The 44,734-nt window shown below is 39.3% G+C and carries 47 protein-coding genes and 2 pseudogenes (1 of these 49 running past the window's edge); 30 read left to right on the top strand and 19 right to left on the bottom strand.

Features of this window, described 5'->3' with window-relative positions; translation table 11 throughout:
• Positions 1-1,242: the 5' portion of an inorganic triphosphatase gene (locus tag FTU12_RS13160; RefSeq protein WP_180114571.1), read on the bottom strand. The gene continues 219 nt to the left of window position 1, outside the view; the window shows 1,242 of its 1,461 coding nt (coding positions 1-1,242); the start codon lies at positions 1,240-1,242; its stop codon lies beyond the left edge, outside the window.
• A 321-nt stretch (positions 1,243-1,563) separates the two neighbouring features.
• Between FTU12_RS13160 and FTU12_RS13165 the strand changes: the two genes are divergently transcribed.
• From FTU12_RS13165 to FTU12_RS13205, 9 genes are all read left to right on the top strand, one after another.
• On the top strand, positions 1,564-1,947 hold the full coding sequence (locus FTU12_RS13165; protein WP_180002975.1) for a DUF962 domain-containing protein: 384 nt from the start codon (positions 1,564-1,566) through the stop codon (positions 1,945-1,947).
• Positions 1,948-2,542: 595 nt separating this feature from the next.
• On the top strand, positions 2,543-3,163 hold the full coding sequence (thiE, locus tag FTU12_RS13170; RefSeq protein WP_180077723.1) for a thiamine phosphate synthase: 621 nt from the start codon (positions 2,543-2,545) through the stop codon (positions 3,161-3,163).
• A 35-nt stretch (positions 3,164-3,198) separates the two neighbouring features.
• Positions 3,199-4,497, top strand: coding sequence for a glutamate-1-semialdehyde 2,1-aminomutase (gene hemL / locus FTU12_RS13175; protein WP_180007291.1), 1,299 nt, complete (start codon positions 3,199-3,201; stop codon positions 4,495-4,497).
• A gap of 103 nt (positions 4,498-4,600) precedes the next feature.
• Positions 4,601-5,017 carry a heme-binding protein gene (locus FTU12_RS13180; protein ID WP_180007290.1) on the top strand — a complete coding sequence of 139 codons (417 nt, stop codon included), beginning with the start codon at positions 4,601-4,603 and terminating at the stop codon, positions 5,015-5,017.
• Positions 5,018-5,516: 499 nt separating this feature from the next.
• Positions 5,517-5,954, top strand: coding sequence for an I78 family peptidase inhibitor (locus tag FTU12_RS13185; protein WP_180007289.1), 438 nt, complete (start codon positions 5,517-5,519; stop codon positions 5,952-5,954).
• Positions 5,955-6,066: 112 nt separating this feature from the next.
• Positions 6,067-6,426 (top strand): hypothetical protein, encoded by a 360-nt coding sequence (locus FTU12_RS13190; RefSeq protein WP_180007288.1) that lies wholly within the window; start codon positions 6,067-6,069, stop codon positions 6,424-6,426.
• Positions 6,427-6,722: 296 nt separating this feature from the next.
• Positions 6,723-6,992 (top strand): hypothetical protein, encoded by a 270-nt coding sequence (locus tag FTU12_RS13195; protein ID WP_078193937.1) that lies wholly within the window; start codon positions 6,723-6,725, stop codon positions 6,990-6,992.
• Positions 6,993-7,289: 297 nt separating this feature from the next.
• The gene (locus tag FTU12_RS13200) at positions 7,290-9,929 is read left to right on the top strand and encodes a bifunctional aconitate hydratase 2/2-methylisocitrate dehydratase (RefSeq protein ID WP_180114552.1); all 2,640 of its coding nucleotides are present in this window, start codon (positions 7,290-7,292) and stop codon (positions 9,927-9,929) included.
• 185 nt (positions 9,930-10,114) lie between these two features.
• Entirely contained in the window at positions 10,115-10,951 is an 837-nt protein-coding gene (locus FTU12_RS13205) for a tetratricopeptide repeat protein (RefSeq protein ID WP_180063092.1), read from the top strand.
• Positions 10,952-10,977: 26 nt separating this feature from the next.
• On the opposite strand, the pseudogene FTU12_RS13210 reads toward FTU12_RS13205, so the two are convergent.
• The 5 genes and pseudogenes from FTU12_RS13210 to FTU12_RS13230 form a co-directional block, all read right to left on the bottom strand.
• Positions 10,978-11,939: pseudogene (locus tag FTU12_RS13210) on the bottom strand (IS30 family transposase).
• Between the two features lie 416 nt (positions 11,940-12,355).
• Positions 12,356-13,522: a cupin domain-containing protein gene (locus tag FTU12_RS13215; RefSeq protein ID WP_180114553.1), complete on the bottom strand. Its 1,167-nt coding sequence runs from the start codon at positions 13,520-13,522 to the stop codon at positions 12,356-12,358.
• A gap of 96 nt (positions 13,523-13,618) precedes the next feature.
• Positions 13,619-14,164, bottom strand: a complete 546-nt coding sequence (locus tag FTU12_RS13220; RefSeq protein WP_180022725.1) for a hypothetical protein — start codon at positions 14,162-14,164, stop codon at positions 13,619-13,621.
• Between the two features lie 106 nt (positions 14,165-14,270).
• Entirely contained in the window at positions 14,271-14,864 is a 594-nt protein-coding gene (locus tag FTU12_RS13225; protein ID WP_078188699.1) for a nucleoside triphosphate pyrophosphatase, read from the bottom strand.
• Positions 14,864-15,247, bottom strand: coding sequence for a DUF2237 family protein (locus FTU12_RS13230; protein ID WP_078188698.1), 384 nt, complete (start codon positions 15,245-15,247; stop codon positions 14,864-14,866). Before FTU12_RS13230 ends, FTU12_RS13225 begins: the two co-directional genes overlap by 1 nt.
• A gap of 140 nt (positions 15,248-15,387) precedes the next feature.
• Between FTU12_RS13230 and FTU12_RS13235 the strand changes: the two genes are divergently transcribed.
• From FTU12_RS13235 to FTU12_RS13250, 4 genes are all read left to right on the top strand, one after another.
• Positions 15,388-16,575, top strand: a complete 1,188-nt coding sequence (locus FTU12_RS13235; protein WP_180114554.1) for a phosphoglycerate kinase — start codon at positions 15,388-15,390, stop codon at positions 16,573-16,575.
• A gap of 151 nt (positions 16,576-16,726) precedes the next feature.
• The gene (locus FTU12_RS13240; RefSeq protein ID WP_180114555.1) at positions 16,727-17,002 is read left to right on the top strand and encodes a hypothetical protein; all 276 of its coding nucleotides are present in this window, start codon (positions 16,727-16,729) and stop codon (positions 17,000-17,002) included.
• Between the two features lie 122 nt (positions 17,003-17,124).
• A complete protein-coding gene (gene fba, locus FTU12_RS13245) occupies positions 17,125-18,162 on the top strand; it encodes a class II fructose-bisphosphate aldolase (RefSeq protein ID WP_078188695.1) in 1,038 nt (345 codons plus the stop codon).
• 111 nt (positions 18,163-18,273) lie between these two features.
• Positions 18,274-19,128: an EamA family transporter gene (locus FTU12_RS13250; RefSeq protein WP_180022723.1), complete on the top strand. Its 855-nt coding sequence runs from the start codon at positions 18,274-18,276 to the stop codon at positions 19,126-19,128.
• A 338-nt stretch (positions 19,129-19,466) separates the two neighbouring features.
• Here the strand turns inward: FTU12_RS13250 and FTU12_RS13255 are convergent, their stop codons facing one another.
• The gene (locus FTU12_RS13255; RefSeq protein ID WP_078188692.1) at positions 19,467-19,700 is read right to left on the bottom strand and encodes a hypothetical protein; all 234 of its coding nucleotides are present in this window, start codon (positions 19,698-19,700) and stop codon (positions 19,467-19,469) included.
• A 115-nt stretch (positions 19,701-19,815) separates the two neighbouring features.
• The gene (gene nfsB, locus FTU12_RS13260) at positions 19,816-20,469 is read right to left on the bottom strand and encodes an oxygen-insensitive NAD(P)H nitroreductase (protein ID WP_180114556.1); all 654 of its coding nucleotides are present in this window, start codon (positions 20,467-20,469) and stop codon (positions 19,816-19,818) included.
• A 252-nt stretch (positions 20,470-20,721) separates the two neighbouring features.
• Between nfsB and hpaI the strand changes: the two genes are divergently transcribed.
• A complete protein-coding gene (hpaI, locus tag FTU12_RS13265) occupies positions 20,722-21,516 on the top strand; it encodes a 4-hydroxy-2-oxoheptanedioate aldolase (protein WP_168379673.1) in 795 nt (264 codons plus the stop codon).
• A 267-nt stretch (positions 21,517-21,783) separates the two neighbouring features.
• Here the strand turns inward: hpaI and FTU12_RS13270 are convergent, their stop codons facing one another.
• From FTU12_RS13270 to FTU12_RS13290, 5 genes are all read right to left on the bottom strand, one after another.
• Complete coding sequence (locus tag FTU12_RS13270; RefSeq protein ID WP_078188512.1) at positions 21,784-22,863, bottom strand: porin; 1,080 nt, start codon at positions 22,861-22,863, stop codon at positions 21,784-21,786.
• 312 nt (positions 22,864-23,175) lie between these two features.
• Positions 23,176-23,589, bottom strand: coding sequence for an HIT family protein (locus FTU12_RS13275; RefSeq protein WP_078188511.1), 414 nt, complete (start codon positions 23,587-23,589; stop codon positions 23,176-23,178).
• Positions 23,590-23,620: 31 nt separating this feature from the next.
• Entirely contained in the window at positions 23,621-23,890 is a 270-nt protein-coding gene (locus FTU12_RS13280) for a YARHG domain-containing protein (RefSeq protein ID WP_078188510.1), read from the bottom strand.
• An 88-nt stretch (positions 23,891-23,978) separates the two neighbouring features.
• Positions 23,979-24,851 carry an NAD(P)-dependent oxidoreductase gene (locus tag FTU12_RS13285; RefSeq protein WP_180114557.1) on the bottom strand — a complete coding sequence of 291 codons (873 nt, stop codon included), beginning with the start codon at positions 24,849-24,851 and terminating at the stop codon, positions 23,979-23,981.
• Between the two features lie 17 nt (positions 24,852-24,868).
• Positions 24,869-25,963: an alpha/beta fold hydrolase gene (locus FTU12_RS13290; protein WP_180114558.1), complete on the bottom strand. Its 1,095-nt coding sequence runs from the start codon at positions 25,961-25,963 to the stop codon at positions 24,869-24,871.
• Between the two features lie 142 nt (positions 25,964-26,105).
• Here FTU12_RS13290 and FTU12_RS13295 point away from each other — a divergent pair, with 142 nt between their 5' ends.
• The 10 genes from FTU12_RS13295 to trpB all read left to right on the top strand — a co-directional run bounded on the left by FTU12_RS13295 (position 26,106) and on the right by trpB (position 34,581).
• Positions 26,106-27,293 (top strand): O-succinylhomoserine sulfhydrylase, encoded by a 1,188-nt coding sequence (locus FTU12_RS13295; RefSeq protein ID WP_180114559.1) that lies wholly within the window; start codon positions 26,106-26,108, stop codon positions 27,291-27,293.
• A 32-nt stretch (positions 27,294-27,325) separates the two neighbouring features.
• The gene (locus FTU12_RS13300) at positions 27,326-27,655 is read left to right on the top strand and encodes a YbaB/EbfC family nucleoid-associated protein (protein ID WP_078188506.1); all 330 of its coding nucleotides are present in this window, start codon (positions 27,326-27,328) and stop codon (positions 27,653-27,655) included.
• 12 nt (positions 27,656-27,667) lie between these two features.
• Positions 27,668-28,264 carry a recombination mediator RecR gene (recR, locus tag FTU12_RS13305; protein WP_180056134.1) on the top strand — a complete coding sequence of 199 codons (597 nt, stop codon included), beginning with the start codon at positions 27,668-27,670 and terminating at the stop codon, positions 28,262-28,264.
• A 201-nt stretch (positions 28,265-28,465) separates the two neighbouring features.
• Positions 28,466-29,608, top strand: a complete 1,143-nt coding sequence (locus FTU12_RS13310) for an HRDC domain-containing protein (RefSeq protein WP_180114560.1) — start codon at positions 28,466-28,468, stop codon at positions 29,606-29,608.
• Between the two features lie 124 nt (positions 29,609-29,732).
• The gene (locus tag FTU12_RS13315) at positions 29,733-30,041 is read left to right on the top strand and encodes a YcgL domain-containing protein (protein ID WP_078188503.1); all 309 of its coding nucleotides are present in this window, start codon (positions 29,733-29,735) and stop codon (positions 30,039-30,041) included.
• 21 nt (positions 30,042-30,062) lie between these two features.
• Positions 30,063-30,446 carry a hypothetical protein gene (locus tag FTU12_RS13320; protein ID WP_078193907.1) on the top strand — a complete coding sequence of 128 codons (384 nt, stop codon included), beginning with the start codon at positions 30,063-30,065 and terminating at the stop codon, positions 30,444-30,446.
• Positions 30,447-30,467: 21 nt separating this feature from the next.
• Positions 30,468-31,319 (top strand): MoxR family ATPase, encoded by an 852-nt coding sequence (locus tag FTU12_RS13325; protein WP_180011248.1) that lies wholly within the window; start codon positions 30,468-30,470, stop codon positions 31,317-31,319.
• Between the two features lie 79 nt (positions 31,320-31,398).
• Positions 31,399-31,851, top strand: coding sequence for a hypothetical protein (locus FTU12_RS13330; RefSeq protein ID WP_180114561.1), 453 nt, complete (start codon positions 31,399-31,401; stop codon positions 31,849-31,851).
• 204 nt (positions 31,852-32,055) lie between these two features.
• Positions 32,056-33,243 carry a VWA domain-containing protein gene (locus tag FTU12_RS13335; protein WP_180114562.1) on the top strand — a complete coding sequence of 396 codons (1,188 nt, stop codon included), beginning with the start codon at positions 32,056-32,058 and terminating at the stop codon, positions 33,241-33,243.
• Between the two features lie 129 nt (positions 33,244-33,372).
• Positions 33,373-34,581, top strand: coding sequence for a tryptophan synthase subunit beta (trpB, locus tag FTU12_RS13340; protein ID WP_180114563.1), 1,209 nt, complete (start codon positions 33,373-33,375; stop codon positions 34,579-34,581).
• Between the two features lie 9 nt (positions 34,582-34,590).
• Here trpB and FTU12_RS13345 read toward each other — a convergent pair whose 3' ends face one another.
• The 4 genes from FTU12_RS13345 to FTU12_RS13360 form a co-directional block, all read right to left on the bottom strand.
• Entirely contained in the window at positions 34,591-34,866 is a 276-nt protein-coding gene (locus FTU12_RS13345) for a hypothetical protein (RefSeq protein WP_180114564.1), read from the bottom strand.
• A gap of 197 nt (positions 34,867-35,063) precedes the next feature.
• Entirely contained in the window at positions 35,064-35,495 is a 432-nt protein-coding gene (locus tag FTU12_RS13350; protein WP_078193901.1) for a CBS domain-containing protein, read from the bottom strand.
• Positions 35,496-35,601: 106 nt separating this feature from the next.
• On the bottom strand, positions 35,602-35,979 hold the full coding sequence (locus FTU12_RS13355) for a DUF2750 domain-containing protein (protein WP_078188495.1): 378 nt from the start codon (positions 35,977-35,979) through the stop codon (positions 35,602-35,604).
• Positions 35,980-36,119: 140 nt separating this feature from the next.
• Positions 36,120-36,353, bottom strand: coding sequence for a hypothetical protein (locus FTU12_RS13360; RefSeq protein ID WP_078188494.1), 234 nt, complete (start codon positions 36,351-36,353; stop codon positions 36,120-36,122).
• A 222-nt stretch (positions 36,354-36,575) separates the two neighbouring features.
• Between FTU12_RS13360 and FTU12_RS13365 the strand changes: the two genes are divergently transcribed.
• Positions 36,576-36,935, top strand: coding sequence for a hypothetical protein (locus FTU12_RS13365; protein WP_078188493.1), 360 nt, complete (start codon positions 36,576-36,578; stop codon positions 36,933-36,935).
• 109 nt (positions 36,936-37,044) lie between these two features.
• Entirely contained in the window at positions 37,045-37,368 is a 324-nt protein-coding gene (locus tag FTU12_RS13370) for a hypothetical protein (RefSeq protein ID WP_180114565.1), read from the top strand.
• Here FTU12_RS13370 and FTU12_RS13375 read toward each other — a convergent pair.
• Together FTU12_RS13375 and FTU12_RS13380 are read right to left on the bottom strand one after the other, a co-directional pair.
• On the bottom strand, positions 37,292-38,860 hold the full coding sequence (locus tag FTU12_RS13375) for a pitrilysin family protein (RefSeq protein ID WP_180114566.1): 1,569 nt from the start codon (positions 38,858-38,860) through the stop codon (positions 37,292-37,294). The genes FTU12_RS13370 and FTU12_RS13375 overlap by 77 nt on opposite strands.
• Before the next feature lie 126 nt (positions 38,861-38,986).
• Positions 38,987-40,300: pseudogene (locus tag FTU12_RS13380) on the bottom strand (M16 family metallopeptidase); the annotation flags it as partial.
• A gap of 250 nt (positions 40,301-40,550) precedes the next feature.
• Between FTU12_RS13380 and ftsY the strand changes: the two are divergent.
• The 4 genes from ftsY to FTU12_RS13400 all read left to right on the top strand — a co-directional run bounded on the left by ftsY (position 40,551) and on the right by FTU12_RS13400 (position 44,186).
• A complete protein-coding gene (gene ftsY, locus FTU12_RS13385) occupies positions 40,551-41,657 on the top strand; it encodes a signal recognition particle-docking protein FtsY (protein WP_180114568.1) in 1,107 nt (368 codons plus the stop codon).
• A 174-nt stretch (positions 41,658-41,831) separates the two neighbouring features.
• Positions 41,832-42,518, top strand: a complete 687-nt coding sequence (locus FTU12_RS13390; RefSeq protein WP_180114569.1) for a nitroreductase family protein — start codon at positions 41,832-41,834, stop codon at positions 42,516-42,518.
• 214 nt (positions 42,519-42,732) lie between these two features.
• Positions 42,733-43,326: a nitroreductase family protein gene (locus FTU12_RS13395; RefSeq protein WP_168379659.1), complete on the top strand. Its 594-nt coding sequence runs from the start codon at positions 42,733-42,735 to the stop codon at positions 43,324-43,326.
• Between the two features lie 182 nt (positions 43,327-43,508).
• Positions 43,509-44,186 (top strand): DUF2057 domain-containing protein, encoded by a 678-nt coding sequence (locus tag FTU12_RS13400; RefSeq protein ID WP_180063174.1) that lies wholly within the window; start codon positions 43,509-43,511, stop codon positions 44,184-44,186.
• The last annotated feature ends 548 nt before the right edge of the window (positions 44,187-44,734 follow it).

A 44,734-nucleotide genomic window follows, 5' to 3' on the forward strand; every position in this document is an offset into this window, starting at 1 on the left:
TACATCATAAATCGACGTCAAAATTGGGAAGCTAAATTTAAGCTCTTGTATACGCTGAGAAAGCACATCTAAGCTTTCAAAATGGTTAATGTCGGCATCATTTAGAGCTTCTTGGAGGGCTTTATATTGGTTTTGCAGGGTGTTTTGAGCATGCCATTTAAAGTCGTGTTGCTGCGGCGCATCATCGACTTTCAAACTAAACATTAAAAGCTCAAGATAATGATGCACATTTTGAGTCGATTTAACTAAATTGCCTAACTTCTCTTTGGCATACAAAATATCTTTGGTTAAATTTTCTGAAGTCGTTGGGTTTTGTAAAAAGCCACCCAAGGTATTTTGCATGTGCTCAAAATGGTGTAATTGTTCAAACTGCTGTTTAAATGCGCCCAATTGCACAGCCCATTTTTCAATGATATTACTGTTCCAGTCTTTAAACAGTGAAATGGTTAATTGTAGATGACGGAGTGCTTTCTGAGCTTGTGTAATGTGCTCAGCCTGAGCAACACCTGCAGAAATTGCGGCAATATTAGGCAGAAGATGCTGCATTTCCTGTGCAATTAAAAGTCGTAAGTTTTTTGCGGCAGTATCTTTTTTACTGAGTTGAAATTCTTTAGCCTCAACTGCTGGACTCACAGTTTGATTCAATGCCAGCAAATTCCCGATTTCCGCTTTACTGCGAACATCCAACCACAAATGGTACTTTTTAACCCATTCAAAACTAAAGGCTAGAAGCGATTGAATAGAGCCACTTTTAAGCTCAAATTCAACTTCATGAACCTCTGTTTCTGTGTTGTTGCTGCGGATACAGCCGACATCTAAGCTAACTTCGATCTTAGCGTCTTCAAACTCTATGACGCGATAAGTTCTGAGTATGTCAGTCTCAAACTGAAGTTGTAGCAAATCTTGCTGATTGCCTAAAGTGGTTTTTAAAACTGACTGAACTTCAGCTTCATTGGCATAGACCGATAAATCTAGGGCAGGAGCTTGTTCAAGTTCACCCAAATCTGAATTATGCTCAAAGCGTTCAATGTGACTTTTACCTGCAGCTTTCAGAGTTTGAATCCAGCGCGTTCCTTCTAAACGTTGACGCAAGGCTGCATGCTGCTGTGCCATTTTTCGATCTGGGGTATCAAAATATTTAGCTTTAAGTTGAATTTGTTCCGATTTTTTTGGATCGAGTGCTTTTAATAATGCAGTTCGACGTGCTTCTGGAATCTGGAACTTTAATTCAACTTCAACCATGGTTTTCTGTCCTGATGTCACAACTTCATGGTCTAGCATGAAGTGATCTTTAAATTTTTATAAAAATGAAAAACTAAAATGCGCGTATATTTTCTATCAGCTAAACGCGTATCGATTGTAGCGAAAAACAGTTGAGAAGTAAGACTTGACGGATTTGAAAACTCTGATTTTGGCTAAAGAAAAGTTTTAAAAGATGGATATTCCATCAATTGTATAATTCACAATTGCTCAGCTTTCATGGGAGCAAAATAAAATTTTACGCCTTTAACGCGGACGAATTTTAAGCTATGTTGATTAAAATAAGTTCAGGATGAGCACAACATGAATTCACAAGTACAACCCGAGTTTAATCGAGATTTAAAGCCCGAATTTCAGTTGCCTATTCGTGACTACTCGCAATTTTATCGATTTTATTTGACTGAACATCGAAATATCATGAGCCGACGTTTACATGCCACAGGCAGCAGTATAGGACTCTATTTCTTCACGAAAGCAATTTTAAAAAAACAACCAAAGTATTTTGCTTATGGTCTGGTTTCAGGCTATGCCTGTGCATGGGTCGGACATTTTTTCTTTGAAAAAAATAAGCCGGCAAGTTTCAAGCAGCCTTTATACAGCTTTATTTCCGATTGGCGCATGCTGTCTGATATTGTGAAGGGGAACTTAAGCTTAAAAGACCGTAATTTAGATAAGATTGATAGTTAATTATTTATTAATCAAACGTTTAATTTATATTGATTTTGGTGTAGTTTTTTGAGTAAATGACTTGTAAGTTTAGAGTGATTAGTCTAATAATGTTCATATTGTTTATTCACTGTTTATCTGAAAGATAAATAGACGATAAACCCCAGTTTTCCAAGCCTAGAGTGACCTTCTCTAGGCTTTTTTTATGGCCTTAGAAAAGGTCTATTGTTTGAAAGATTTAACCACAAAAATGTTCACAAAAAAAATAGGCTAGACTTTTTGATGCTCTGAACGCTCCCCAAAACGTTTCTTACCAAGCACCAAAAAGTCTAATAGGTTACTCATTATTATTTTTATAAAGTGTTGTGTTTTTATGCGCTGCGTTTTGTGTTCTTCTGTTGCAGTATTAAATAATTTGTATCAGTTTTGTTCTATACCTGAAAATAGGTATTTTTTGCCATTTTCTACAGAAAATTCAATTAAACATTTATATAAGCAGTCCTGTGAAAAGGAATATAACTTTCTCAGCGGCAAAGCATTAAAATTTTATGCCCCAAGCAACATTTCATAGACCTAATCGTTATAATATTCAAAAGTTTTAAGTTGTGATTGAACTATGCGTGGTTTATACCTCATTACCAATGATGATCCTATCGAATTGCTTTTAGCCAAACTCGAAGGCGCGATGGCAACTTATGAAGTTGCTGTTTTGCAATATCGCCGTAAAAAAGTGGCAAAGGAAGATCAGGCTTATGAAATTGAATACATGAAAAATATGTGTAATCAATACAAAGTGCCTTTTGTCATTAATGACGATCTAGAAGCTGCAGTTCAATATGGTGTGGGTGTACATTTAGGGCAAGATGACGGTTCAATTGCTGAAGCTGTAACACGCTTACCTAAAAATGTTTTGATCGGTCGAAGCTGTAATAACTCTTTAGAACTAGCTGAGCAGGCGATTGCAGACGGTGCAAACTATGTGGCTTTTGGCGCCATTTTTGCGACTGAAACTAAGCCTGAAGCAGGCAATATTGGCTTAGAAACGCTAAAACAAGCCAAAGCGAAACTAAATGTACCTATTTGTGCAATTGGTGGTTTAACTGTAGAAAATTCTGCTGAAGTGATTGAAGCGGGTGCTGATCTTTGTGCTGTGATTAGTGATGTATTAGGTCGTTCAATGTCTGCTGTAAGCAGTCGTGTTTATGAATGGTCTGAGCTTTTTGCTGAACAAGCTTAATTTTATTTTTTAGATTGAATAAGTAGAGAATTTTTATGAGCTTATCTGCTAAGCAAGAACAATTATTTAAACAAGCCAGCAAGCATATTCCTGGCGGCGTAAACTCTCCTGTACGCGCATTTAATGGTGTAGGCGGTACACCGGTATTTATCGAAAAAGCGCAAGGCGCATATCTCTATGACGTAGACGGAAAACGCTATGTCGACTATGTCGGCTCTTGGGGCCCAATGATTTTAGGTCATGCGCAGCCCGACATTATTAAAGCGGTTCAAGAAGCGGCTGTTGATGGTTTAAGTTTTGGTGCGCCAACCGTTCATGAAACGACTTTGGCGGATATTATTTGCGAAATTATGCCGTCTATTGAATTGGTTCGTATGACTAATTCAGGGACTGAAGCGACTATGACAGCCATTCGTCTTGCTCGTGGCTATACCGGCCGTGACAAGATTGTAAAATTTGAAGGTTGCTACCACGGTCACTCAGATTCACTCTTGGTTAAAGCGGGTTCAGGCTTGTTGACAAAGGGTGAGGGTGAAGCAACTTCTGCAGGTGTTCCAGCTGATTTCGCTAAACATACCTTAACACTGCCGTATAACGATATTGCGATGCTTAAAGAATGCTTTGCAAAATTCGGTTCAGAAATTGCAGGTGTAATTGTCGAGCCAGTTGCAGGCAACATGAACTTGGTGAAACCTATAGAGGGTTTCTTGCAAGCAATTCGCGATGTGTGTGATGAGCATGGTTCGGTCTTTATCATTGATGAAGTAATGACAGGTTTCCGTGTCGGTCTTGGCGGTGCGCAAGCACATTATGGCGTAACACCTGATTTAACCACGTTGGGTAAAATTATTGGTGCTGGCCTGCCAGTTGGCGCATTTGGGGGTAAACGCGAAGTGATGGAATGCATTGCACCACTGGGCAAGGTCTATCAAGCAGGTACATTGTCTGGTAACCCATTGGCTATGCGTGCCGGTATTGAGATGTTTAAACATTTGCGTCAGCCGGGCTTCTATGAAACTTTGACTGAAAAATTGGCAGGTTTGCTTGCTGGTTTACAGGCAGCTGCAGACGAAGCGGGCATTCCGTTCTTTACGCAGCAAGTGGGCGGCATGTTCGGTATTTATTTCACTGATCAAACTGAAATCACCGGTTTTGATTCAATTCTGAAATGTGATGTAGATGCTTTCCGTACTTTCTTCCACGGTATGTTACAGCGCGGTGTAAACTTAGCACCTTCAGCATTTGAAGCAGGTTTCTTCTCAAGCGCGCATAGCGATGAAGATATTGCATTTACCATTGAAATGGCGAAAGAAGTTTTTGCCAAAATGAAGTAATTTTCATTTAAATTGGTAAATTCTGCTTTAGAATAAAGCCCGCAGCCTGCTGTGGGCTTTTTTTGTTGTTTTAAGTTCAGTTTTTTAAGAGAAGGATTTTTAAATGAAAACCAAGCATTATTTAACTTTGGCAGATGCAGAATTTTTACTAAACACAGCACATGCTTATGCAGTCGAAAATGGTTTTAATGTCAGCATTGCGGTTACGGATGAGACAGGCAATTTGTTAGCGATGAAACGCATGGATGGTGCATCGCCAATGACAGCAAACCTATGCTTAGAAAAAGCCAAATGTTCTGCGATTAGCCGCCGTCCTTCAAAACTTTTTGAAGACATTATTAAAGGCGGTCAAATGGGCTTTCTGACCATGGATACCTTTTCAGGCATGCTGGAAGGCGGTGAGCCGATTATGTATGAAGGGCAGTTGGTTGGTGCAATGGGCGTGTCTGGCGTAAAGTCTTTTCAGGATGCTGAAATTGCACAGCAGGCGATTCAAGCTTTTTTAGCGCAGCAAAACTAAATATTGTGAGCGTAATAGATACTTCAGTCTTGTCGAAATCATTGGCCTTAATATATTTTGGTTTAGATGTCGATAAATCTCGGTCATAGCATTAAGTCGAAAAAAATCTAAGATTGAGCTGAAATATTAAGCATGTTAGTAACTTATGTATAACTTTGTTGAAGTAAGATTATATCTTACTCAATTAATAGACCTCTTTTATAAGTCATTTTTACGCAGTTCCAAATTATAGATTCCAGCAATTAAATAGAATCTCTATCCTAGTTTGTTACCCCGACAACGTTCAGCAATGGTTTTTAACGGGTTTCATAACCCAATACAGCTTAATCCTTTATTCTTCTTTCATGGATTTCCTAATTATTGAACAATGGATGTGTTGTTGCCCAATTTGGATATCACACCCAATCACAGAAAAAGAGTGCTTGCTAAAAACTGCAATAAACAACTCGTTTATTTACCACAAACTTGATAAGTTAAATTTTTATATTCAGAAATAGACATGATGAAAAATATATGGATTTTAGTTGCACTGACAGCACTTATGGCGGGTTGTAGCACAACACAGCAAACTGAAAATATGCCAGAAAAAATTGGTATAGCAAATCCAGCCAGCCAATATTGTGTAGAGCAAAAAGGTAAACTTGAGATTCGTGATGAAGCAAATGGTCAGGTGGGGTATTGCCATCTGCCAAACGGGCAAGTGGTTGAAGAATGGGCATTATTCCGTAGTAGTCAGACCCAATGTGTACCTGAAAAGGCCAACACTCTGATTGGTCAAGCAAAATTGACAGAAGATCAGATCAAGGCGATTAGCCAAGCTCAAATTGTCCGTCTAGTCAAACCTGGGCAGCCTGTGACAATGGATTATCGTGTAGAGCGCGTAACTGTTACTGTAAATCCAATCAATCAAAAGATTATTCAAGCAACTTGTGGTTAATGCAAACTTATAAAAAAGGCCCGAAAGGGCTTTTTTTGTTTGTTCGGTTGCGACTAATTTAAATGACAAATCCATTACGATCTTTTATATTGCCCCTCGTAAGGAGAAGTTCATGAAAAAGTTATTTGCTTTATCCGTTATGGTGGCTTTGGTCGGCTGTGCTGAAAAAAAACCATTAACCCCTGAAGAGCAGTGGCAGGGTTACTGCCGCAGTGTAGGTAATGCTGCACGTACGATTATGTTAGATCGTCAAAATGCAATTGAAAAAGACAAAGCAGTTGAGCATGCCAACAAAATTGAGGATGAAACCACCAAAGGATTTATCCTGAACATCATTGATGAAGTTTATGCCTTGCCGCAAGCTGAGATTAATACTGATGTTGAAACAGCACGTGAAAAAATTCGTGCTGAGTTTACTGAAAAATGTATCGCAACACCGCATACCGAAATGCCAGATTATAAACCGTTCTAAGGAACGGTTTTTTATGCGAGAAAGCGCGTAAAGCAAAACCTAAAGGCTCTATTCAGCAGTGAGTAGTTACAACAGGGCAACTATCCGTTGTTTAGCCATATGATGGAGTTCATGCTTATTTTGCGAATGCATATTTATCTTCGGGTTACTTTGAATATGAGATGCTTAAAGATTTTAAAATAGCCTAAGCAGAGCGGAATACAAATTGTGACAACTTGCTAAATCATAAATATAGAAAAGCAAATCTTTTTAATGAATAATGAAATGGAGAATAAAAAACAGTAGAGGAGCAGAATATGGACGTTATAGGTTATATGCATCACTCAGATCTACTCCTAGAAGATGAACAAGGCGTAGCAATTATCGGTGGTGGGAACTACGTGCTCAGCATTGGAGATAAAGTCACATTACGCCAAAAAATAGATGAATTTTCTCAACGCTATTTGGTCGATATCAGCTTTGCAAGTAATCAACATCAAACCACATGTCAGGACGAATGGTGCCTCAGATTTACAGGCGATCGAGCGGAACTTCAGCAATATATCACTGCAACCACTGTCCACTAAGGTGGAATATCCAATACTGATAAAAACAGGCAACATTTAGTTGCCTGTTTTTTGATGGTTAATTTTAGTCAAAAGTTAATATGCGCAAGAAAAGCGTGTTCTAAGTATTGATTTTGCTTAATGTATAAACGATATGAGGATCATTTATTTATAAAATAACGGGCATCACGAAGAAACACTTGTAGTGCATTAACTTTTAACTGGAATTTTAGTAAAATTTAGCAGTCCATATTATTTGCGTAGCTTTATTTAAAGCAGGAATGCGTAAATAATTTTTTAAAAAAGAGGAATAACACCGTGCTAGAAGCTTACCGCCAACACGTTGAAGAACGTGCCGCACTCGGAGTCCCACCGAAGCCACTTGACGATGCTCAAACAGCTGCATTAGTTGAATTATTAAAAAACCCACCAGCTGGCGAAGAAGCATTTTTAGTTGATTTACTAGAAAACCGTGTTCCAGCGGGTGTTGACCAAGCTGCATACGTTAAAGCTGCTTTCTTAGCTGCTTTGGCAAAAGGTGAAGCGACTTCTCCACTAGTAACTAAAGAACGTGCGGTTTACCTACTAGGTACTATGCTTGGTGGTTATAACGTTGCTCCTTTAGTTGCACTTCTTGATGATGCAGAGCTTGCTGAATTAGCTGCTGACGCACTTAAGAAAACTCTTCTTGTATTTGATGCGTTCCACGACGTTGCTGATAAAGCAAAAGCGGGCAATGCGAATGCACAAGCAGTTATGCAATCTTGGGCAGATGCTGAATGGTTCACTAGCCGTAAAGACGTTCCTGAAGAAATCAAACTTACAGTTTTCAAAGTAACTGGCGAAACGAACACAGACGACTTGTCACCTGCACAAGACGCGTGGAGCCGTCCAGACATTCCGTTACATGCTAACGCAATGCTTAAAAACGTACGTGACGGTATCAATCCAGAAGTTCCTGGCGAAGTTGGTCCACTTAGCCAAATCAAAGAGCTTATCGCGAAAGGCAACCAAGTTGCTTACGTAGGTGACGTTGTTGGTACAGGTTCTTCTCGTAAGTCTGCAACTAACTCTGTACTTTGGTTCTTCGGTGATGAAATCGCGCACATTCCAAACAAAAAAGATGGCGGCTACTGCTTAGGTGGTAAAATTGCGCCAATCTTCTTTAACACAATGGAAGATGCGGGTGCTTTACCAGTAGAAATCGACGTTTCTAATATGAACATGGGTGATGAAATCACTCTTAAAATCGACCATGCCGCTGCTAAAGTAACAGCGTTCAAAGACGGCGCACAAATCGCTGAATCTGAACTTAAAACTCCAGTGCTTCTAGACGAAGTACGTGCAGGCGGTCGTATTAACTTGATCGTTGGTCGTGGTTTAACAACTAAAGCTCGTGAAGCTCTTGGTCTTGCACCTTCAACTTTATTCCGTACTCCAGTTCAACCTGCAGCTACTGGTAAAGGCTTCACTCAAGCTCAAAAAATGGTTGGTCGCGCTTGTGGTCTTCCTGAAGGTCAAGGTGTACTTCCAGGTACTTACTGTGAACCTAAGATGACTACTGTTGGTTCTCAAGATACAACAGGTCCAATGACTCGTGACGAACTTAAAGATCTTGCTTGCCTAGGCTTCTCTGCTGACCTAGTTATGCAATCTTTCTGTCATACAGCTGCGTATCCAAAACCAGTTGACGTTCAAATGCAGCACACGCTTCCTGATTTCATTATGAACCGTGGTGGTGTTTCTCTACGTCCAGGTGATGGTATTATCCACTCTTGGTTAAACCGTATGCTTCTTCCAGATACAGTTGGTACTGGTGGTGACTCGCATACTCGTTTCCCAATCGGTATTTCATTCCCAGCGGGTTCTGGTCTTGTAGCGTTTGCTGCTGCAACTGGCGTTATGCCACTAGACATGCCTGAGTCTGTTCTTGTTAAGTTCAAAGGTAAAATGCAACCTGGTATCACTCTACGTGACCTAGTACATGCGATTCCTTACGTTGCGATCCAAGAAGGCGACTTAACTGTAGAGAAAAAAGGTAAGAAGAACATCTTCTCTGGCCGTATCCTTGAGATCGACCTTACAGAAATGGAAACTGACCTTACTGTTGAGCAAGCGTTCGAACTTTCTGACGCTTCTGCTGAACGTTCAGCTGCTGGTTGTTCTATCACGCTTTCTGAAGAGAAAGTTGCAGAATACCTTAAATCAAACATTACTATGTTGAAATGGATGATTTCTGAAGGTTATGGCGATGCTCGTACTATGGCGCGCCGTGTAGAAAACATGGAGAAATGGTTAGCGAACCCAAGCCTAATCAAAGCAGATCCAGATGCTGAATACACTAAAGTGTATGAAATTGACCTTTCTACAATTACTGAACCAGTTCTTTGCTGCCCGAACGACCCAGATGACGCTAAATTGCTTTCTGACGTTGCTGGTACAAAAATTGACGAAGTATTCGTTGGTTCATGTATGACTAACATTGGTCACTTCCGTGCGGCTGGTAAACTTCTAGACAAAGTTCCTGGTGGTTCTTTATCTACTCGTCTATGGTTGGCTCCTCCAACTCGTATGGACGAACGTCAATTGATGGAAGAAGGTTTCTACAACATCTATGGTAAAGCTGGCGCTCGTACAGAAATGCCAGGTTGTTCATTATGTATGGGTAACCAAGCACGTGTAGCTCCGAACACTACTTGTGTATCGACTTCTACTCGTAACTTCCCGAACCGTCTAGGTCAAGGTGCGAACGTTTACTTAGCTTCTGCTGAGCTTGCTTCTGTTGCTGCTGTACTTGGTAAATTACCAACTCCAGCTGAGTACCAAGAATACGCAGCTCAAATTGATAGCATGTCTGCTGACATCTACCAATACTTAAGCTTCGACAAAATGAGCGACTATACTGACGCTTCTAAAGATGTTGATACTAAGAAAATTGCTGCTGCTCAATTGTCTTAATTGATTAAGTAGTTGAAAATAAGGGCTGATTTATCAGCCCTTATTTTATTATTAAAAGTATATTGCGAATTTTATACGTGTTTAAATTTGATTAATTAGAATATTGTAAGTTTAATCTGTTATTAGGTTTAAACGACTTTTATAAAATATTAAGAAATAAGTGATATTGAATTCACGGATTAGTTATGAACTTTAGATTATATTTTTTACCTTTAGTTATAGTATTTTTTTTAAGCTCTTGTTCATCAAGCTCATCTGAACCATTAATTTTATCCGAACAGCAAGAAAAAAATATTTTGAATGAGTATAAAGGTCTGCTTGAAAAGAAAAAGTATGAAAAAGCATATAAAAAATTATTAACTTTAGAAAACGTAAATAATATTAGTAGTTATGCTAAAAATGAGCTTGGGAATTTTTATGAGAATGGAATTTATGTCGATAAAAATTTAGATTCTGCATTAAAATATTATGCTGAAGCTGGAAATGAAAATTATATTCCAGCTATTTATAATGTAGGAAGAGTTCGATTAGAGCAAGGATATTATACAGAAGCAGCATCAATTTTTAAGGAGATTGAAAATGATAATTTCGCGCCAGCCTTTAATTTAATAGGTGTGATGTATAATTATGGCTATGGTTATGATGTAGATTTAGAAAAGGCACTGAAATATTATAAGAAGGCTGCTTTGCTAGGTAATCCAGATGCGCAGTTTAATATTGGGCAAATGTATTTTGAAGGAATAGGGGTTAATAAGGATTTTAAGGAGGCTTTCAAGTGGTACACTTTATCGGCAAATCAAAATTATTCTCTAGCGGAGATCCAATTAGCAACATTATATTTTAAAGGGTATGGTGTGGGAGCTAATATTAATACAGCTATTGAAATAATAAAACCATTAGCAATAAATGGGAACCCTGATGCTATTTACAACTTAAGACTTTATTATAAAAAACTAAATAATTCAAAAGATTATGAATACTGGGATAAAGTATGTAAAAAAAACCATGATTGTGATATTTGACTTTAAATTTTTTTAAAATGGCGGATTCAAGCAGCAAGTGCAACAGTATAAAAACCAACCATAACTTCACTCGGTGTATACCAACCTAGTGTTTTTCTAGGACGATGGTTGAGTGCAAATTCTATCTGCTCTATTTGTTCGTTTGACACGTCATCAAACGATGATGATTTTGGCAGATATTGACGGATTAAACCATTCGTATTTTCATTTCTAGCTCGCTGAATAGACTTGTAAGGGTCAGCGAAATACGCCTCTATGCCGGTATCAGTAATTCTTTTGTGTTCGGAAAATTCTTTGCCATTATCAAATGTCACGCTATAAGCATGGCTCATTCGTAAACGATCTAATGCATAAGTAATCGTTTGAGGGGATGCTCTCGTTGGCCCTAAATGAACAATATGTACGTACAGGCTCTTTCGATCAACGAGAGTTAATAAAGCACCTTTATGATGCTTACCAATCACCGTGTCACCTTCGAAATATCCTAAACGTTGTCGTTATCAATGACCTCATCTCGGCAATGAATACTTTTTTTATCAATGATTTGACCCCTACGATCCGTGTTTTTGTAACCGCGTTTTCGATATTTCTTCTGATGCCTTAAATGTAGATGAAGTTTACCGCCTTTTGATTTATCTTGATAAATGTACTGGTAAATCCACTCATGTGAAGGTACATCCAGCCAATCGCGTTGTGTTAAAGCACCTGAAATTTGTTCGGGTGACCAGTCCAAACCAATCAAATAATCAATATAAGCGAAGGCAAATGCTGTCATTGATGATGAAGGACGGTACCGTCTTTGACTTGCAAATTTAGCTGCCTGTTGAGCCCTATATCCACGTTGCCCAGTATTTCTTTTTAATTCACGGTAGATGGTTGATCGTGAACGCCCTAGCTCCCGAGCAAGGGTAGTGATTGAACTTTTACTTTTCAAAGTAGCATAAATTTTGTATCTTTCATCTTGAGAAAGTTGGGTGTATTTCTTCATTGTGTGCTTTCCAATTGCGAGTTGAAAAAGTCTAATGATTCTATGAATACATCTAACTTTTTCAACTAACTACAAATGTGTCGCACTTGGGATTTGAATCTGCGATGAATAATGACTTAAACTTTGAAAATATGTGCCTTTTTTCTTGTCACCATAGCTTCGCTTTTGTTTTTAGGCTTTTATATTTGAATTCCGATGGTATTACGATCACCACATTCTAGTCTATGTCTTCACCTTAAATACAGCGTGATGCGCTATCTTTGGTTTATTGGATTGGTGTTATTGATTGTATGGGTTTATCGCGTCATCGTGGAGAAAAAAGCTGATCAAGTCGAAAATTTTTTAAATCGTAGAAAGCGAAAATAATGATATCTAGTAGTAGAAAAAGGGAGCATGACGCTCCCTTTATTTTGATTTTATTCTGCTTCTGTTGGGACGAGCATGAGTACAGATTCATTTAACAGCATGGCAATATCTTCTAAGATATCAGCATCATATAAAGACTCATCTAACGCTAGACTTTGACCATCGGCAATGTTTTTTAAATGCACTGCAAACTCGTCTGAGATACAGACTCCTTCGCCATTTGCCCAAAACAAAATATCACCGTCTTGCTCTGTATATAGTAAGCGTGAAGCCGGTTCTAACATGAGTTGATAGCCTTGATCTAAGGCCTCTTCAAGATCACCAGTACCGATTTCTTCGGCTTCAGGAATATTGTCAGGATATTTAGGTTCTGACATTAAGCTCATGATTGCATCTTCAAGTACGGTTGAATTTTGCAATTGTTCAAATAACTTTTCTTTTAAATACTCAAGTTCATTTTCAGTCACTTGGCCAATCGCACTGATTTGGTCACGTAAAATGTCAGTTAATGGATTTTTAAGTAGAGGATTGTCTGTGAATTTGTCTGTCACACGATCCATCATTTCAGTGACATTTGGCATGCGAAAGCCAAATGAATAAGTCAGACATTCATCTTCAGCTACGCCATAGTGTGATAGGCCTGGTGGCACATAAAGTAAGTCGCCGGGAGCAAGCACTTCATCAAAATGAACGTCCATTTCTGGCAGTAAGCGAAGCGGTTGACCTTCGACAAATGAAGTATCTGCATCACACATCTGACCTAATTGCCAACGGCGGTGACCATAGCCTTGTACGAGGAATACATCGTAAAAATCAAAATGTTGCCCGACAGAGCCACCTTTTTGTGCATATGACACCATGATGTCATCACGACGCCATTGCGGAATAAATGAAAACTGCTTCCAAAGCTCGGCTAGGTCAAAAGAATAATGATCGACAGCTTGAACCAATAAAGTCCACAGTTTTGGCATTTTTTGAAAATCGGCTTTAAGTAGTGGAGAAGATTTCACTGTCCATTGGTTAGGATCACGATCTTTTTGTTTGATGAGACGTGCAGTGACATTGTCTTCTAAAGCCAATTCAAGAACGTCTTTCGGTTCAAGTATTTGGGCAATTTCAGGGAGTGCATTACGAACCAATAATGGTTTTTTTTGCCAATATTCGGCAAGGAATTGTTCAGCGCTGATGCCGCCGAGGATGTCAAGAGAATGAGCCATAGCTAAATACATACAATTTCAATGGATATATTGTCCCTTGAGATTCCTGTTTTTAGCAAGGCTCTATTTCATTAAATTATTGCGATTAACTTGAGACTATTTTAAAGGATTGTCTTTGAGATATTGCATGACTAATTTTTCAACTTCCAAATCATAGCTATTGGCAGCAGCCGTTGTCGCTGAAAATTTCATGAATTGCTCAAAATGTGCATTGGTGTCAATTTTAGTATTTTCTTTATCAGACATTAATTTGAAATGATTCGGCATGACTTTTGCCATCATTTCAACATTTTCGGTTTGTAGTTTTAGAAGTTTTTTCACTTCAACTGTTTGTGGTTGAATGCTTTCAAATTTTTGTTTGCCTAGAGCAACCAGTTTATTGATTTGTTGTTCTGGCGTGCTACTACCACCGGTTTTGGTTTTAGTCCCTAGCTGTTGAATGATTTGCTCCTGCATTGCAGCGCCTTGTTGTTCTAATTCAGCATAGATAAATTTATATTGAACCCATTCATTGACTAAGTTTTTATTGTATTGCTGAGAGTTGGTCACAGTTTGATTCACTGTATTGGTATGACCGTTTGTCGAACAAAATAGAAGGCTAATGCTAATGAGGCTAGATGAAATTAAATTAAACGTTTTCATGTTTTCAGTTCTTGGTTGTAATAAATAAGTAAGTGACTTTTTAATCATTAGCCCATAAAGAGCTAATGATGTGTTTATTATGCTGTAACAGATAAAGATTTTAAAATTATGGGACTAAGATCTTAAGCTCACGCAAAATATTGCAGAGTTTAATCATCGGCATACCCATGAGTGTGGTTTGGTCTTGCCCGATCATTTCTTCAAATAAGCTAATCCCTAAACTTTCACATTTAAAACTGCCAGCGCAGTGCAGCGGCTGTTCAACCTGAACATATCGTTCGATTTCAGGCAAGCTAAGTTTGCGAAACTTCACTTTATAGTGCTCGACAAGGGTTTGTTCAAAACCTGTTGATTTTTGTTGGACACTGAGTGCAGTACTGAAATAAACGATTTTGTCTGAATTGGCTTGAAGCTGCTTAACGGCTTTTTCATCGCAAAGCGGTTTACCAATAAAAATATCTGGTGCGCCTTCGCGCCATGCGACTTGGTCAGAACCAATCACAATTGCGTCTGGGTGCTGGTTTGCAATCGCTGAAGCTTTTTCAAATGCCAGCCGCTTCGCTAACTCATCGGCGTGGTTTTCACCGCGAGGTGTTTCGTCTATATCTGGTACGATTGAGTGGTAATCAATCCGTAAACGGTCCATCAGGTCTTTACGGGTTTGGCTGCTCGAAGCCAAAATGATTTTGGGAGTACTCATTACACTGCATATTCCATAAGTACATCAAGCGGTACATAAGACAGCGCCGCTTGGTGACACGCTTGTATTTTAATAGGTGGGGCAAATCCTTCTTGATACGCTTCCACCCAGCGAGTCACACAGATACACCAGAAGTCACCAGGTTGTAGTCCTGGAAAACCAACTTCGGGTAAGGGTGTGATTAGGTCATTGCCAACTTTTTGGGAAAAGTTTAAAAATTCAGATGTCATTTGTGCACACATCGTATGCTGACCAAGGTCTGTTGTTGCTGTATGGCAAAAGCCATTTCTAAAATATCCGGTAATCGGATCAAAACAACAGCTTGCCAAGGGTTCGCCTAAAACATTTAAACGATTAATATTTGGGTCTGGATGAATCGACATAAGCGCTGAATCTTTATAAGGCTTTTCGCTATCATAACAAAACTTTGGCTCTACATAGCTTTTCTGCAAAAGAAGCTAACGTTTTTCTGCATAATCATTTAAAATCGTCGCGTTTTGATATCAATAAAAGAGAGTAATGCATGAACTTTCAGCGTATGACTGACCTAGATTTGGCGGGTAAACGTGTTCTGATCCGTGAAGATCTTAACGTACCAGTTAAAAATGGCGTGATTACAAGCGATGCACGTTTACGTGCGGCGTTGCCAACAATTAAAGCAGCTGTAGAAAAAGGTGCTGCTGTAATGGTGTATTCACACTTAGGTCGTCCTGTTGAAGGTGAGCCTAAAGCAGAACAGTCTCTAGCACCTGTAGCTGCTTATTTAACAGAAGCTTTGGGTCAAGATGTTCAATTGATCACTGACTATTTAGATGGTGTTGAGGTTGCGCCAGGTCAAGTGGTTTTACTTGAAAACTGCCGTTTCAACGTGGGTGAAAAGAAAAACAATCCTGAATTATCAGCTAAATATGCAGCACTTTGTGATGTTTACGTTATGGATGCATTTGGTACGGCTCACCGTGCAGAAGCATCGACTGAAGGCGTAGCACGTTGTGCAAAAGTGGCTGCTGCAGGTCCTTTACTTGCTGCTGAGCTTGATGCGCTAGGTCGTGCACTTAAAACTCCTGCAAAACCAATGGTTGCGATTGTTGCAGGCTCAAAAGTTTCTACTAAATTAGATGTATTAACTTCACTATCTGACATTTGTGATCAATTGATCGTGGGTGGTGGTATTGCCAATACATTCTTAGCTGCTGCAGGCTTCAATGTTGGTAAATCACTTTGTGAAAATGACTTGATCGACACAGCAAAAGCCATTGCTGCAAAAGTATCTGTACCACTTCCAACAGATGTTGTTGTGGCTGATGCTGCTGAAATTGATTTTGCAGACTTCCTAGGTTCATTAGCTGCTGCTAAAGCTGTTGTGAAAAAAGTTGAAGATGTGACTGACAACGACATGATTTTGGATGTAGGTCCTGAAACTGCAAAAGCATTTGCTGAGATTTTGAAAACTTCTAAAACTATTCTATGGAATGGTCCAGTAGGTGTGTTCGAAGTTGATCAATTCGGCGAAGGCACCAAAGCATTGTCTTTAGCGATTGCTGAATCTGAAGGCTTCTCTATCGCAGGTGGTGGTGATACGCTTGCTGCAATTGATAAATATGAAGTTGCAGACAAAATTGGTTACATCTCGACTGGTGGTGGTGCTTTCCTTGAATTCGTTGAAGGTAAAACTCTTCCTGCTGTAGCGGCGCTTCTTGACCGTGCTTAATTTAGTATTATCAATAAGATAATACAGTCTTAAAAAAGGTTGGCTTCGGTCAGCCTTTTTTTATCGCCCATTCATTTTGCCGTCATCAAAGTGCAATATTTCTGCAATAAAATTCATCGCAACACCTAATTCGCAGTAGTAGGAAACAACGATGAACTTAAAACTTGCACTTGCTGTACTTTTAATCGCTCCATTAACTTTGACAGCTTGTGCTAAAAAAGAGTCTGCACCAACGGAATCAGAAGCATTTGCTGTTGCCGTAGATAATGCTCAAACAACGCCAGAACAACAAAAAGCCATTGATGAACTTGATAAGCCAGTATTGGATGAAAAGAACCAAGATGTTCCTGCTGAAATTGCAAATGCACCTGCAGACGAAGCAACAGCTGACGCTGAAACAGCCGCTTCAGCAGCAGCAACTCACTAAGATTGTTGTCTTTATTTAAAAAGTCCCTGCAAATGCAGGGATTTTTTTTTAAATAGTGTTATTTGTTGCTGAATTGAAATGATTGAGCATGTAGAATATGCGGCATTACCTGGGAGGATATTATGGCTCTTATTTCATTGCGCCAGCTCTTGGATCACGCCGGCGAACATGCTTACGGCGTACCAGCATTCAACGTAAACAACTTAGAACAAATGCGTGCAATTATGCTTGCAGCAGATGCAACAAATTCACCTGTAATCGTACAAGCATCTGCGGGTGCACGTAAGTATGCAGGCGCTCCGTTCTTGCGTCATTTGATTTTGGCAGCAATCGAAGAATGGCCACATATTCCTGTGGTTATGCACCAAGACCATGGTACTAGCCCTGACGTATGTCAACGTTCTATTCAACTTGGCTTCTCATCAGTGATGATGGACGGTTCATTAGGTGAAGACGGTAAAACACCAACTTCATACGAATACAACGTAGACGTGACTCGTCGTACTGTTCAAATGGCACATGCGTGTGGCGTTTCAGTAGAAGGCGAAATCGGTTGTCTAGGTAGCCTTGAAACTGGTATGGCTGGTGAAGAAGATGGTGTAGGCGCTGAAGGCGTACTTGACCATTCTCAGCTTTTAACTTCAGTTGAAGAAGCGCGTTCATTTGTCGCAGATACTAATGTTGACGCACTTGCAATTGCAGTGGGTACTTCACACGGTGCGTACAAATTTACTCGTCCACCTACAGGTGACATCTTAGCCATTGACCGTATTAAAGAAATTCACGCTGCGTTACCAAATACGCATCTTGTAATGCACGGTTCAAGCTCTGTGCCACAAGAATGGTTGGCTGTAATTAATGAATTCGGTGGTAACATCGGCGAAACTTACGGTGTTCCAGTAGAACAACTTGTAGACGCAATTAAACACGGTGTTCGTAAAATTAACATCGATACAGACTTACGTCTTGCTTCTACAGGTGCTATGCGCCGTATGATGGCTGAAAAACCAGCTGAATTTGACCCACGTAAATTCTTCTCTGCAACTGTTGATGCGATGAAACAAATTTGTATCGATCGTTATGAAGCATTTGGTACAGCGGGTAATGCTGACAAGATTCGTCCAATTTCTTTAGAGAAAATGGTGAGTCACTATAAATAATTTGTCTTGAGATAGATTATTTTTGAAGAAAAGCCCACAATTAAGTGGGCTTTTCTTTGATTTGAACTTAGAAAAATTGCTTTAAATACAACTCAAGAATAAGAGCGTGTCATGGAATTGATCTTTGCTGCCGCGATTTGCAGTGTTCTCGTTTCAGTAATTCTAAAACTATGTCGTGATCGGGGTTTTAACCCTGCACAAATGATCACATGGAATTATGCATCTGCGAGTATTTTATGTTTTCTATGGTTTAAACCGGATCTAGCTCATATTTCGATTAATAAAACGCCGTGGGTTTTAATTGCGGCTTTGGGTGTATTACTGCCGACGATTTTTTATTGCTTAGCACGCTCACTGCAAACGGCGGGTATTTTAAAAACCGAATTAGCTCAGCGCTTATCTGTTGTACTATCTCTTAGCGCAGCATATTTTATTTTCAGTGAATATTTTAATGCCATTAAGCTCATTGGTATTGCACTTGGTGTACTAGCGGTGTTGCTGATTTTATTTTCACAGCGTAAGGGAAGCATTGATGGAAAGCAGGGGATTTTATTTTTATTAAGCGTTTGGGCAGGCTATTCACTGATTGATGTGCTATTAAAATTTGCCTCAGGTTTGGGCATGCAGTTTGCGGTGACTTTAAATATGGTGTTTATTTGTGCATTTTTACTTTCGAGCATTTATAACATCGTACAACACGGCAGTTTGGGGCAGACCAAAAATATCCTCGCTGGATTGGGCTTAGGTCTCTTAAACTTTGCCAATATTGCACTGTATGTGAAAGCCCACATGTTGCTTAAAGACACACCTGCAATCGTCTTTGCTGGCATGAATATTTTGGTTGTAGTTTTAGGTGTGGTTGCGGGCCTCATCATCTTTAAAGAAAAATTGAGAGTCGCAACCGTATTTGGTTTGATTGCAGGGATCATGAGTGTGGTTTGCTTAGCATATGCCATGTCTGTCTAAGATAACTTTTAGCAAAAACGATCGGGTGTTGTAGCAAATCATCCCACTCAGCTACGCCCATGAGCAGTCCTTGATCTCGACAGGTTGGACACTCAGGGCAGTGATGATCAGTATATTGATAAGTATGCAGATACATTTGATGGCAATGACCGCATTCAAACTTCATCGGCATTTGTAGTAAATATGACATGTCCCACCTCTGCTTGAATTGTTGTTTTGATTCAAATTATTTAGCAAAGTTCAGACCAATTTATAAATTTTCTATTTTCACATTGTTGCTAAATATGTCGTTATTAAAAAAGCCCTCGTATTGAGGGCTTTTAGTTTTAGAAGCTTAGTTAACGCGTGAGTTGTTGAAAACGTTGTAAGGTATTTTCAAAATAACATTTACCCACTGCAACGGGGTGTTTTAGGAAATCTTGAGTTTCAATCGTGCCTTGTAACTGACCCGGTTGTTTACAGTTAGGGCAGTTTGGATAGCTATGGAGCATATCGCCCGCATATTTTTGTAAATAAACCGTATTGCACGCTTCGCAATGAAATTTCATGGGTAATTTTATAGCTGTAGGCATAGGGAGAGACCTGAGTATATTTTGAGCAGAATATACTCGATAATTGTTTAAATAATAAGTCCCGAAATGACAAAAAAGAGGCAAAATTGCCCCTTTCGTCGGTTTTATGGAAAGCTTAAAGATGTGTAAAAATTTCTTCAGCATTCAGACGTGATTTAGGTAATTTCGCATTGAAATCATTTTCGCTACGATAGCCTAAAGTCATCAGGACAGAAGGAATCAAGTTTTGTTCAACTAAGCCCAATTCTTCAGAGATGATCGCTTCGTCAAATCCACCAATTGGAGTTGCATCCACACCTTCAATGCCTGCTGCCAAAAGCATTTGACCTAAAGCAATAAAAGTCTGGTTTTCAGCCCAACGTTGAATATCACCTTTTTCATTACGATAATAATCGACATAACCTGTACGGCTGTCTTTTTGACCTTGTTTGGCTTTGTCATCTTTAAAGCGACCACTACGATCATCCTGATTTAAAAGATTATCTAAATGCTCTGTGGTGATGTCTGCTTTGGTACAGAATAAAATCGTATGTGATGAATCTAAAACTTTTGGGGCATTGTAGGCATATTTACCCACTAAGGCTTTAGCAATGCGTTGTTTGGCTGCATTATTATCTGCAATAAAAAAATGCCAAGGCTGAATATTAATAGAAGATGGTGCTAAACGGAGTATTTGTAATAAACGCTCAAATTGTTCCTGCGGAATTTTTTTAGCAGGATTATATGCTTTCGTGGTATAGCGTTGTTTTGATACGTTTAACAGATCCATCGAATATCTCCAGATATAGTTTGCTGTAGTTTAGCGGATAAACGGCCGAATGGTCTAAGGAGAAAATTTTCCAAGGATAGATCTTAGTCGTATATGCTGTACACATTGGCTAAAAATTAACAGATTTAAGCTGTATGAAGTGCGAATTAGAGTTATATAAAATCATAAGATAGATAAATGCTATTGGTAGTTTTTGCCAAAAGGCGTTTAATTAATTGTAGTTAATCATAGTTTAAGCATGAGACAGCAGCGATGGATTACACCAATCATTTCAAGAAAAAATTAAAAACCGAACAGCAGATTGGTTTGTGGGTCGGTTTAGCCGATGCTTATGGGACTGAAATAGCTGCAAATGCAGGTTATGACTGGTTGCTAATTGATGGCGAGCATGCGCCAAGTGATTTGCGGACGACATTGTCGCAATTGCAAAGTATTGCTGCATATCCTTCGCAAGCCGTGGTTCGACCTCCAATTGGTAGTGTGCAACTGATTAAACAATTGTTGGATATCGGTGCGCAAACCTTGCTGATTCCTATGGTTGAAACTGTTGAACAAGCTCAACTTATGGTTAAGGCCGTACGTTATCCACCTGAAGGTATTCGTGGAGTAGGTGCAGCATTAGCACGTGCAACACGTTGGAACAGTATTCCAGACTACTATGCAACTGCACATGAAAATATCTGTTTACTGATTCAGATAGAGTCGGTTGAGGGGATTAAAAACTTAGATGAAATACTGAAAATTGATGGCATCGATGGGGTATTTATTGGTGCGGTGGATTTGTCGGCGACGATGGGTTATCAGGGGAATTCGAACCATCCTGAAGTACAAAAAACCGTGATTGATGCAATTCAGCGTATACGTAAGGCGGGTAAAGCAGCAGGTATTTTGTCGACACAGCATGATGTGACTCAGAAGTATATCGAGTTAGGCACAGAATTTGTTGCCGTGGGTGTCGACACCAGTGTGCTCATGAATTCGTTACGTGAGCTTTTATCGAAGTATAAAACAGATACCCAAGTGATGAAAACAGAAGGTGGTTACTAAGCGGTACAGCCTTAAGCAATTGGTAACCGTCAGATCAGATTTGAGCTAGTACAGCCTTAGAAAAACCTCTGCATAACGAGTTGTATATTTGATATCTTTGTTCTTGAGTGAGATGAGTATAGTTCATGATGCAACTTTGACCGGTCGGAAGCAAAATGCGAACTCAACTTGCTTCTCTCTAATAATTTAATCTTTGTTGCTCTTCTTTTTTGAATTTAAGAGTAAAAAAGACATACCGGAGTATGTCTTTTGGGGAGATATTGCAGCTTAGAAGTCGTAACGTAGACCAAGAGAAAGTGCAGTTGCATTTTCATCACCGATCCCTGAAATACCGTTACCGAAACTACGACCTTCTTTCCAAGGGTTGAGTTTAGAGTTTTTGTCGTTAAGCACAGTTGCTAGGTTGCCATATACGCGTAAAGTGCTATCCAACTTATGTTCTACACCCACACCGATCAAGCTTGCATTAGCATCATCAGCATCGACGTCACGGTAGAAATATTCACCGCGTACTGAGGTTTTAGGCGTTACTTTATATTCACCAGCTACACCAAAAACTTGAGCATCTGGGTTGGCTGTATCGTTGTCGTGCTTGGCAATTTGATATAAAGCACCCAAGTTAAATTCTTCAGTTAACTTATATGCACCAGCAATACGGAATGCATCTCGACTTGCGCCACCTGCTGCGTTTGCTGCATTTTCATCATACTTTTCGTATGCTGCTGCAAAATCAATTGGGCCTTCTTTATAGGTTAGAGCAAGGTCATAGGCTTTGTTATCATCTTTACCTTCGCCATCTGCTTCACGGTCAATTTGTGTACCTGAATGCATCGACATTGCAGCTAATACATTGAAACCACCGCCAAATTTTGGAGATTTATATTCAATGGTGTTTTCATTACGCTCATCAAATTTTAAGTTGCCTACACGTGTTACGTTACGAACGTCACCAACCATGTCACCGAAGAAGTTCACAGGGCTACGTGCGACTTTAAATGGGCTGTCAAAACGACCTACACGTGCTTGACCATAAGTTGAACTTTTTAAACCCACGAAGGTGTCACGTGTTGAAAAATCTACACCTTTGCTGTCTTGGCTACCGCTTGCAAAGTTTACTTCTTGCTCAATTTGAGCGAATACGTTGAGGTCATCATTAATTTTTTGATCTACTTTGAAGCCTAATCTTGAAGCGTTAGAAGAAAGACCAACTTCGTTGTAATCTTTACCATCATCTAGATAGTCAAGAGAGACATGTGCACGGCCATAAATTTTTACATCTGCAGCAGATGCCATCATTGGTGTAAGAATTGTTGCCCCGATTGCTAATGCACATAGAGTTTTTTTCATTTGAAGCTCCAGAAGACTTTTCCAGTCATATCAATATGTTTTATCAGTAGCTTGGATAGAAGTAATTTCGCTATCTAATGGCGCTAAGTATTCATTACAAATAAGACAGTTCTATTAAGGAAATATTTCAAAACGGTGAAAGGTGATTTTTGGTTTAAATTGTTTTTATATTTATAAAAATGAATATTTATTAAGTGTTTATAGTTGAATTGAACATTAAGTTGTTTAAAGCTAAAAATAGTTAGCGTAATAGTGTAGATATAAAAAATGGAGCCGAAGCTCCATTGATCATCACTTTAAACTCAATTGAACTTAAAGTGCTGCTTTGATTTTTTCGCCAATCGCTTTAATTTTTTCCATATCGCCCATTTGTGCGGCATGTTTACCTAATTCATGCACTGAAGTCGGAATTAGGTGGAAATGCACGTGCGGAACAGTTTGACCCGCAGCAGCGCCAGACAACTGCATCAATACGATACCTTTCACGTCTAAAGCTTTTTCCATTGCTTTCGCAACTTTTTGAGCAACCTGAATGGTATAAGCAGCCGCTTCTGGATCTAAATCAAGTAGCGTAATAGCAGGGGTTTTAGGAATTACGAGCGTATGACCTTCGGCCTGTGGCATGACATCCATAAAAGCGAGTACTTGATCATCTTCATAGACTTTAAACGCGGGAAGTTCTCCACGTAAAATCCGAGCAAAAATATTTTGATCATCATAAGTCATTGCTAAATTCCTTGAGCGAATTGAATCGTAATTATTTACAGTTCAATTCTTTCTGACGATCTTTGATCGCGTCAAGTCGTTGTTGCTCTTTTTCTGAAAATTTAGGCTTAGTTGTGTAGCAATTGTCATTGCCAAACTTCGCTTTAGCGTCAGGATCTTTAAAGCAGAAACCTTTCGATGCATAAATCACGTCATGGTCATTTTTCAACTTTTGGCATTCTTGCTCAGATGCTAAAACAGCAGTAGAAGCCCCGATTAAAGTTACAGCACCTAGCAAAGTTGCGAGGGTAAATTTGTTCATGCGAGTTTCCTCTGTCATTTGTAACAATGTGTGTTATGACACTAGAGTACAATATGATGGTTATTTATCGTTATTCAATGGCGAGTTATTACTCAATTGTAATTTTACTCCATTTTTCATACATAATCATAGCGCTTGAAAAATCACTGTTTTCTTCAGCTTGATCGCTTGCTGCTTGGATTAAATTTTGCGTCAAAGAGAGCACAGGGGCTGAAAGTTTTGCTTGTCGTACCAGATCAACAGCAATTCCCGTATCTTTTGCAAGTAATGGAAGTGCAAAGGTTAATGGGAAGCTACGATTCAGTACGCGCTGCGGTAAAACAGTTTCAGTCACATTACTTTTACCGCTCGACGCATTAATACAATCGAGTGCTTCATGTAAGTCCACGCCATGCGCTTTTAAGGTGGTGAATCCTTCAGCAACTGCACAAAGATTTACAGCCATTAACATGTTGTTTACAGCTTTAACGGCAAAACCCGCACCCGGTTCACCCACATGTTTAATCAGTTTGCCAAATGTTTGGATCGCAGGTAATGCACGTTCAAAGGCTACTTTGTCACCACCAATCATGACGGTTAATGTTCCCGTTTCAGCGCCAATGGTTTGTCCACTCACAGGGGCATCTAAGAATGCAATATTTTGCTGCTTTAAGGCAGCAGCGAGTTTTTTTGCAGATTCTGGTACACCGCTGGTACAGTCGACCCAAATCGAGCCTGATTTCAGCGTTACACTCGCAATTAAATTTTCAACATCTTGGCTGATGGGTAGGCAGGAAAAAATAATGTCCGCTTGTGCTGCTTGTTCTAAAGCAGCCGCTTGCGTACCAAATTCAGCAGCATGTTGCTCTGCCTTGGTAAAGTTTCGATTCCAGACATAAACCATGTCGAACTGTTTTGGTAGGTGCGCTGCCATACGGTAACCCATTGCGCCCAATCCGATAAATGCAACTGACTGAATCATCTTTACCCTCTAAATTTTTATTTCAATAAACTGGATCTTTGTGTAAGCCACTGGGTCAAAGTTGGCCAAAATTGATTGGCACTTTTTTGACTCGACATCAGGCCGAGGTGACCACCGGGAATGAGAGTAAACGTGACATCTTGACTACTTGTCAATTCGCCTAAAGGACTCGCTGCATCTGCCGTAACAATTTGATCGCTAGAACCCGCGCCAATCAACAATGAACAGTGGATATTTTTTAATTGAATAACTTTATCTTTCAATTGAATAATGCCGTTTTTAAGCGGATTTTGTAGCCAAACATTGAACACCATGTCTTGGTTAATGCCACCCGGATAGTCAATCATGTGATTGAGAAAATCGCCCATGGTTGCATGTTCATACAGGTCATGCAGATTATCTAAGTTAGATAAAAATTGCTTTTGGCTTTTGAACCAACCCATTGGATCGACGATTTTAAATCCAATCGCATTAAGCACGCCCGGTGTATGGATAAAATGTTTAGGAATTTTCCCAGTGTAAACAGTATCTTGTAAATTCTTACTACGTGAAAGCAAGCGATTGGTTTTTTGAAATAACTTTCCGATACGACCTGAGGCATAGCTATCAATTGGTGCGCCCATCACCATGAGATTTTTAACATGTTCAGGTTGATGTAATGCGGTATACAGCGTGACAAAGACTCCAGCCATACTCCAACCATGTAGCGAGATGTATCGACTATCTGCATGCTCACAAATTTGATCTATACAATGGGGAATCACATCATCAATAAACGATAGAAAATTTAAGAATCGATCTTGATAGTTCAACTTTCCCCATTCCAACAAATAGACATCAAAGCCACTGTGTTGAAAATGTTTCACCAATGAGCGATATGGATACAAATCATAAATTGCCATATTGATGGCCAGTGGTGCAACAAACACTAAGGGTTCTTTGTATTTACGATCAGGCGAAGCGTAATACCGAACTTTTGCATGTTTATATTCAGTAATTACTTCATAGGGTGTTGATTGAGAAAGGACCAGCGATTTTGCATTAAACACACGTGTAGACAGGTGTTTAATTTTCTTTTGCTGCGCTAGAAATTTCTGTTTGAAAGGGTGCATAACTGTCAATTGCCTAAGTCCTTGTAGGATTGGTCGAAGTCTAAGCGATAATTTCGTATTTTACCTTGACCTTAAATAGCTTAGACGCTCAAAATATTGGCAATTCTTCACAAAGGCAGTTCTTCGCGACTGAGTAATACAGATGAGCCAACAAGACGACATCGAATACCAATTAGAGACTTTAGCGATTCGTACAGGTCATACTCGTACTTTTGAGGGTGAACATAGCGAGCCAATTTTCCTGACTTCATCATTTGTTTGTGAAAGTGCAGCAGATGCCGCAGCAAAATTTTCAGGTCAAATTGAAGGCAATACCTATTCACGTTATACCAACCCAACTGTACAAACTTTCGAAAAACGTTTAGCTGTTTTGGATGGTGCTGAAGCCGCGGTTGCGACAAGTTCAGGTATGGCGGGCGTACACGCAATTACTTTGGCATATTTGAAAGCTGGCGATCATGTGGTGTGTTCACGTGCTGTCTTTGGTTCGATCATTTCTCTGTTTGAAAAATATGTCATCAAATTTGGCGTTGATGTTACTTTTGTTGATTTGGAAGATTTAGATGCTTGGAAACAAGCGATTCGTCCAACTACACGCCTATTGTTTATAGAAACACCGTCAAACCCATTAGCTCAAGTAGGTGATTTACTAGCCATTGCCGATATTGCACATGCGCATGGCGCATTATTTGCAGTCGATAATACCTTCTGTACACCAGTGTTACAGCAACCGATTAAATTTGGTGCGGACCTCGTGATCTACTCATCAACAAAATATATTGATGGTCAAGGTCGTGCGCTCGGTGGTGCTGTTGTAGGTAGTGCAAAATTGATGGAAGAGATTACAGGTGTTATTCGTACACTGGGTAACTCGATGAGTCCATTCAATGCATGGATCTTCCTGAAAGGTCTAGAAACTTTAAGCTTACGTATGAAAGCCCACTGTGCAAGTGCTCAAACTTTAGCTGAATGGTTAGATGCACACCCGAAAGTTGAAAAAGTGTACTATGCGGGACTTCCAAATCACGAAGGTCATGAGTTGGCGAAAAAGCAACAAAAAGGCTTTGGCGGAGTTGTATCGTTTGTTGCCAAAGGCGAACGTGAAGGCGCTTGGACAGTGATTGATAATACTAAGTTCCTTTCTATTACAAGTAATTTGGGTGATGTAAAATCAACAATTACTCATCCTGCAACGACTTCTCATGGCAGAATGTCAGCAGAAGCGAAAAAAGCAGCAGGGATTAGCGAAGGTTTAATTCGCGTATCTGTTGGTTTAGAAGATATTAATGATATTATTCGCGATCTTTCACGCGGTTTAGATCTTATCTAAAGTGAATTCATCAGTTTTGTTCGGAGATTTTTATGAACATTAATATGCTCATGCAGCAAGCTCAACGCATGCAAAAAGAAGTTGAGAGCAACATTAAAAAAGCCAAGGAAGAGCTTGCACAAGTTGAAGTTCACGCTGAAGCAGGTGGTGGTCTGGTTAAAGTTACTATGACTGCACGTCATGTAGTGAAACGTATCGAAATTAATCCTGAACTACTTCAAGATGATGCAGATATGATTGAAGACTTAATTGCAGCGGCAATGAATGATGCTTCACGTCAAGCTGAAGTGATTTCAGAAGAAAAACTGAAATCTGCAAACTCTGGTATGGGGCTTCCACCAGGTCTTTCAGGTTTATTCTAAGGAATACGTTGAATGTTTAGTGATCGTTTTGATCAACTTGTACAGGCATTGCGTATTTTGCCAAGCGTTGGGCCAAAGTCGGCTCAACGTATGGCACTGCACTTAATCATGAAAAATAGGGAGGGTGCTGTTGGTCTGGCACATGCCTTGACTGAAGCAACCAACTATATTCATGAATGTTCCATTTGCCATTCATTGACTGAAGATGAGGTATGCAATATTTGCATCTCTTCAGAGCGTGATGATCAACTGCTTTGTGTGGTTGAATCTCCTGCAGATGTCATGGCAATCGAGCAAAGTGGCAGTTTTAGAGGGAAATATCATGTATTGGGTGGGCATTTGTCGCCACTCGATGGTATTGGCCCCGACGAAATTGGTATCCCATATTTAATTCAACGACTAAGTGATGGTAAAGTGCAGGAAGTGATCTTGGCGACCAATGCAACGGTTGAAGGTCAAGCGACAGCACATTATTTGGTTGAAGCGACCAAACATTTACCAATACAAATGACCCGTATTGCACAGGGTGTACCACAGGGTGGTGAGCTTGAATATGTGGATAGTCATACCTTAAGTCAGGCCGTGCATAACCGAATGCGAATGAAGTAACTATAGAGCGAAACTCGTTTCGCTTTGTATAATTTTCACCTAATTATTTATACTTAATAACGATTAAAGTTTTTATTTATAATGAATAAAAAAGCCAAATAAAGAAAATAAGTCACTAAAATAACGTTTTTCCTTATAGATAAATAATATATATCAGTTAATATAAGCTCATAGAGCATCTAAAATTAGACTCAGCAACTTATGTATCAATTCATTCAAAATCAGCCAGATTTAAATTCTGTTTTAAATCTTATGGACCAAAGCTCGATTTACGGACTCGACACCGAGTTTATAAAAGTAGATACCCTGTGGCCCAAACTTGGACTTTTCCAAATTAATGTACAAAATCAGGTGTATTTACTTGATGGTACAACCCTCGATTTAAGCCAATTCTGGCAAAAATTATTTGCGGCTCAGCAAAACATTTTTCATGCTTGTAGTGAAGATATCGACCTGATTTATCACTATGCACAGCATAAGTCTTTAGAAAATGTCTTTGATACACAAGTTGGGATGTCATTTTTAGGGCATGGCTTACAAGTCAGCTATCAAAATGCCTTAAAAACTATGCTCGATGTCGATATTGATAAAGATCAGACCCGTTCAGATTGGTTGGCTCGCCCACTCAGTGCCGAGCAAATGAACTATGCAGCGAATGATGTACATTATTTAATGAATTTAAGCCAAACGATTCAAAATGAGTTGGCTGCGAAAAGTTTATTAAATTGTGTGCTTGAGGACTGCAAAAATTTAACATATGAAATCGGCACTGAAACGCCGATCCATTTGTTGTATCACGATGTTGGTAATTATCGACATTCACGTCGTCAGCTCATGCAAATTCAGCAATTGGCCGTTTGGCGTGAGCAAATGGTGAAAGCCTTAAATAAGCCACGTAGTTTTATTCTTAAAAACTCAACCATCATTGATATGGTGGAAAAAAATCCAAAAAATAATTTTCAATTGAGCGCGGTGAAAGACATTCGTCCGAACATTGTGCGTGAGCATGGTAAAATTATTTTAGATTTGTTGAAGTTTTTACCAGAACAAGCTGAATGGCCGCTGCGTATGGCACGTCCAATTCGTCATTCTTCTCAGGATATTGGTTCGCGCGTCGATACCGTTATTCAGCGTGCAGTACAAGAAACCTCTGTGCCTAAAGAAGTTTTAATGCGCAAAAAATGGTTAAATGCCTTGTATCAGCATGTGGTATTTCATAATGATGAACAGGATTTACCGAGCTATCTATTGGGCTGGCGCTATGATTTGCTGACGAAGCCTTTAATTGAAGTGCTGCATGCCGATGAAAGTTATCTTTCTGGTCAAATGAAAGTGTTGGAATAAGTTCTGATTGATTAAAGAACTATCACTTATACAAATTCACGACTGATGCGTTAATAAACACTAATGTATCAGTCTTTTTTTTGATGTATCCTTTGCCTTGCGTTTAATGAGTATTGATTCAATTATGTACTGTTCTATCTACAAATCGAGCAAAAAAGATGAAATGTATCTTTATATTGCTCGTCCTGAAGTTAATGAAAACGAAACTGAAGCGACAGATCCGCTTGCAGTAATGCCTGATGCTTTACGTACAGCATTTGGTCGTGCCACATTTGTCATGGATCTAGAACTCAGTGAATCACGCAAACTTGCACGTGTGAACGTATTGCATGTATTAGATTCAATTGAAACAAAAGGGTTCTTTATTCAAATGCCTCCAGAAGGTTTAATTGACCCAAATGCAGTTGAGCCAGAAGGCTTGCGCGGCGCTTAAGTTAATTCAGGAGTTGTGAAAATGAATGGTGTAGTATCGGTATTGGACTCAATTCCTGAAAGCAGTATTGCAATTACGGTTTACCTAGGTGGGGCTGTAATTGCTTTGTTGTGTTGGTATGGGCTGATGAAGCGCTTACCCAAAACGATCGGTGCCATTGGTTGGCTTATTGTATTTGCTATTTTATTAACACCAACCGTTTCTGAAGGTTCAAATGCAGCAATCGCACCTGCGATTTTTGGTTTGATTTTTGGTGTATTAACAAAAGATCAGCCATTGGTTTGGTTGAATCTATCGCTGATTCTCTTTGTGGTGGGTATTGGTTTAGTCCTCGGCTATTTTTGGACCAAATACAATGCAGCGAAACCACAGCACGTTGTAAACAAGAAAATTTCACCGCTTTAAATAAAAAAATAAGGTTATGTCATGTCTGTTGAAACTCAACAATTTACTGGTACAGATCAATATATTGCGACCGATAGCTTAAAACTTGCAGTAAAAGCTGCACGTTCATTGCAAAAGCCACTTTTGGTTAAAGGTGAGCCGGGGACAGGTAAAACACTTTTAGCCGAACAAGTGGCTGAAAGTTTAGGCCTTAAGCTCATTACTTGGCATATCAAATCTACAACCAAGGCTCAACAAGGTTTGTACGAGTACGACGCCGTATCTCGTCTGCGTGATAGTCAGTTGGGTGATGACCGTGTTTATGACATCAAAAACTATATTAAGCCGGGTAAACTTTGGGAAGCGTTTACCAGTGAAGAACGTTGTGTGCTTCTAATTGACGAGATTGATAAAGCAGATATCGAATTCCCAAATGATTTGCTACACGAACTCGATAAAATGTCCTTCTTTGTGTATGAGACGGGGGAAACGATTACGGCAACACAACGTCCAATCGTGATCATTACTTCAAATAATGAAAAAGAACTTCCAGATGCCTTTTTGCGTCGTTGTTTCTTCCATTATATTGAGTTCCCTGACGAAGCAACCATGCGTGAAATCATCGATGTACATTTTGAAAATATTTCAAATACCTTGGTCTCTGAAGCACTACAAATCTTCTTTAAATTACGTCAAATTCCGGGTTTAAAGAAACCGCCTTCAACCTCTGAGTTGATTGATTGGTTGAGTTTGCTGATGGCGGATGATATGCCAGAAGATATTTTACGCAACACAGATAAATCAAAATCAATTCCACCGCTTTATGGTGCCTTGATTAAGAACGAACAAGATGTGCAATTGCTTGAGCGTCTAGCATTTATGTCACGTCGTTAATTGATATTAATTCTTTAAAAGATTTAAAAGCCGGTTATCCGGCTTTTATTTTGAGCACTAAAAAATATAAAGGTGAATTATGCAGACAAGCGCATACTTATCTCAAGTACACATAGCTGTAACTAAGAGATTAAAGCCGACCGTACTCTTGTTGGCTGCGAGCTTGTATTTATCTGGGTATAGCTATGCGATGGATGATGCTCAGTTTGAACAGCAGCATCAACAGCTACTCCAGGATGCGTATTGGGCGCGAGTTGCAGAACATCAACTTAAAGAAAAACTCATCGATCAATCAGATCATCCCGAAACTCACACAGCCATTCAACAAAAGACCTGTGCTGCAACTGTACTCGAGCTGAAATACTATGATTTTGTGATCTTGAATCTAAGTGACTTTAACCGCTATAAAAACAATCAAGGTTTTCATAAAATCGTATCTATTGAAAAGTTGCAGCAAGATCGCCTCAAAGTTCAGCACAAATATGAAACTCTTAAACAATCGCTTAAAAATAGAAATGCGACTTGTGAATAAATCATGTCATTTACCTTTCTTTGGGAAGATAGGGCAACGTATATGAACACGCAGTAAAAGCTTTTGGCTTTACTTGTAGGGATCAATTTTTCATAATGGTGGATGTAAAGGCAAGACTCAGTTGCAGATGAAATAACAAGATCACATGCATTCACACTGGATTTGACCTCCTGATATTTAATTTTTATTGGATTTTATTCGCCTATGTTTGTGCGATTGTTTTATACCCTTCGAAAATACGGTGTTCCTGTTTCAACTCGTGAATTGATTGACTTGAACCAAGCAGTGGCAGCAGGGCTAGTCTTTGCAGATCAAAATGAATTTTATCAGCTTGCAAAAACCGTCATGGTCAAAGATGAACGTTACTTTGATAAATTCGACCGTGCAATGAAAGACTATTTTGACGGTATTGCCACCTTTGATTTGGATGAGCTATTAAATCAGGTGCATAAACTGCCAAAGGATTGGTTTGACCTTGAACTCATCGAAAAACATCTAACACCTGAACAACGAGAAGAATTAAAAAAAGCCGGATCATTAGAAGAACTGATGAAAATGCTCGAAGAGCGTTTGCGCGAGCAGCATAAAAAGCATCAGGGTGGTAATCGGATGATCGGTACGGGTGGTACATCGCCGTTTGGTGCCTATGGCGACCATCCTGAAGGCGTACGTATCGGTGGGCCTGGTCGTAAACGATCTGCGGTGAAAGTCTGGGAACAACGTCAATACCGAAACCTAGATGATGAGCAGATTCTCGGTAGTCGTCAGATGCAGATGGCATTGCGTCGTTTGCGTAAATTTGCCCGTCAAGGTGCAGCAGAAGAGCTAGATATCGACGGAACCATTCGTGAAACGGCCAAACAAGGTATTTTGGATGTGCAGTTGGTTCCTGAACGACGTAACCGCATTAAAGTATTGATGCTGTTTGATGTTGGGGGTTCTATGGACTCACATATTGCCCAATGTGAGAAGCTCTTTACCGCGGCTAAAACTGAATTTAAAACCTTAGAGTATTTCTATTTTCATAACTGTTTATATGACTATGTATGGAAAGACAATATTCGCCGTTCCAGCACGCGTATGAATACATGGGATCTATTCAACACCTATGGTCGAGATTACCGTGTCATCGTTGTCGGTGATGCAAGTATGGCGCCGTATGAGTTGAACTCGGCAGGTGGTTCTGTGGAGTATATGAATGATGAAGCGGGTCAGGTGTGGTTACAGCGCTTACGCAATCACTTTGATAAAACAGCATGGTTAAACCCCGAAGAAGAAAGTTATTGGCATTACACCCAAACCATAGCTGCGATAAAACACATCTTTGAAGATCATATGTTCCCGATGACCCTAAAAGGTGTGGAAGATATGACGAAATATTTAGCGCGCTAAAGCTTTAAAACGATACTTTTCTTATCAATGATGTTTATATTACTTACTCCAATTTTGCATTGTTTCTTATTTTTAAAATTGGATAGTATTTAAAAGTCTTTGTTTTGCATACAACATGAAGGAAATATGATGGATCATCAAATTAATGGTATCGCATTACCTAATGAAGAAGGTTTCTTCGGTGAATACGGTGGGCAGTTCATTCCACCAGATTTAAAACAGGCAATGGATGACATTAATGTTGCTTATGAGCAAATTCGTCATACAGAAGAATTTCAAAATGAATTGAAAGAGTTGTTTGCACATTATGTTGGACGTCCAAGCCCATTGTTTTATGCGAAGCGCTTGTCTGACAAATTAGGTGGGGCACAGATCTACCTCAAGCGTGAAGACCTTAACCATACTGGCGCACATAAAATTAACCACTGCCTTGGCGAAGCTTTGTTAGCAAAATACATGGGTAAAACCAAAGTGATTGCAGAAACTGGCGCAGGTCAGCATGGTGTAGCATTGGCAACGGCTTGTGCCTTGGTGGGCATTCCATGTGAAATTCACATGGGGCAAGTGGATATTGAAAAAGAACATCCAAACGTGGTGAAAATGAAGATTTTAGGTGCCAACCTAATCTCTGTCACTCGTGGTACAGCTACGCTTAAAGATGCAGTAGATAGCGCTTTTGAAGAATATTTAAAAGATCCAACCAATTTTATTTATGCGATTGGCTCAGTGGTTGGCCCACATCCATTCCCGAAAATGGTTCGTGACTTCCAGTCCATTATTGGTGATGAAATTAAAATTCAAGCCAATGATCGATTTGGTGCAAATCCTGACTATGTCGTTGCATGCGTGGGTGGTGGATCCAATGCTGTTGGTGCATTTACAGCATTCCTGAATGACTCCGATGTCAAACTCGTAGGCGTTGAGCCTGCAGGCCATGGTTTAGATACCAATATGCATTCTGCGACGTTGACATTGGGTAAGCCAAGTCAAATTCATGGCATGGCATGTTATGTCCTTGAAGATGAACAGGGTGAGCCTTTGCCAGTGCATTCAATTGCATCAGGTCTGGACTATCCAGGAGTGGGGCCACAACATAGTTTGTTAAAAGACCTAGGCCGTGTTGAATATACAACAGCGACAGACCAAGAGTGTTTAGATGCATTCATGATGCTTTCACGTGTGGAAGGTATTGTTCCTGCACTAGAAAGTTCACATGCGGTTGCTTGGGCAATTCGTGAAGCGCCAAATCTTGCCAAAGATGTGAAGATTGTCGTTAACGTTTCAGGCCGTGGCGATAAAGACTCAGACTATGTGGCTGAAAAATTAGGTTTAAATTAATTACTGCCATTAAAAAAGACTAAGTTGCTCATCATCTGTTGATGATGCAAAAATCTTTTGCAGTTGTATAGCCCGATCTATATTCGAAGTATCCCAGTTTTTAACTGGGATATTTTTTTTGACGTAATTTTTATAAAAAGTGTGGTCAAGGCTTGATGTAATTAGAATTAACTCAGGATGTAGTGCATAAATAATTGCCTTTGCATCTAAAATTTCAGCGACAGCAGAAGCAATCTCTAAATTAATCGTGCGTCGGTAGTTTTGCAACACCTCATCGTCTTTCATCGAAAACATTAAGCGTTATAGTTCTAAAATGATGGCATCTAGTTGGTCTAATTTATCTAAAGCGGGTTTCAACATAAGAAAGGAAATTGAGAAAAGTAATTAATTTGTAATGTGTATGTCATTACAAACTGTGAGTTATATAAAATTATTGATATTTAGAATTCCCCCTTAAAGTTTATCAAGGGGGATTTTTGAGTTTAGCCTGAAATATATTGTTGAAGTTGTTCGATCAGTTTTCGTTGATCATCCATTGCTGCTTTTACAAGGTCACCGATGGAGATTAAGCCAGTCAATTTCTGTTCCTCAACGACAGGTAAATGACGTAAATGGCGATCTGTCATGAGTTCTAAACATTCTTCGACAGTCGCTGCACTTGTGACAGTGATAACACTTCCCGTCATAATCTCGCTGACAGAGGTATCGAAAGAAGTTCTTTCCATCAGAGCGATTTTACGTGTGTAGTCACGCTCAGACAAAATACCAACGACTGTGCCTTCATGGGTCACAACGAGGGCACCAATGCCTTTTTGTGCCATCAGGGAAATGGCTTCGAGTACAGTCGCATCTGGGGTGATGGTGTAAATTTCTTGATAAGCTTTGTCTTTAAGTACTTGGGCAACTGTAGTCATATTTTCATTCCTTTATAGTAGTTTTTGTTTAATTTAAATTAGCGCGAAATTTGAAAAAAGCAAATACTTTTCAGTGCATGCAGAGGTCAAACATGCACTGAGGGTTTTATGCCATTTGAATCTTATCTTGGTTAAAAAAGAATAAACGCATTTGCGAGGTTGTGAGCTTGAGACGAATGTGACTTGAGCTATGCAACGCAGGGATAACTTTAAGGCGTGTCAATGTTGGTAATAGCGATGCCTCAAAATCTTCTGGTGTAATGCGTCGTGGAGTGTAGTTGGGCCAATGCTTTTTGGCATATTTATGCGCTTGAATGCCATTTAGCCAAAACGGGAAGATAATATGATCTTGATCGCTGGTCATTGCCCAACCTTGTTGGTGGTAGAGACCCCAAAGGACTCCACAGTACATCATGGTTTTTAAAATACTAATTTTGAAAAATAAATCTTTTGGAATAGGTTTATATTGCTTTAATTTAGACATCATATGCAGCGTGTTGTTGATGTTGCTCCTATTGTAGGAAATTCTTATGAAAAAGCTGTGTAAGCTTTGAACTGGATTGTAAGAATTTATGTAGTCAAAAGTTGAAGGGTGTAAAAAAACGCCACCTTAGTGACGTTTTGTTATGCTTGCAAGGTGGCCATGTTCTGCCAATATTGCGCTTTGAGTGAGTCACGTTCTACGCGGAAGCCTTGATAATAAAGTTCAGCCAAAAATAACGCTGCTTTACCATGTCCAGCACGAGCTGCATCTTCCAATTCGTGAACTGCATCGCTGAAGTTCATTTGAGACTGAATTGTGTTCACCGCATTTGCGTATACATGTTCGAGTTCATGTTGAGAGAATTGTTGAATCATATTTAACTCCTTATTCTAATTATGATCATTAAGGGCCCATTCTTTAGCCCTATTAACTAATATAACTAAGTATTATTAAACTAATATTACAATTATCTTGAATTGTCAACTATTCACGTAAGTATTTCTAATTTGCTATAGTTTACATGATTAAACAATGAACAATTGTTTTCATGGGTAAAATACTAACATAAGAAGTTGTAGATAATAAGGAGAAGTAAAATGACAAAAGTTTTAGACGGTTTAACTTTAGATTATCCTCCGACATTAGCGCAAATTGTGGAATTGGCACATCTACATCGTCGCAATCTTGATGACGCAATTTTTCATCAGGAGATTCATTTAGGGGATTTTGGTTTAGCACAGCGCAAACGTGTATATGATTTCACACGGGATTTAGATAAGGGACAGCGCTTAGAATTTTACAATGCATACAATGGTGAATTACTCAAAATCGCCGATGATGATGATTTACATCCTGCGCATGCAGAGGGTGGCATGAGTATTTTTGCAGTATTTATCGTTTTGGCGATTATTGCATTGATACTTTATTTTGCGGTGATACGTACCATTATTCATTAAATTGTTTAGCGAACTCACAGACTGAAACAGTGGACTGATGCAGTTTTAAGCGCTGTGACTTGAACTTCTTGAACGTCAGCCATACACTACTTTGAACCTGAGGTAGTGTATGACTATTGATTTAGAAAAAATTATTCAATTCAAATATAAAATACAGCTAGAGCAAATTTATAATATCTTTGTTTCAGTCATGATCGTGGTGATTTTGGTATTGGCTGTGATTGCCTTATATCGTCCTATTTCTGTACAGCAATACCAAAACGTGTCACGACTTGCTTTGCAGCAAAGTTATCCTGAAACACAGGAAATGGCGATGTTGCTGAGACAGCAAGATCGCATCCGTGTGGGTGCTTATCTTAAATTGATGCATGCTTATCAGATGGAGTCTGTACGGGCACATCAACTTCCGGCTTTGGCAGAGGAACAGCCTTAGTCGCAGGGATTATCTTGGTTGGAGCTGCTTGTACATTCTCCTCCAATATCTGCTGTACTTCATTTTTATCTAAGGTTTTACTGACCACAATCACCGTCATATTTTCAGGGTGCATATAGGTACGAACCGCATTTTGTACATCAGCTACAGTTATTTTTTCCAATAATTTAGGGTACTGGGTCAAATAATCTGGGTCTTGTTGATAAAAGCCTAATAGACCAAGCTGTGCATTGATCGTTGCATTACTGCTGTAATTATTTGGAAAAGCACGCAGCATGCCTGCTTTGGTTTCTTCCATTTGTTTTTGATCAATAGGCATTTTGACATAATCATTAAAAGCCTTATGTGCCACTCGAATACTATCTATAAGCTGATCTTGACGTGTTCCATAGCTAAAACTAAAGATTCCGGGTGCTTGGCTAAAGCTAAATGCACTATAGGCACCATAAGTATAACCACGTTTAACACGAAGCTCTTGCATGAGGACCGAGTTAAAACCACCACCGCCAAACATTCGATTGGCTACTTCTAAGGCTAATCGATCTTTGTTATCGCGTGTGGTGCCTAAATGTCCAAATATGACGTTGGCTTGGGTGGAATTGTAGGGAAGATGGATAATATCAAAGCCTTGTTTTTCTTCTGGTTGTGCAAGCGCTTTGGCTTTTTCACCTTGCTTTAAGTTTCCAGAAATACGTTCTGCTAGGTTTTGCGCTTCTTTTTTGCTGAGTTTACCTGTAATGGCAATATTCATGTTTTGAGCAACTAAAAATTGATCACGAAACTTCTTTAAAATGTCAGGGGTGATTTTTTTGATACTGCCATTGGTTCCCGTAATCGGTTCTGCATAAGGATGTGTGCCGTATACAGCCCGATAGAAACGAATATTCATTAAGCGACTTGGGCTTTCTTGGAGTTGTTTCTGACCAGCTTGGTTATTGCTGAGTGCTAAGTTTAGACTGGAGTTTTTAAAAGTCGCATTTTTAATCACGTCCATCATCATACTTAAAGCTGGTTCTAATTTTTTAGGATCAGACAATACGCGTAGCCGAACGACAAACATATCTCGATGTGCTTGCACGCTAAATTGAGCACCTGTTTGGTCAAAAACCGAGGCAATTTGCGTTGCATTGTATTTTTCTGTGCCTTCATCGATTAAACGTGCAGCCATGTTGGCAACACCATAGAAGCCTTTTCCGACTTCTTCATCACGAGCAGAACCTGCATTAAAGGTCAGTTGAATATCCACCATAGGTAGATCTTGCGATTCAACAAACAGGCTTTTCACACCATTTCGGTTTTTCAGCACTTGAACAAGTGGAGCACGGTAGTCTTTATCAATCTGTAAATTCTTTAAACTTTGCAGCATGGGGATAGATTGTAATTGGCTCGGATTATCGTTGAGGTCAGGAACATTTTCCGTATATGTTTCTGCATGGAGGATTGAGCCAAACGCAGTGAGTAAGCTTAGGGATAAAATTTTCGTAATAGTCATCACTAATCCTTACAAGACGCTATCTGTGTTTTGGGTTGAGCTGATTTGTTGCTCTGGAATAACAACTTCCGTTTGAGCGGATTTTACTGTTTGATCTGCTTTATTTGAGGTTGTTGGAACCTCCGTCTGTTCTGGAAGTAGATACATGGTGCTTAAATTTTCTCGGACAAAATACGCATTGGCGACACGTTGAATATCCTGTGCGCTGACGTTTTCATATAATTTTGGTAATTCGTCCATTAGCCTGAAACTGAGCCCATTGACTTCTAAGTTACCGATCGTCTTGGCTTGGCTGCTGATGTCATCTTGGTTATAGACTAAATTGGAGACAAAACGTGTGGTGATACGTTCAACTTCTGGTGTTTTGACTAATTCTGTTTTTAAAGTGTCGATTTCATCTTGTATGGCTTTTTGCGCCTGTTCCATTTTGACGCCATCGGTAGGGAGTGCTGAAATGGTAAACAAGCTGTCTCCACGATTGTATGGATCATAAGAAACACTTACAGCCGTAAGTAATTTTCTATCGCGTACCAGTTTGTCTTGTAGGCGAGATGAAATACCACTGTCTAAAATATTGCGAATAATATTGAGAGAATATGCATCTTGTGGGTTTTTTGCGGTAGCTAGTGAGCGTACATTCCACGCCATATACAAATTGGGCACTTGTACGGGTAAATTTAGTTCCATATGACGATAGCCCACACGCTCGAATTCCATCACATCGTTACGATCAGGTGTTTTACGTGATGGAATATCACCAAAGTATTTTTGAACTTGACGAATGGCTGCTTCGGCATCGACATCACCAACAATCACCAAAATGGCGTTATTCGGGGTATACCAATCTTTATACCATTGTTTTAAATCTGCCAATTTGATGTTTTGCAGATTTTTCATATGCCCAATGACGGGTTGGCGATAATGACTGGTCGGATAAGAGATCCATTTGAAACGTTCATAAGCCAAAGAACGAGGGTTATCATCTGTGCGCTGTCTGCGTTCTTCCATAACCACTTTAATTTCAGGGTCGAAATCTTGTTGTTGTAATCGTAAATTACTCATACGATCCGCTTCGAGCTCCAGCGCCATAGGGAAATAGGCTTTAGGATACAACTGATAATAATTGGTGTAATTGGTAAAGGTTGCAGCGTTAATACTGCCGCCATAGATACGGCTGAGACGTGTAAATTCATCATTAGGAACTTTGGTGGTTCCTTTAAACATCATATGTTCGAGTGCATGAGAGATCCCTAATAGATTGCCCGACTCATCACTACTACCAACGCGATACCAAATATGAGTCATTACCATCGGTGCACGGTGGTCTTCACGGATAATGACCTTTAAACCATTTTTAAGGGTGGTTTCAAAGGTGCTACGCGTTAATTGGGTACGTGTGTCTGCATGTAGATTGGGTGCAGACCAAAGGCAACTGCTGATGACACAGATAGGAAGCGCAGAGCGAAATAAAGTTTTAAAAAAACAAGGAGAAAATCTGTTTTTATGGGACACAAAGGAATCCATTAAAATGCATTTTATAGCTATCTAGTTTTCCTAAAGTTAATTTTGATTGCAAGTTCAACATGTTGTTTTTTAGTGTGCTTCGCTCTGACAGGCGTGTATCGACTCAATTTAAGATAACTTATGATAGAATCGGTTTTTTTAACGCAGTGCTTTTCAAGGATTCGGCATGCAACAGCAATCTCATGGGCAGAATAAATTTTTGATTGATGCTGATATCGGTGATGACGATGTCACGCTACCGAGTTTACCTGCGGTAAATGTGCCGATTATCGAGACACCGAAAGTACAGCAAGACGTTGCTGCACCATTACAAGAAACAGAGTCAGAAACTGAAGGCTCGAAGGCGAAAGGCGGCTTCTTTAGTCGAATGAAAGAAGGTCTAGCAAAGTCACGTAAGAACTTGGCAGACGGTATGGTGAATATCCTGATCGGTGGGAAGGAAATTGACGATGAACTTTTAGAAGAAGTCGAAGAGCAACTTTTGGTTGCTGATATTGGTGTGGATGCAACCAAAACGATTATTGCGAACTTAACTGAACGTACTGAACGTGGCGATTTAATTTACTCACACTCTTTGTATAAAGCGCTTCAAGAAGAACTTGTGGCATTACTTGCACCACGTGTTAAACCGCTACATATCGACAGCAATAAAAATCCGTATGTGATTTTGGTTGTTGGTGTGAATGGTGTGGGTAAAACCACCACAATTGGTAAATTGGCGAAACGCCTACAAGGTGAAGGTAAAAAAGTAATGTTGGCTGCTGGTGATACATTCCGTGCAGCAGCGACAGAACAATTACAAATTTGGGGCGAACGCAATAATATTGCCGTTGTGGCGCAAGGTCATGGCGCAGATTCTGCTTCTGTTATTTTTGATGCATTTGAAAGTGCTCGTGCAAAAGGCGTAGATGTGCTGATTGCAGACACTGCAGGTCGTTTACACAACAAAGGACACCTCATGCAAGAGTTGTCTAAAGTAAAACGTGTAATGCAAAAAATTGACGCTACAGCTCCGCATGAAGTGATGTTGGTGGTAGATGCAGGCACAGGTCAAAATGCCATTAACCAAGTTGAAATGTTTGACGAGGCAGTAGGGCTTACAGGTCTAACTATTACTAAGCTTGATGGTACAGCCAAAGGTGGTGTGTTATTCAATATTGCAAGCCGTACCCATGTGCCAATTCGTTTTATTGGTGTAGGTGAGAAAATTGATGACTTGCGTCCATTCTCAGCAAAATCATTTGTCGCAGCATTATTTGAAACTGATAAATAAAATGCGTTAAATGTCACATAAACTCCGCAAAATGCGGAGTTTTTTGTTTTTGAGCTTACTGATTGATTTAAAAAGCAACATGTGAATAAATCATAGTCAAAATTTAGCCTGATATACCCTTAGAATAAGTAAGGAATTGTTGTTATATATAAAAATTGCTTTGGGGTGTTTAGGGTGGCGTTACTCGATAAAATTGGTCATGTATTGACTGCGGATATCACTAAAGATTTTAAATTAAAAAAGAAAACTACCGAACAAGAAGTAGAAGCGTCATTTGTCGACCAACTAAAGAAACGTCGAAGTATTTATGAGCTTGGAAAAAATGTGCATTATAGTCAGGCTTACTTGGCTGAACTGATTCAAGAATCCGTAAGAAGTTGTCCATCTGCATATAATTCGCAAAGCACACGTATTGTAGTTTTATTTGGCGAATCTCATCAAAAATTTTGGGACATTGTAAAAGACGTACAACGCAAGAATGTTGCGAGTTATATTTTTGAAGGTGTGGCGCTCAAAATAGATCAGTGTGCAGCTGGCCTGGGAACTGTGCTTTTCTATGAAGATCAAGCTGTGATTCAACAATTACAAAAGAAAGTGCCATTAAGTGCAGAAGATTTTCCAGTGTGGTCGGAGCAAACGTCAGGCATGGCTCAATTCGCAGTATGGACTTCGATCGCAGATGCAGGTTTAGGCGCATGTTTACAACACTATAATCCACACATTGATTATGCCGTTGCCGAACACTTTAATATTTCAAAACAATGGCTGCTACGTGCGCAGTTGGTCTTTGGTTCAATTGAAGGTCAAGCGCCTGAACGTTTAGAACCAGAAGATCAAGATCAGTTTAGAATTTATGAGTAATTTCTATGTTCTGTAGGTTGCTTTGATTTCTGCTGTCCTAAAGACTGTGAACCAATATTTGAATGTAAGTGGGTTGTAGGTATTTAGATGCTTGCAACTGATTGTTCTAGAAATAAGACACAATGTTGTAAATATAGTCATGCAACTGTTAAAAACATCACCTATTATAAATCTCAACTTAGTCAGCTAATTGAAAATAAAAAGAGGTCTTGTAATGTCATTCTTGAATCAAATCGAACAACGTCGCACAATCTATTCTATTGGTAATAACGTTACTTTATCGCAAGATGAAATTGAGCAAACCATTAAAAATGCAGTACGTTTAAGTCCGTCATCATTTAACTCTCAAACGTCTCGTGTCGTTATTCTGTTTGGTGATGCACATCAAAAATTCTGGAATATCGTACGTGAAACTTTACGTAAAATTGTACCTGCAGATGCATTTGAAGGAACCAATGGCAAGATTAATAGTTTTGCAGCAGGTTTTGGTACAGCATTATTTTATGAAGATCAGGCTGTAGTAAAAGCCCTCCAAGAACAATTTGCACTTTATGCAGATAATTTCCCAGTATGGTCTGAACACTCAACAGCGATTGCTCAATTTGCTACTTGGACGGCTTTGGCTGAAAAAAATATTGGTGCGTCATTACAACATTACAATCCAATTGTTGATGCTGAAACAGCTGCGGCATTTGATGTGCCAGATCAATGGAAACTACGCGCACAGCTTGTTTTTGGTTCGATTGAAGCACCTGCAGGTGAAAAAACCTTTATTGCAGATGAAGAACGATTCAAAACATTCAAGTAATGATGGTGTGATGAATTAAAAAGGATGCTTTGAGCATCCTTTTTTTATATGCAAAATTCTTGAATGAATATCAAAATAATGTCTTGAAACAAAATATACAGTGATTGTTAGATGTCATAAGATTGTCATATATGCATTGCATAGTGCATTCGAAACTAAATAATTGATAAAGAGTGATAATGATGACTTTAAGATTAACTGTTGCTGCTGCAGCGCTGATGTTAAGTAGTGCCGGATTTGCAGCTGTAACTTTGACTGTTCCGGAAGAAATTAAAATAGTTGCAGTTAATGATCAAGAAGTTACTGGTGGTTTATTTCGATCTACCGAGAAATATAAGCTAGATGCAGGTGAAAACGTATTAACGGTCCGTTATAGCGAATTTTTTCAACATGCTGATAATTCGCACGATATATTAAAGTCAGGTGTTGCCGCTATTCGTACTCCAGCACTGATTGATGGTCAAGAGTATCGTTTGGGTCTAGTCAATGCACCAAAAGATTTTGATGCTGCGCAAAAATATAAAGACCAGCCGATATTTGGGTTGTATGACAAATCTAATCAATTACTTGTGCAGCAAGCTGGGGCAAAGAAAGAACAAAAATCGATTTTCTCCAATGGTGTATTGGGTAATGCCGTAGATTTTACGAAGAAAGAAGCTGTGCCAGAAAATCAACCGGCACCTGTTTATGCACAATCCGTAACAGTAAAGCCAACGAACGTAGCCGTTCCTGTAGCTGCTCCAAAAAATATAGCTGTTCATCAAAATGGAGTAGATCAACAATTAATTCAGCTTTGGCAGAAGGCTAGTAAAGCTGAACGACAAAAATTCATGAGTTGGTTGGCTGAGCAAGCAAACTAAAGTTACTTTCGTAACTTTATTAGTTTTCTTGAAATCCGCGTTATTTGAAAAGTCCGTTGAATTACGGGCTTTTTAGATTGAAGAATATAAAAATCACCAAGAATTATAAAATTCGTCTTTCATAAAGCAAAATATACGGATATATTGATCTTTAAATAAGCAATAAATTGCTTTTAGTTTAAAAAATATACATTCAAGCGCAATATCGTAGAAATTTCTATGATAGGGGCTTGTGTTTGTTTTGAAACTCTATAGAATACGCTGCATACCAACGCAGACAGCTATAAACATAAGGTTTTGAGTTGTTTGATGTTGTTTTCTTATTTGCTGACGAAGCATTAAGAAGATCATTAAGAGATTATGAAGAACAACTTGTGTGGATTTTTACTGATTGATCGATCGAAATTATTTTCATTGATTAATGGTAGAAATTACTCGAAGTTTATTTGAGCAAATTTTTGTCAGTAATTGATGAGCCAAGATTGGTACCCTTTAAGGTACTATTGATTTTAAACTGAAGAGTTTGATCATGGCTCAGATTGAACGCT

It is taken from the genome of Acinetobacter sp. YH12063 (genome assembly GCF_013419715.1).
In the GTDB taxonomy this organism is placed as follows: Bacteria; Pseudomonadota; Gammaproteobacteria; order Pseudomonadales; family Moraxellaceae; genus Acinetobacter; species Acinetobacter amyesii.

Bases quoted from the DNA above. Each gene is read 5' to 3' on its own strand.
- FTU12_RS13285 (WP_180114557.1), bottom strand. From the start codon at position 24,851: ATGATTCAGTCAGTTGCATTTATCGGATTGGGCGCAATGGGTTACCGT.
- FTU12_RS13230 (WP_078188698.1), bottom strand. From the start codon at position 15,247: ATGTCGATTCATCCAGACCCAAATATTAATCGTTTAAATGTTTTAGGC.
- FTU12_RS13205 (WP_180063092.1), top strand. From the start codon at position 10,115: ATGAACTTTAGATTATATTTTTTACCTTTAGTTATAGTATTTTTTTTA.
- FTU12_RS13360 (WP_078188494.1), bottom strand. From the start codon at position 36,353: ATGATTCAACAATTCTCTCAACATGAACTCGAACATGTATACGCAAAT.
- recR (WP_180056134.1), top strand. From the start codon at position 27,668: ATGTTTAGTGATCGTTTTGATCAACTTGTACAGGCATTGCGTATTTTG.
- FTU12_RS13345 (WP_180114564.1), bottom strand. From the start codon at position 34,866: ATGAAAGACGATGAGGTGTTGCAAAACTACCGACGCACGATTAATTTA.
- FTU12_RS13350 (WP_078193901.1), bottom strand. From the start codon at position 35,495: ATGACTACAGTTGCCCAAGTACTTAAAGACAAAGCTTATCAAGAAATT.
- FTU12_RS13240 (WP_180114555.1), top strand. From the start codon at position 16,727: ATGAACTTAAAACTTGCACTTGCTGTACTTTTAATCGCTCCATTAACT.
- thiE (WP_180077723.1), top strand. From the start codon at position 2,543: ATGCGTGGTTTATACCTCATTACCAATGATGATCCTATCGAATTGCTT.
- FTU12_RS13220 (WP_180022725.1), bottom strand. From the start codon at position 14,164: ATGAAAACGTTTAATTTAATTTCATCTAGCCTCATTAGCATTAGCCTT.
- FTU12_RS13400 (WP_180063174.1), top strand. From the start codon at position 43,509: ATGACTTTAAGATTAACTGTTGCTGCTGCAGCGCTGATGTTAAGTAGT.
- nfsB (WP_180114556.1), bottom strand. From the start codon at position 20,469: ATGGATCTGTTAAACGTATCAAAACAACGCTATACCACGAAAGCATAT.
- FTU12_RS13355 (WP_078188495.1), bottom strand. From the start codon at position 35,979: ATGTCTAAATTAAAGCAATATAAACCTATTCCAAAAGATTTATTTTTC.
- FTU12_RS13325 (WP_180011248.1), top strand. From the start codon at position 30,468: ATGTCTGTTGAAACTCAACAATTTACTGGTACAGATCAATATATTGCG.
- hpaI (WP_168379673.1), top strand. From the start codon at position 20,722: ATGGATTACACCAATCATTTCAAGAAAAAATTAAAAACCGAACAGCAG.
- FTU12_RS13195 (WP_078193937.1), top strand. From the start codon at position 6,723: ATGGACGTTATAGGTTATATGCATCACTCAGATCTACTCCTAGAAGAT.
- FTU12_RS13165 (WP_180002975.1), top strand. From the start codon at position 1,564: ATGAATTCACAAGTACAACCCGAGTTTAATCGAGATTTAAAGCCCGAA.
- FTU12_RS13190 (WP_180007288.1), top strand. From the start codon at position 6,067: ATGAAAAAGTTATTTGCTTTATCCGTTATGGTGGCTTTGGTCGGCTGT.
- FTU12_RS13365 (WP_078188493.1), top strand. From the start codon at position 36,576: ATGACAAAAGTTTTAGACGGTTTAACTTTAGATTATCCTCCGACATTA.
- FTU12_RS13315 (WP_078188503.1), top strand. From the start codon at position 29,733: ATGTACTGTTCTATCTACAAATCGAGCAAAAAAGATGAAATGTATCTT.
- FTU12_RS13290 (WP_180114558.1), bottom strand. From the start codon at position 25,963: ATGCACCCTTTCAAACAGAAATTTCTAGCGCAGCAAAAGAAAATTAAA.
- FTU12_RS13255 (WP_078188692.1), bottom strand. From the start codon at position 19,700: ATGCCTACAGCTATAAAATTACCCATGAAATTTCATTGCGAAGCGTGC.
- ftsY (WP_180114568.1), top strand. From the start codon at position 40,551: ATGCAACAGCAATCTCATGGGCAGAATAAATTTTTGATTGATGCTGAT.
- FTU12_RS13275 (WP_078188511.1), bottom strand. From the start codon at position 23,589: ATGACTTATGATGATCAAAATATTTTTGCTCGGATTTTACGTGGAGAA.
- FTU12_RS13225 (WP_078188699.1), bottom strand. From the start codon at position 14,864: ATGAGTACTCCCAAAATCATTTTGGCTTCGAGCAGCCAAACCCGTAAA.
- FTU12_RS13370 (WP_180114565.1), top strand. From the start codon at position 37,045: ATGACTATTGATTTAGAAAAAATTATTCAATTCAAATATAAAATACAG.
- FTU12_RS13235 (WP_180114554.1), top strand. From the start codon at position 15,388: ATGAACTTTCAGCGTATGACTGACCTAGATTTGGCGGGTAAACGTGTT.
- fba (WP_078188695.1), top strand. From the start codon at position 17,125: ATGGCTCTTATTTCATTGCGCCAGCTCTTGGATCACGCCGGCGAACAT.
- FTU12_RS13310 (WP_180114560.1), top strand. From the start codon at position 28,466: ATGTATCAATTCATTCAAAATCAGCCAGATTTAAATTCTGTTTTAAAT.
- FTU12_RS13215 (WP_180114553.1), bottom strand. From the start codon at position 13,522: ATGGCTCATTCTCTTGACATCCTCGGCGGCATCAGCGCTGAACAATTC.
- FTU12_RS13395 (WP_168379659.1), top strand. From the start codon at position 42,733: ATGTCATTCTTGAATCAAATCGAACAACGTCGCACAATCTATTCTATT.
- FTU12_RS13320 (WP_078193907.1), top strand. From the start codon at position 30,063: ATGAATGGTGTAGTATCGGTATTGGACTCAATTCCTGAAAGCAGTATT.
- FTU12_RS13375 (WP_180114566.1), bottom strand. From the start codon at position 38,860: ATGACTATTACGAAAATTTTATCCCTAAGCTTACTCACTGCGTTTGGC.
- FTU12_RS13180 (WP_180007290.1), top strand. From the start codon at position 4,601: ATGAAAACCAAGCATTATTTAACTTTGGCAGATGCAGAATTTTTACTA.
- trpB (WP_180114563.1), top strand. From the start codon at position 33,373: ATGGATCATCAAATTAATGGTATCGCATTACCTAATGAAGAAGGTTTC.
- FTU12_RS13300 (WP_078188506.1), top strand. From the start codon at position 27,326: ATGAACATTAATATGCTCATGCAGCAAGCTCAACGCATGCAAAAAGAA.
- FTU12_RS13330 (WP_180114561.1), top strand. From the start codon at position 31,399: ATGCAGACAAGCGCATACTTATCTCAAGTACACATAGCTGTAACTAAG.
- FTU12_RS13185 (WP_180007289.1), top strand. From the start codon at position 5,517: ATGATGAAAAATATATGGATTTTAGTTGCACTGACAGCACTTATGGCG.
- FTU12_RS13335 (WP_180114562.1), top strand. From the start codon at position 32,056: ATGTTTGTGCGATTGTTTTATACCCTTCGAAAATACGGTGTTCCTGTT.
- hemL (WP_180007291.1), top strand. From the start codon at position 3,199: ATGAGCTTATCTGCTAAGCAAGAACAATTATTTAAACAAGCCAGCAAG.
- FTU12_RS13250 (WP_180022723.1), top strand. From the start codon at position 18,274: ATGGAATTGATCTTTGCTGCCGCGATTTGCAGTGTTCTCGTTTCAGTA.
- FTU12_RS13280 (WP_078188510.1), bottom strand. From the start codon at position 23,890: ATGAACAAATTTACCCTCGCAACTTTGCTAGGTGCTGTAACTTTAATC.
- FTU12_RS13270 (WP_078188512.1), bottom strand. From the start codon at position 22,863: ATGAAAAAAACTCTATGTGCATTAGCAATCGGGGCAACAATTCTTACA.
- FTU12_RS13295 (WP_180114559.1), top strand. From the start codon at position 26,106: ATGAGCCAACAAGACGACATCGAATACCAATTAGAGACTTTAGCGATT.